Source organism: Phyllobacterium chamaecytisi, from assembly GCF_020164455.1.
Lineage (GTDB): Bacteria > Pseudomonadota > Alphaproteobacteria > Rhizobiales > Rhizobiaceae > Phyllobacterium > Phyllobacterium chamaecytisi.
In genome coordinates, this window is sequence record NZ_JAIQWW010000001.1 from 1 (window position 1) to 57,671 (window position 57,671).

Below are 57,671 nucleotides of genomic sequence, written 5' to 3' on the forward strand. Positions count from 1 at the left end.
CGTTCGACTCTCGTCTCATAAGGTAAATCCATGTCCGACCATATTCAAATCGAACGCCATGGCGCAGTCCAGATCATCCGGATGAACCGGCCGGAGAAGAAAAACGCACTTACACGGGCCATGTATACAGGTATGCGAGAGGCGATACTCAGCGGCGATGCCGACGCCTCGATTGGCGCACACGTGTTCTTTGGCGTGCCAGGAGCCTTTTCGTCCGGCAATGACCTGCAGGACTTCATGGCCTTTGCCACCACTGGCAATATGGGCAGCGAAGTCATTGATTTTCTGATTGCGCTGGTCAACGCGAAGAAGCCGCTTCTGGCAGGCGTGGACGGCCTTGCGATTGGGGTCGGCACCACGATTCATTTCCATTGCGATCTGACGTTCGCTACACCGCAATCATACTTCAAGACGCCGTTTGTCGATCTCGGACTGGTACCGGAAGCGGGATCCAGTTTGCTTGGACCGGTATTGATGGGCCACCAAAGGGCTTTTGCTTTCCTGGCCATGGGCGAAGGATTGCACGCGGTTGAAGCCAAAGAGGCGGGACTGGTCTACAAGCTGGTCGACACAGAGGAACTGGAAAGCACAGTCTTGAGTGTGGCGGCCGAGATTGCAGCAAAGCCACCGGAAGCCATGCAGATTTCACGCGATCTTCTGCGGATGCCGCGAGAAGATGTTGTCGAACGCATCAAGCTCGAGGCAAAATTTTTCGCCGAGCGTCTCCAGTCCGAGGAGGCGCGGGGCGCATTGATGGCCTTTCTCACGCGAAAGAAAGGCTAAGGATAGAGCCTTGTCTTGCCCCAGTCGCCTTCCGGCGTAAGACGGCTGAAGACCACCCGGTCATGCAAGCGAAACGGCCGGTCATGCCAGAACTCGATGGACGTTGGCCGAATGCGAAACCCCGACCAATAGTCAGGTCGCGGAATTTCACCGATAGCGTAACGAGCGGTGTATTCGGCGACGGCCTTTTCGAGCGCAAACCGGCTTTCGAGGGGGCGAGATTGTTTTGATGCCCAGGCGCCGATACGGCTTCCGCGAGGGCGCGTTGCATAGTAGGCATCGGCCTCTTCTCTGCTGACGATCTCGACGGGCCCGCGGATGCGCACTTGACGACGAAGCGATTTCCAGTGAAAGCACATTGCCGCTTTCATGGACCCCAAGATTTCCTGGCCCTTCTGACTATCGAAATTTGTATAGAAAACAAAGCCTTGGCTATCAAAGCCCTTGAGGAGTACCATGCGAACATCTGGCAATCCTTCATTGTCCACTGTTGCCAGCGCGACAGCATTGGGGTCATTGGGCTCGGTCTTGCCTGCCTCCGCCAGCCATTCATCGAAAAGCGCGAACGGCTCGGATTTCTCCGTGAAGTCATCTGTTGTTAACTTCATTTAATCCATAGTCCCATAGTCATTTCGGATTGACCTTGTTAAAGAGAGATATGTGTTTGGCGTTTCTACAATCTGATAGCAAGAAATTTGGTGCAAAAAAACAGCATTGGCATGGGCCTTATCCGGGCTTTGCCGTTGGTGTCGCCCTATGCTTGTTGTCGGGATGCGCCATGAAGGATTTCAGCATCGAGAAAGCGGCTCCGGATCAGGCAACAGTAACAGGGTCGGTCGCTCCTGCACAACCTGTCGACGCCAAGGGCTCGTCGGATCAAATGACTGTGCGCAACATCGTCTCGGCGCTGAATTTCACCCAGTGGGGCAACAAGCCGGTTCCTTGGTCGAATCCCGAGACGGGCAGCCAAGGTACAATAACGACCATTGCTGAAAAGAAAGACGACGCCGGTCTTTGCCGCGAGTTCCAGACTTCGCGCGAGTCATTTGACGGGGTCATGATTTACAAGGGCGAGACCTGCATGCAAAATGGCGGGCAGTGGACGTTGAAATCTTTCGCGCCTATGTAGCACATGAAGAATCTGGGCCATTTTTCAACTTTTTCGTCTCAAATCTCTGGAATTTCTTCCTATTCGTGAGCATATAGCAGCGGAATCCCAAGACATCTCGCTCCGTTGCGAAGAAAGGCAGACACATGCGCGATCCCTATAGCGTGTTGGGCGTCGCCAAGACGGCGAAGCCCGAGGAAATTAAATCGGCGTTTCGCAAACTCGCCAAGAAATATCATCCTGACCAGAATCAGGATGACCCAAAGGCGCAGGCAAATTTCTCCGAAATCAATCAGGCCTACGAAATCGTTGGTGACAAGGAGCGTCGCGGGCAGTTTGACCGGGGCGAGATTGACGCCGAAGGCAAGCAGCGCGCACCGCAGGGCTTTGAAGGTTACTCGAGTGCAGGCGGCGACCCGTTTGCGGGTTTTGGTGGCGGGCGCCGTCCGGGCAATTTCGAGTTCCGGAGCGGCGGGACATCTGGCCTAGGTGCCGAAGACATATTGAGCAGCCTGTTTGGCGAAACCGGCGGCATGGGCGGCTTTGGCGGGGCCACGCGTCGCGCGGGGCCACGCAAAGGTGCCGACCTACAGGCAACTATCGATATCAGCCTTGAGCAGGCAGCTGGCGCCGAAAAGGTTGAAGCAATATTTCCCAACGGCAAAAGGCTGGCTATCAAACTGCCCGCACAGGTGGAAAACGGTCAAACGATTCGCTTGAAAGGACAGGGAGAAGCTGTTCCTGGAGGCACCGCTGGTGATGCTTTAGTCACAGTGCGGTTCAAACCGCATCCGAAATTTCGGGTCGAGGGAAGGGATCTGCATGTCGAACTTCCGGTTTCGTTGAGCGACGCTGCCCTCGGTTCGCGGCAGGAAGTTGAAACCCTCAATGGCCGTGTAGCCGTCAAAGTCGCGCCGTGGACCAGTTCCGACAGGGTTTTACGGCTGAAGGGCAAGGGTTTGCCAAAGAAGCCAGATGGCCATGGCGATCTGTTCGCTCACGTCCGCATCATGTTGCCGGAACATGGGGATCCAGCTTTGGAAGCCTTTTTACGCGATTCCAGTCATTGAAAATCCAAAACCAGATTAGATACCGCGCTTGAAGCCCGGCGCGGGCTGTGCGATACCCCACATCAATCATAAGTCTCATGAAGGGTTGGTATATGACCGCCAAAACTGGTTTGATGCAGGGTAAACGCGGCCTTATAATGGGTGTCGCCAACAATCGGTCGATTGCCTGGGGCATTGCCAAGGCAGCGCACGACGCAGGTGCCGAACTTGCATTTACCTATCAGGGCGATGCTTTGAAAAAGCGCGTTGAGCCGCTCGCACAGGAGCTCGGCGCTTTTTTATGCGGGCATTGCGATGTTTCGGATGCGTCGACCATCGACGCCTGCTTTGCTGCGCTCGAGCAGCATTGGGGCAAGATCGACTTCCTGGTCCATGCCATCGGTTTCTCCGACAAGGACGAACTTACCGGTCGCTACGTCGACACGTCGGAAGCCAACTTCACAAAGACAATGCTGATTTCCGTCTTTTCGCTAACGGCGGTTGCCAAGCGGGCGGAGAAGCTGATGACGGATGGCGGCTCCATCCTGACGCTGACCTATTACGGTGCAGAAAAGGTCATGCCGAACTATAATGTCATGGGCGTTGCCAAGGCCGCGCTTGAGGCGAGCGTCAAATATCTGGCTGTCGATCTCGGACCCGACAATATTCGCGTCAACGCGATTTCCGCAGGCCCGATCAAAACCCTTGCTGCTTCCGGCATCGGTGATTTCCGCTACATCCTGAAGTGGAACGAGTACAACGCGCCACTGCGACGCACTGTGACGATCGAGGAAGTCGGTGATGCGGGTCTTTATTTCCTTTCCGACTTGTCGCGCTCCGTTACGGGCGAGATCCATCACGCCGATAGCGGTTATCATGTCGTTGGAATGAAAGCAGTCGACGCACCGGATATTTCTGTCGTCAAGGATTGAAGTTCAAGTGATTCTGCGTGGCTCGGTGATCTACTTTTCGCGTCATGGCGAGACGGATTGGAACGTCGCCGAACGAATCCAGGGTCAAGCAGACGTCGATATGAATGCGCGTGGCCGGGCCCAGGCCGATCGCAATGGTGATCTGCTGAAATCATTGATCGGCGATGGGGCGGGCTTCGAATTCGTTGCCAGCCCTTTGCGGCGCACGCGCGATACGATGGAGCGAATCCGTACCCGCATGGGTCTCGATCCCAAGAACTACCATACCGATCCACGCCTGATGGAAGTGAGTTTCGGAGATTGGCAGGGCTTCATGATTGAAGACATCGCAGCCAAAACGCCGGAGCTTGTAGAAGAACGGGGGCGGGACAAGTGGAATTTCGTCCCACCGGGGGACACCGCCGAGAGCTATGCGACATTGAGTGTTCGTGTTGCAAGTTGGTTAGCCGAGGTAAAGGGACCCACGGTTTGCGTAACCCATGGCGGTTGCCTGAGAACGATATTCCGTATGGTCGAGAAACTTGACGGCCACGATGCTGCCAATCTTCTTATCACACAGGATCAACTTCTGCGTCTGGAGGATGGTCACCTTACCTGGCTGTAGCTACTCGGTGGTCTCTTCGATGTCGGTGATGAAGCGTTCCTTGTTGACCACGTCGAACATCAACGTAACCTTCATACCCTGCTCGATAACGCTCAGGTCAAATTCGCCGGGCAATTTATAGACCTTGCCATCGTCGAGAGTAATGGTCGAATTGTCTTCATCGATCTTGGTGATTGTACCTTGCGCATCGTCCGCAAGAGCGCCGACCGGAAGCAGGGAGGCGATGAACATGAACGTTGCTACGATGAAGCGCATTTGAATTCCCCTATTATCAAATCTGTATGCCGGTCAATGACGCAAGTTAGAGCTTCCATTTGTGGCAAAACAATTGCTTTTTTCGTGTGGGATAAAGGAATTTCAACGGCGGGTTTGACCACAGGAGTAAACGCTCATAAAACCCCCTGACAAAACGTCGGATACGCTTATGTCGCACAATACTTTCGGTCATCTTTTTCGCGTCACCACATGGGGTGAAAGCCATGGAATTGCGCTTGGATGCGTGGTCGATGGCTGCCCTCCGGGTATTTCCTTTACGGAAGCGGAAATCCAGTCGTACCTCGATAAGCGCAGGCCCGGGCAGTCGAAATATACGACGCAACGTCGTGAGCCTGATCAGGTCCGCGTGCTTTCCGGCGTTATGCTGCAAGATGACGGCCTTACCATGATTTCGACGGGGACGCCGATCTCGATGATGATCGAGAACACCGATCAGCGCTCGAAGGATTACGGCGATATTGCTCGCCAGTATCGTCCGGGTCACGCCGATTACACCTATGATGTCAAATATGGGATACGCGACTATCGGGGTGGTGGGCGTTCTTCGGCGCGTGAAACCGCTGCGCGCGTTGCCGCCGGCGCCATAGCGCGCAAGGTTGTGCCCGGTCTCGTTGTGCGTGGAGCGCTGGTTGGGATGGGAATACACACCATAGACCGCGGCCGCTGGGATTGGGATGAGGTAAACAACAATCCATTCTTCACACCGGATGCGGGGTCGGTCGACATATTCGCGGACTATCTGGACGGCATTCGCAAGGCAGGGTCTTCCATTGGTGCTGTTGTTGAAGTCGTGGCGGAGAACGTTCCTGCAGGTCTCGGTGCTCCGGTCTACGGCAAGCTTGATCAGGATATCGCCAGCTACCTCATGTCGATCAATGCCGTGAAAGGCGTAGAGATTGGCGATGGTTTCGACACTGCCAGACTCACCGGTGAAGAAAACGCTGACGAAATGCGCATGGGTAACGACGGAAAGCCAATTTTCCTGTCCAACCATGCCGGTGGGATTCTGGGCGGCATTTCCAGCGGCGCACCGGTCGTCGCGCGCTTTGCCGTCAAGCCGACATCATCGATTTTGACGCCGCGCCGGAGTATTGATGCGGATGGCAATCAAGTCGATATCATGACCAAGGGCAGACATGACCCATGTGTCGGTATACGTGCCGTGCCGATCGGTGAAGCAATGGTGGCGTGCGCCATCGCAGATCATTATCTCAGACATCGCGGCCAAACCGGCCGTATCTAAGCAAGGGGACGCTCATATGGCCTACAATCAAAAACGGGTCGTCGATGCCCTACGCGCTTTCGAACGCGGTGAAATCGTGGTTGTCATGGACGATGACGGCCGCGAGAACGAAGGTGATCTGATCGTCGCCGCAGTTCACTGTACGCCCGAGAAGATGGCCTTCATCGTTCGCCACACTTCAGGCATTGTCTGCACGCCGATGACCCGCGAGCACGCCAAACGTTTGAATCTCGCGCCAATGGTGGCCGACAATGATGCGCCCCATTCGACGGCGTTTACTGTCACTGTCGACTACAAACATGGCACGACGACCGGTATCTCGGCTGAAGATCGCACGTTGACAGCCAGAAACCTTGCCAATCCGAACGCCGGTGCCATCGATTTCGTGCGTCCCGGCCATATTTTTCCGCTGGTTGCCCGCGAAGGGGGCGTACTGATGCGTTCCGGCCATACAGAGGCCGCTGTTGATCTTTGCAAGCTGGCGGGACTCCCGCCCGTCGGGGTTATTTGCGAGTTGGTGAACGACGACGGTTCGGTTATGCGCGGCCCCCAGGTCGCAAGCTTCGCCGAAACTCATAAGCTGCATCAGGTAACGGTCGCCGATCTCATTGCCTATCGCCAGCGCAAGGAAACCCTGATCGAGCGAATTGGCGAGTACGAGGTCGATACCTGCGCCGGACGTGCCAAGGCAATAACATACGCACTGCCTTGGGAGCCGATGCACCATGCCGCCATCGTTTATGGCGATATTCGCGATGGTGAGGATGTTCCTGTTCGCCTGCAGCGTGAGGATGTGCTGAGCGATGTATTCGGCGCCCGCAACACGCTTGACAGTATCATGAAGCGCATCGCTGAGGAAAAGCGCGGAGTTATTGTCTATCTGCGCGAAGGATCGGTCGGTGTTGGCCGGGATGATGACCGCAATCGGGCAGCGTTGCAGGAGCGCGAAGTCCATGCGGAAGCGCGCGTGCGCGAAGAGGAATGGCGTCAGATCGGGCTTGGTGCCCAGATTTTGAAGGATCTCGGCATCACATCGATCCGTCTATTGTCTTCGCGCGAACGGCACTATGTCGGGCTCGAAGGATTTGGTATCCAGATCACCAAGACCGATATTATTTGAAAACTGGCTCTCGCTTCTTGCGAAGTCCGCTTCAAAATAGCAAGGAATGGTCGTTGGATTTGCTATAATCTCGCTGGATAGGTTCATTCAGCGAGGAGACTGCCATGACCGCTCCCCATCCCTCCAAAACGCATATCGGCAATCACGAACTGCATCCTGAGACGCTGATGCTGAACTACGGCTACGATCCGGAACTATCCGAGGGGGCTGTCAAACCACCTGTGTTCTTGACCTCGACCTTCGTATTCAAGTCCGCTGAAGAAGGCCGGGATTTCTTCGATTTTGTCTCTGGTCGCAAGGAACCGCCAGCCGGTACGGCGGCTGGTCTGGTCTACTCACGTTTTAATCATCCCAATAGCGAAATCGTCGAGGACCGGTTGGCCGTCTATGAGCGCACGGAAAGCTGTGCGGTTTTTTCCTCGGGAATGTCGGCGATTGCCACGACCCTGTTTGCCTTCGTCCGTCCGGGCGACTCGATCCTGCACTCGCAGCCGCTCTATGGCGGCACCGAAACGCTGCTCGCCAAGACGTTCCTCAACATGGGCGTTGCAGCGGTCGGCTTCGCTGATGGCGTGAACGAAGCTTCGGTACAAGCTGCCGCTGACCAGGCTATGCAGAAGGGCCGTGTCTCCGTGATCCTGATCGAAACGCCTGCCAATCCAACCAACAGCCTGGTTGATGTGGCAATGATCCGCCGGATCGCCGAGGCGATTGGCGAAAGACAGGGCCATCGCCCGATAATCGCTTGCGACAACACATTGCTTGGCCCTGTATTCCAACGGCCAATCGAGCACGGCGCGGATATTTCGCTGTATTCACTGACAAAATATGTCGGCGGCCACTCCGATTTGATTGCCGGAGCGGCGCTCGGATCAAGAGCCGTGATGAAACAGGTTAAGGCGCTGCGTGGTGCAATCGGCACGCAACTCGATCCGCATTCCTGCTGGATGCTCGGCCGATCACTCGAAACTCTCAGTATTCGCATGGAAAAGGCCGACAATAACGCCTTGGCCATTGCCAATTTCCTTCGCGATCATCCGAAGGTCGAGAAAATACACTATCTGCCATATCACGACGCGTCTTCACCCCTCGGTAAAACGTTTGCCGCTCAGTGCACCGGAGCTGGCTCGACTTTCTCATTTGACATCGAGGGTGGACAGCCGGCGGCCTTCAAGTTCCTCAACGCATTGCAGATATTAAAACTGGCGGTCAGCCTTGGGGGTACGGAATCGCTCGCCAGCCATCCGGCAACGATGACTCATTCGGGCGTTCCCATCGACGTGCGCCAGCGCATTGGCGTGCTGGATTCAACAATAAGATTGTCGATCGGCATCGAACATCCGGATGACTTGATTGCCGATCTGACGCAGGCATTGAGCATAGCTTGACCAATCGGCTCGTACGGTAGAATTCGCTGACTTGTCTCTTGTACAACAGCGGGTAGCTGGTGCAATTTGTGCGTGACTGTCCGGTCATGCTCATGCCCTTTTGCTGTTGCAGAAAGCTTTCATGGTAACCCGTTTTTATTCGCACCCGATTTATCTGGAACATTTGACACCTCCGGGGCATCCTGAACGGCCGGATCGATTGCGCGCGCTCAATAAGGTGCTGGAGGACAGCACCTTCGATGCACTGGATCGCGTCCAGGCACCAATGGGCGACGAAACAACGATCCTTTATGCGCATCCCCAAACGTTTATTGAACGTGTCCGCGATACCATCCCTGAAGAAGGGCTGACGCGAGTCGATTCGGATACGACTGTAAGCCCCAAAAGCTGGGAAGCGGTGTTGACCGCAATCGGCGCAGCGAACGCCGCTGTGGATGACGTATTCACAGGCGTCGCGGACAATGTCTTCGTGGCTTCGCGTCCCCCCGGCCACCACGCAGAGCGGGACAAAGCCATGGGCTTTTGTCTGTTCAACAGCGCCGCGATCGCCGCCAGGCACGCCCAAAAAGCTCATGGCGTCGAACGCGTTGCGATCGTTGATTGGGACGTGCATCACGGCAATGGTACGCAGGACATTTTCTGGGATGATCCGTCGGTGCTTTACTGTTCGACGCATCAGATGCCGCTCTATCCCGGCACCGGAGCCAAGGACGAGACGGGTGCTGGCAATATCATCAATGCGCCTCTCAGCCCGCAGACCGGCAGCGACCATTTCAGAGAAGCATTTAACACGCGTATTCTCCCCGCTATCGATGAGTTTCGGCCGGAGCTGATTATTGTTTCTGCCGGCTTTGATGCCCATCACCGTGACCCGTTGGCTGAAATAAATCTGAACGAGGACGATTTTGACTGGGCGACCGGTGCCCTGATGGAAAGAGCTGGGAGCTATGCGTCAAACCGCCTTGTCAGCCTTCTGGAAGGCGGCTACGACCTCAAGGGTATGTCGCTCTCGGCGGGCGCGCATATAAGACGCTTGATGGGAGGATGAAGCATGGCCGATGTAGAGAACAATTCCGATATCGCTGCCATGAGCTTCGAGCAGGCGCTCGATCAGCTGGAAAAAATAGTCGATGATCTGGAACGTGGTGATGTGCCACTTGAACAGTCGATCCGGATCTATGAGCGGGGCGAAGCCCTCAAGAAGCATTGCGATACGCTCTTGAGCGCTGCTGAAGACAAGGTGCAGAAAATCCGCCTTGGCCGTAACGGTGAACCCGTCGGCACAGAGCCGCTCGATCCGGAGTGAAGCACAGCGATGCTGTTCAGCACCATGAAGAACCGCTATGCTAAGGCTCCGACCCCTTCGGAGTAGCGCGCATGAGTTTTTCCCCCTGCCCAGATCCCAAGATAGGTGACTTAGTCGCAATCGATGCAATCGAGACGCTAATTATCCCGCGCACCAGCGATATTGGCGGGCTCGAAGTTCGGCGTGCCCTACCGAGCGCCAAGCGCCGACTTGTCGGTCCCTTCATTTTCTTCGACCGGATGGGTCCGGCGATCCTTCGCCCGACGGACGCGCTTGATGTGCGGCCGCATCCGCACATCGGTCTTTCGACTGTGACCTATCTTTTCGACGGGAACATACGTCACCGCGACAGCCTAGGCACGGAGATGGTCATCAAACCTGGTGACGTCAATCTTATGACGGCTGGCCGCGGAATCGTTCATTCAGAACGTTCACCGGAGGAGTTGCGGACCGAGCCGTTGCCGATCTCGGGGCTGCAGACCTGGCTCGCGCTGCCAGATCATCTGGAGGAAATCAACCCGGCCTTTGCCAATACAGGTGTAGGTGAACTGCCGGTACTGCGCGAAGCGGGTATGAAAGCGCGTATCGTCATGGGCAAGTTCCATGGGGCTGGTTCTCCCGTCAAACAGCATGCGGAAACGCTTTACGTGGACATTCGGCTCGATCCGGGGAGCCATATCCAATTGCCAGCAAACATCGCCGAAGAGCGGGCCATCTATACGCTGGACGGCTCGGTAGAAGTGGCAGGAGAGAACTTCCCGGCGGACCGTCTATTGGTGTTCCGCGCCGGTGACGAGATTATTGTTCGTGCACCGCAAGGCGCGCACTTCATGCTGTTTGGAGGTGCTGCTCTGCCATCCAAGCGCTATATCTGGTGGAATTTCGTGTCTTCATCCCAGGAGCGGATCGAGCAGGCAATAGAAGAATGGCGCACGGGCCGTTTCGATATCGTTCCTGGCGACGAGGAAGAATTCATACCGCTGCCTGAAAACCGACCCATGGAGCGGTAAACTCCGCTTCTTGCTGGTCGGCTGGTTTTCCTTTAGGGAACGGCAAGAATTGAGCTTGGAATTGGAACCTGCGCTTTGGCCAAGAATTTTGAAACACCACTGCTTGATCGCGTTAAAGTTCCTTTGGATTTGCGCCAACTGCCGGAATCCGATCTGCCTCACCTGACGCAGGAACTGCGCACCGAACTGATTGATGCGGTTTCGACCACGGGCGGCCATCTCGGGGCCGGGCTTGGGGTCGTCGAACTAACCGTCGCACTCCATCATGTTTTCGATACGCCGCATGACCGGATCATCTGGGACGTCGGCCATCAGGCCTATCCGCACAAGATATTAACCGGCCGGCGCGACCGCATCCGCACCCTGCGGCAGGAAGGCGGGCTTTCCGGATTTACCAAGCGCAGCGAAAGCGAGTACGACCCCTTCGGCGCTGCCCATTCGTCCACGTCCATTTCCGCAGGCCTCGGAATGGCGGTTGCCAGCGATCTTTCGGGCACGAAGCGCAACGTGATCTCGGTGATAGGCGACGGAGCGATGTCGGCAGGCATGGCCTATGAGGCGATGAACAATGCTGGAGCTCTCGATGCGCGGCTGATCGTCATTCTCAATGACAATGACATGTCCATTGCACCGCCCACCGGGGCGATGAGCGCCTATCTTGCCCGTCTCGTTTCGGGGCGCGCTTACCGTTCATTTCGCGAAACCGCCAAGCAGCTTGCCAAGAAACTGCCGAAATTCCTGCAAGAAAAGGCGCGCCTCTCGGAAGAGTATGCGCGTGGCTTCTGGACCGGCGGAACGATGTTCGAAGAGCTTGGCTTCTACTATGTCGGGCCCATCGACGGGCACAATCTCGATCATCTGTTGCCCGTACTGAAGAACGTCCGCGATACGATGGATGGCCCGGTTCTGATCCATGTCGTTACCCAAAAGGGCAAGGGCTACGCTCCGGCCGAGGCAGCTGCGGACAAATATCACGGTGTTAATAAATTCGACGTTATCACCGGAGCCCAGGCGAAGCCGCCCGCCAACGCGCCAAGTTATACGAAGGTTTTTGCCACGAGCCTGATCGAGGAAGCGCGTCACGACGACAGGATCGTTGCCATAACCGCAGCGATGCCGGGCGGAACCGGTCTCGACCTTTTTGGGGAAGTTTTCCCGGAACGTACCTTCGATGTTGGTATTGCGGAGCAGCACGCCGTGACTTTCGCAGCAGGTCTCGCAAGCGAAGGCTTAAAGCCGTTTGCCGCGATCTATTCGACGTTTCTGCAACGTGGTTACGACCAGGTGGTGCATGATGTGTCACTGCAGAACTTGCCGGTACGTTTTCCCATAGATCGGGCGGGGCTGGTCGGTGCCGACGGCGCGACCCATGCCGGCTCATTCGATACGGGTTTCCTGGCTGCGTTGCCGGGCTTCGTTGTCATGGCCGCATCTGATGAGGCCGAGTTACGTCATATGGTGCGCACGGCTGTCGAGTATGATGAAGGGCCGATCTCGTTTCGCTATCCTCGCGGTGACGGTGTCGGTATCGATTTGCCCGAGCGTGGACAGGTTCTACAGATCGGCAAAGGCCGAGTTGTCCGTGAAGGGTCGAAGATCGCATTGCTCTCGTTTGGCACCCGCCTGCAAGAATGTTTGGCTGCCGCAGATGAGTTGGATGCGGCGGGACTTTCTACGACCGTTGCCGACGCACGGTTTGCCAAGCCGCTGGACGAGGAATTGATTCGCCGTCTGGCGCGGGAGCACGAGGTGTTCGTTACGGTGGAGGAGGGGGCCATTGGAGGTTTTGCGTCGCACGTTCTGCATTTCTTGAGCCGCGACGGGTTGCTGGATAACGGCCTTCGTGTCCGCACGTTGACATTGCCAGACCTCTATCTCGATCACGCTAAACCGGAAACGCTCTACGTGCGTGCAGGGCTTGACAGTGCCGGCATCGTGCGAACGGTCTTTGGCGCACTTGGCCGCGAGCACATTATTTCGCCAGCTCGCGCGTAACGTTGATGCGGCTCGATCAGCTTCTGGTTGATAAGGGGCTTTTTGCAAGCAGGTCACGGGCACGCGACGCCATCATACGCGGCACGGTGCAAGTCAACGGTTTTGTCATCACCAAGCCGGGCACCACGGTTTCCATCGACGCAGCAGTCCTTGCCGATGATCCCGCCAGTAGCTATGTCTCGCGCGCAGCGTTGAAACTTGTTGCCGGTCTTGATCATTTTGCCATCGATGTGAAAGATTGCACTGCTCTCGACATCGGTGCGTGCACCGGTGGTTTCACGCAGGTTTTGCTCGAGCGCGGTGCAGATACCGTGATCGCTATCGATGTTGGTCATGGCCAACTGCATGAGAGTCTCAAGGCTGACGCACGTGTCATCAATCTTGAAATGCTCAATGCCCGGGAATTGGTCCGCGAGCATCTTGGTGGTCACAGGATCAATCTCGTCGTTTCTGACGTCAGTTTTATATCGTTGAAACTTGCGCTACCACCGGCCTTGGATCTGGCAGAGCCTGGTAGCCACTGCGTTCTTCTCGTCAAGCCGCAATTCGAGGCCGGGCGCGAAGCTATCGGGAAAGGCGGCATTTTGCGCGATCCGAAGGATGGTGAACGCGTCGCAAATGATCTAAGGAACTGGTTGGATGGATTGCCGGGCTGGAAAGCCCTTGGGTACTGCCCTTCGCCCATAGAGGGCGGTGATGGCAATCGCGAGTTTCTGCTGACCGGCCTGAAAGCCACGATTGAGAAGTAAAATCATATGAGTACGCGCGTAACGATCGAACGGATGGGCGCCGGCGGTGACGGCATTGCCGCCACTTCGGCGGGAAGCGCCTATGTGCCGTTTTCGTTGCCCGGCGAGGTTGCCAATGTGGCGCTGGAAAATGGCCGTGCCACGCTTGTGGCGCTGTTGGAACCATCGCCCGAGCGCATTGCGCCCGCCTGCCGCCACTTTGAGGAGTGCGGAGGCTGCACCTTGCAGCATTGGCAGGACAGCGCTTATCGCGATTGGAAAAGATCGCTCGTCCACGATACGCTTGCGGGCCGGGGGTTCGCGTTCACGCTCGATCCGCTTGTGCCGTGTGCCCCGCAGACCCGGCGCCGTGCAGTTTTTGCCGTCCGCACGAGTGAGAGGGGTGCCGTACTCGGTTTCAACAAGCATCTCAGTCACGAACTGGTGGATATTGCGGAATGTCCAGTAACAGTGCCGGAAATCGTTTCGCGTCTTGACGATCTGCGCGAACTCGTAGCTGTTCTTGGTGGCGGTATGAAACCCTTCAAGTTGACAGTCACGTCCACGGCTTCAGGCCTGGATATTGTGGCATCAGGGTGTGGCGCACTCGACGCCGCCAAACGTCAGGCGCTGACAGCGCTGGTTATCAAAAAGGATTTTGCCCGACTGAGCTTTGAAGGCGAAATCATCGTCGAGCCACGAAAGCCCATTGTTCAGTTTGGTAAAGTTCCAGTTTTTCTACCCGCTGGCGGCTTTCTCCAAGCGACCTTGGAAGCCGAGGTCGCCATGTCTGCATTGGTTACTGGGCATCTGGCCAAGGCAAAGAAGACGATCGACCTCTTTAGTGGGGCGGGCACCTTCACATTCAGGATGGCAGAAAAATCAGCAGTCCATGCTGTTGAGGGCGAGCAGTCCGCCGTTGATGCGATAGACCGTAGCATCCGGCATGTTCAGGGTCTCAAGCCGGTCACGGTGGAGCGCCGTGATTTGTTCCGGCGACCTTTTCTGGCGCGGGAACTGAAGCCGTATGCGGGTCTCGTTTTTGATCCGCCGCGTGCGGGCGCGGAAGCACAGGCAATTGAGATCGCGAAATCCACCGTGTCGAAAGTTGCGGCGATCTCGTGCAATCCCGTCACCCTCGGCCGCGACCTGAGCATCCTCGTCAAGGGTGGCTATAAAATCGACCGCGTGGTGCCAATCGATCAGTTTCTCTGGTCATCGCACGTCGAAGTGGTGGCTTTGCTCAGCAAAAAATAGGGATCTAGTTAGACCGCCGTTCCGCCTACAGTCATCTGATCCATACGCAGATGTGGTTGGCCGACACCCACTGGCACCCATTGACCGCCCTTACCGCAATTGCCAATGCCCGTATCAAGCTGCAGGTCATTGCCGATCATTGAAATGCGTTGCATCGCGTCGGGCCCATTGCCGATCAGCATGGCGCCCTTGACGGGCGCACCGATCTTGCCATTCTCGATCATGTAGGCCTCGGTACAGCCGAACACGAATTTGCCGGAGGTGATGTCCACCTGGCCACCACCGAAGGAAACGGCATAGATTCCGTTCTTGACCGAGGCGATGATTTCTTCCGGCGTCTTGTCGCCGCCAAGCATATATGTGTTGGTCATGCGCGGCATCGGTGCATGAGCGTAGGATTCGCGCCGTCCGTTGCCGGTTGGCTCCATTCCCATCAGGCGAGCGTTTTGCCGATCCTGCATGTAGCCGACAAGAATGCCGTCATCGATCAACACAGTCTTGTTGGTTGGCATGCCCTCGTCGTCGACAGTCAGTGAGCCCCGACGTTCGGAGATGGTGCCGTCATCGACAACGGTAACCCCTTTCGAGGCTACCTTCTGGCCGAGCAAACCGGCAAAGGCAGACGTTTTCTTCCGGTTGAAATCACCCTCAAGACCGTGGCCTACAGCTTCGTGAAGCATCACGCCCGGCCAACCGCTGGAAAGCACGATGTCAAACGTACCAGCGGGCGCAGGGATTGCTTCGAGATTTACCAGTGCCTGGCGTAGTGCTTCATCGGCAGCATATTGCCATTTATCCGCGACGATGAATTCGCCGAAGCCCTTGCGGCCTCCTGCGCCATAAGTTCCGCTTTCCTGCCGGTCGCCATCTCCGACAACAACGGACACGTTAAGTCGAACCATGGGGCGAACATCGCGCACAAAATGTCCATCGGCGCGCAGAATTTCTACCTGCTGCCATGAAGCCGCAAGCGAGACCGAAACCTGCCGCACCTTCGGGTCCTTTGCCCGAAGATAGCCATCAATCTCCTGGAGCAGTTTCACCTTCGCCTCGAAACTCGGAGAGCCAAGCGGATTTTCGTCGCTGTAGAGGCTCCGGTTCGTTCCGGGCGGCGCTGCGGTATAAGTTCCGGCGTAGCCAGTCCTTACCGCCGAAGCTGCATCCGAGGCACGCTTCAATGCGCCTAGCGACAACTCGCCCGCATGCGCATAACCGACTGAATCACCGGCCACGGCGCGCAGGCCAAAACCCTGGTCCTGGTTGAATGAACCGTTTTTCAGCCGGCCATTGTCAAAGGCGAGACCCTCTGATTCTCTGTATTCGATGAAGAGTTCGCCATCATCCGCTCCGTCGAGGCTCTGCTTTACGATTTCGAGGATTTTGTCGCGCGGCGCATCAAAACTGTCGATGAGACTTTTCATGAGAATGGGTCCGGTTCAAATGGTGTGAACGGGATGTAGGCCTTCACAGCCCTTTCGACAACCGCAAACTCCCTCGAAACTTATGGAAGTGCGTCAAAACCCTCGCCAAACCCATTAAGTTCGACCGGAATGCCGATACCTTCTTCCGGTGTCTGGAAGACGATGAATGTCGCAGCCTTGCCGGTCTTTAGCGTCTGGACAAGCTGATCTTCCAGAATGACCTCGGCATAGCAACCATCCTCGAAGCAACGAACGAAGTAAGCGCGGCCGATATCCTTACCATCCACATTGAGGCCAAGGCCGTTGGGCAGGAGTACACCAAGGGGGGCAAGGACGCGCAAGATCTTCGCTTTGTTGTCCGCAGTTTTCAGAACGACGACGGAGAGGCCCATTTCCGGGCGATCCGCCGCGACGACGTTCTGGATAAGCGCGCATTGCTCCGATTTGGCACCCGCCGGCGTATCGCATAGAATCGACCATGCGCCATGGGTGGACTTGACTGTGCCGCTTTGCTGCGCAGCCATTGCGGCGCCCGCAACGACAGTCATTGACAGGGCAAGCAGACCGGCAGCGATGCTACGTAGCGCGAAAAAGAACATGTAGGCTCCAAAACGAATCATCCAGACGTTAAACCGCTCCGCCCCGGATGAAAAGAATGCCGCTCAAACGCTCCCCAGCATAGCGCGGCTTATGAGATGTGGTGTAGCCGAAAAATGGCCGGATTGTGAGCCCAATGGCCCTGTGTGCTGCAAAACAGCTGCAAGAACGAAAAAACTGCTGCTTCGAGTGGTCTGGGGCTTGCGGCTGGAAAGCCGCGCGCAAAAATGCCGCATGAGATCACGTTCGCCTTCCTTGCGATGTAAGCTAATGTGTGGTTTGAACGCGCCATACATCGGGCCATCACGCTGCCCAGTCTTATTCTATGGAATCAATGCTTCATTCGGGAGATTTCTAGGTGAAGAAGAATATTGTCACGCTGATGGGTATCCTGAGTGGCCTGTTGAGTGCCGGCACTGCTTATGCAGCCCAGCCCGAGCCTTGGCAGATGACTTTCCAACCGGCAGCTTCTGCCATTATGGAACAGATCGAGTGGTTTGAACGCTATACATTGTGGTTTATCGTTCCCATTACGCTCTTCGTGATGGCGCTGCTGGCCTGGGTAATGTATCGCTATCGCGCCAGCGCCAATCCGGTCCCGTCAAAGACCAGCCATAATACAGCTGTTGAGATCGTCTGGACCGTGGGCCCTGTCGTCATTCTTCTCTTCCTGGCAATTCCTTCCTTCCAATTGCTGACGGCGCAGTATTCGCCCGAAGAACCGAAGCTGACGATCAAGGCCACCGGCTATCAATGGTATTGGGGTTACGAATATCAGGCCGGCGAAGCCCCTGTTTCGTTCGACTCCGTCATGTTGAAAGAGACTGACCGCGCCGCTGCCGGGAAGGAAGACAAGCAGGCCTACCCGCGCCTGCTGGCGGTCGACAATGAAATGGTCGTCCCTGTTAATACGACCGTACGTTTGCTCGTCACTGGTGCTGACGTCATCCACTCGTTCTCCATGCCTGCCTTTGGCGTGAAGATGGATGCCGTTGCTGGCCGCAGCAACGAGACATGGTTCAAGGCTGACAAGGAAGGCATGTATTACGGTCAGTGCTCGCAGATTTGCGGCAAGGATCATGCCTTCATGCCGATTGCGATCCATGTCGTTTCACAGGATCAGTACAATGCGTGGTTTACTGCCGCCGGGAAAGATCTTCCGGGTGCCTACAAGACGCTGACCGCAGCAATTGACGCAGACAAGAATGTAAGCGTGGCTGGCAACTAAGCCGGCTTTACGCGATTTATTGAGGAACGGGAGCACTTTGATGGCAGGTTCTGCAGCTCACGAAGCACACGACGCTCACAAGCCTACAGGCTGGACGCGTTGGGTTTATTCGACCAATCACAAGGACATCGGTACGCTGTATCTGATCTTCGCGATCATAGCTGGTCTTATCGGTGGTTCGCTTTCGATCGCCATGCGCGCCGAGTTGCAACAGCCGGGCATCCAGATTTTCCATGGTCTGGCCTCCATGGTCTATGGCTTTGAAGGCGATGCGGCGATCGACGCCGGCAAACAGATGTACAACGTGTTTTCGACCGCACACGGTCTGATCATGATCTTCTTCATGGTCATGCCTGCGCTCATCGGCGGTTTCGCCAACTGGATGGTTCCGATCATGATCGGTGCTCCGGACATGGCCTTCCCGCGCATGAATAATATTTCGTTCTGGCTGCTCCCGCCAGCACTCCTGTTGTTGATACTGTCGATGTTCGTTCCGGGCCCTGCCGGTGGCTTCGGCACGGGCGGTGGCTGGACGATCTATCCGCCATATTCGACATCAGGTCAGCCTGGCCCGGCAATGGATTTTGCCATTCTTGCGCTTCATATTGCCGGCGCGTCGTCGATCCTCGGTGCCATCAACTTCATCACCACGATCTTCAATATGCGCGCTCCCGGCATGACACTACACAAGATGCCGCTATTTGCGTGGTCGGTCCTGATCACGGCGTTTCTGCTGTTGCTGGCGCTCCCGGTTTTGGCGGGTGGTATCACGATGCTTCTGACCGACCGCAACTTTGGCACGGCGTTCTTCGCGCCCGAAGGTGGCGGTGATCCTATCCTGTTCCAGCATCTGTTCTGGTTCTTCGGTCACCCTGAAGTTTACATCATGATTCTGCCGGCCTTCGGCATCATCAGTCACATCGTTTCGACATTCTCGCGTAAACCGATCTTCGGTTATCTCGGAATGGCCTACGCCATGGTTGCCATCGGTGTTGTCGGGTTTATCGTTTGGGCCCACCACATGTACACAGTGGGCCTGTCACTCGATACGCAGCGCTATTTCGTCTTCGCCACAATGGTCATCGCGGTTCCAACTGGCGTCAAGATCTTCTCCTGGATCGCCACGATGTGGGGTGGATCTATCGAGTTCAAGCCGCCAATGGTCTGGGCGATTGGTTTTATCTTCCTGTTCACCGTTGGTGGTGTGACGGGCGTTCAGTTGGCCAATGCCGGTCTCGACCGTTCGCTGCATGACACCTATTACGTGATTGCGCATTTCCACTACGTGCTGTCGTTGGGCGCAGTGTTCGGCATCTTCGCCGGCTGGTACTACTGGTTCCCGAAAATGACCGGTTACATGTACAACCATAAAATTGCCCACACGCATTTCTGGGTGATGTTCATTGGCGTCAATCTGGTTTTCTTCCCGCAGCATTTCCTTGGTCTTGCCGGCATGCCGCGCCGCTATATCGATTACCCTGATGCTTTTGCAGGGTGGAACGAAGTATCGTCGATCGGTTCGTACATCTCTGGCGTTGGCGTCCTGATCTTCCTCTTCGGCGTATTCGAAGCGTTCGCCAAGAAGCGTGAGGCTGGAGCCAATCCTTGGGGTGCGGGCGCAACGACACTCGAATGGCAGCTGTCATCGCCGCCGCCATTCCACCAGTGGGAACAGCTCCCGCGCATCAAGTAAACGCTTCAATGCCGGGACTACCAGAGGTTGTCCCGGCATTGAATAAAACAAGACGGATCAAATGGCACTGATTGAGAAAAACGCAAATCTTGATGCGAGTATTGGCCTCTCGGAAGCCAATGCATCGGATTATATTGCGCTGCTCAAGCCACGCGTCATGTCCTTGGTCGTCTTTACCGGCTTCGTTGGGATGATGGCTGCTCCTGGCCAGATCAATCCCGTCTTGGCCGCAATCGCCATCCTTTGTATTGCAGTCGGGGCAGGCGCCTCAGGTGCACTCAACATGTGGTACGATGCCGACATCGACGCCATTATGAAGCGCACCTCCAAGCGGCCGATCCCTGCGGGACGTATCTCGCGCGGCGAGGTGTTGACGTTTGGCCTCCTGCTTTCGGCCTTTTCAGTCGTAACGCTCGGCCTGTTCGTCAATCTTCTCTCGGCATTTCTGTTGGCATTCACGATCTTCTTTTATGCTGTCATTTATACGATGTGGCTGAAGCGTTCGACGCCGCAGAACATCGTTATCGGTGGAGCAGCGGGTGCGTTTCCGCCCATGATCGGCTGGGCGGCAGTCACGAATTCCGTGAGCATGGAAAGCATCGTCCTTTTTCTCATCATCTTCCTGTGGACGCCGCCGCATTTCTGGGCCTTGTCGCTCTTCATGTCGGATGACTATGAGAAGGCGAAAATTCCGATGATGCCCAATGTCGCAGGGCCTGCATCGACGAAGCTTCAGATTTTTCTCTATACTTTGCTGGTAGCACCAGTTGGTGTCCTCCCTTGGATCATGGGATTCGCGGGGCCAGGTTATGGCCTGTTTGCCATAGTAATGGGCTGCGCCTTTCTTGCTTCGGCCTTCACTGTATGGCGTGCTCCTGTTGGCGATGCGATGTTGAAGCCTGCCAAGAAGATGTTCGCTTTCTCCATTTTCTATCTTTTCAGTTTATATGCGGTGCTCCTCGGCGAGATTCTGGTGCGCAAGGCATTTCTGGTAGCTGGTGTTTGATATGAGCAACGACATGGTAACTCTCACGGACAAGCAGAAGCGGGCACAGCGCAGTCGCTCCCTGGCGCTCGCGCTGGCGTTGGCCGCGTTTGTCGTCGTTGTCTATGTCGGGACATGGGCCAAAATCGGGGCCAATCACTCTTCGCAAACGGCGCCCGTAACGAGGCCCGCACAATGAGCGATGCACCGAAGCGCAAGGTTTCCGACCGGACGATCGCGATTTCTTGCCTCGCCTTCTTCTTCGGCATGGTGGGTATGGCGTTTGCTGCCGTCCCGCTCTACGCCATGTTCTGCCAGGTCACAGGATATGGTGGCACGACCCAGCGCGTCGAACAGATGTCCGATACAATTCTTGACAAAAAAATCACTGTGCGTTTCGACGCCAATACGTCTGGTGGTTTGCCGTGGCAGTTCGAGCCTGTACAGCGCGAAGTCACGATGAATATCGGCGAAACCAAGCTGATCAAATATGAGGCGAAGAACATCGTCGACAAGCCGACCGCGGGGCGCGCGTCATTCAACGTGACGCCGCAGGCTGCAGGTGCTTACTTCAACAAGGTCGAGTGCTTCTGCTTCACGGATACGGTCCTGAAGCCAGGTGAAGATCTGGAAATGCCGGTCGTCTTTTTTGTCGATCCGGACATCGTCAATGCGCCTGAGCTGAAGGGCGTCAACACAATCACTCTATCCTACACGTTCTTCCCGATCCCTATGCCAGCACCCGTTGCTGCCAATACCGAGGTCAAGAAGAATGGTACATCGGGACAACTCTAAACTGCGCCGGCTTAGCCCGGTGTCAAAACCAATGAACAGACCTTGCGAGGGTTAGAATGGCCGAGACGCACCAAAAGAACCACGATTACCACATCATCGATCCTAGCCCATGGCCATTTCTTGGCTCGGTTGGCGCGTTTGTTCTTGCAATCGGCGGCATCGCTTTCATGCGTTACCACAGTGGCGGCGAGCTTGTCCTTTTCAGAGCTAACCTCACAAGTCCCTGGATCCTGCTCATAGGCGTAATGATCGTTCTTTATACGATGTACGGCTGGTGGTCCGACACGATCAAGGAGAGCAAGGAAGGCCATCACACACGCGTTGTGTCGTTGCACCTGCGCTACGGCATGATCATGTTCATCGCTTCAGAAGTGATGTTCTTCGTTGCCTGGTTCTGGGCGTTCTTCGATGCCAGTCTTTTCCCCGGGGAAGCAGCGCAAGTAGCGCGGACAGCATTCACCGGCGGTGTATGGCCCCCGAAGGGTATTGAAGTTCTCGACCCGTTGCACCTGCCACTTTATAATACTGTCATCCTGCTTTTGTCCGGCACGACGGTCACATGGGCGCACCATGCTCTGATCCACAATGATCGCAAGGGCCTGATCAGGGGCCTGACGCTCACCGTCCTGCTCGGTCTGCTCTTTTCCTCAGTGCAAGCCTACGAATACATTCACGCTCCATTTGCGTTCAAGGATTCGATCTACGGTGCAACATTCTTTATGGCGACTGGTTTCCACGGTTTCCACGTCATCATTGGAACCATCTTCCTCGCCGTATGCTTGCTTCGTTCGCTCCGGGGGGACTTTACACCGACCAAACATTTCGGCTTCGAGGCTGCGGCCTGGTATTGGCACTTCGTTGACGTGGTCTGGCTGTTCCTGTTCTTCTCGATCTATGTATGGGCATCCTGGGGTGCTCCGATAGCCGTGGAATAAGCGGACTTGTCTAAAATTTGCGGGCGGTCGTGGAAACACGGCCGCTCTCACTTTTTCAGCACATTCCTGCGCGACCATCCGATATACTTACTGCAAAAGCCCCTCCGGCCTTGAGGCACATGACCATGAATCAAGACACGGCGCTTTACCCACCAGTTGACCCCGTAGCTGCCGGTGTAAAAGCACGCTGTCCTCGATGCGGGCAGGGGAAGCTGTTCGACGGGTTCCTCGCGCCGGCGAAGCACTGTTCCAGTTGTGGGCTGGATTATTCATTCATTGACACAGGCGAGGGCCCAGCAGTTCTGGTGATGCTCTTGATCGGCTTCATTGTCGTCGGCCTTGCCCTCTGGATGGAGGTGACGCTCGATCCGCCATTGTGGCTGCATTTTATCCTGTGGATACCCTTGGCCCTCGTGCTCTGCCTTACGGCCCTCCGCTGGATGAAGGGCATTCTGATAGCCTTGCAGTACAAGCATAAAGCCGCAGAGGGTCGGCTTGATACGCTGGATAGCCATGACTGAGCGCGTGACACCTTTACCAAGCAACCGCTTCCCGTGGATAAAAGTTGTTCTGGGTGCAATCGTTTTCGCAATCTTGATCGCCCTCGGGACATGGCAGGTCGAACGTCTCTATTGGAAGGAAGGCCTGCTGGCGGAGATAGATGCTCGAACGCATGCGAAGCCCTCTTCGCTCGCCGAGATAGAGAAAGTCTGGGCGGCTGAAAAGGATGTCGACTACCGGACAGTGACAGTGACCGGCCGGCTGCTTAATGATCGCGAGCGTCACTATTTCGCGACCTATGACGGCACTTCCGGGTTCTACGTCTATACGCCGCTTTTGCTTGATGATGGTCGCGCAGTCTTTGTCAATCGCGGCTTTGTTCCCTATGACAAGAAGAATTCCGTGACACGGCCCGAAGGTGAAGTTGAGGGACAGGTGGTTGTAACGGGGCTTGCGCGCAATCCGCTTTATGACAAGCCTTCGTCGATCGTGCCGAACAACGACCTCATGACCAATATCTACTATTGGAAAGACCTGCCAACGATGGCGGGACAGTCGGGCATTGCAGATGACAAGCTGGTTCCTTTTTTCATCGATGCCGACAAGACGCCAAATCCCGGGGGGCTACCGGTCGGCGGCGTAACGATCATCGATCTGCCAAACAGCCACCTGCAATACGCGGTAACCTGGTATGGCCTCGCCGCGACACTGCTTGCGGTCGCGGGAATTTCGCTTTGGCAACGATACCATCCCAAAGATCCAAACGAGCCTGATCCCAGCCAATCTGAAGCTTCGGACTTGACTTCGCGTTGATTGCCGCCCAATTCCAACAGCACTGTAACGCTTCCATGAGACACGACACGATGGCTGACAAGAAACCACTGACAATCCGCCTGTGCGGACCGCGCGGTTTTTGCGCCGGTGTGGATCGCGCCATCCAGATCGTCGTTTTGGCGTTGAAGAAACATGGCGCGCCTGTCTACGTTCGCCATGAGATCGTGCACAACCGCTACGTCGTCGAAGGCTTGCAGGCTCGCGGAGCGGTTTTTGTCGAAGAGCTTGACGAAATTCCTCCGGAGCATCGCAATCAGCCTGTTGTCTTTTCCGCGCACGGTGTGCCGAAATCGGTTCCCTCCGATGCGCAAAGCAAGAACCTTTTCTATCTGGATGCAACATGCCCGCTGGTCTCCAAAGTTCATAAGCAGGCGATGCGCCACCAGCGGCTTGGCCGCCACGTCATCCTCGTCGGTCACTCTGGCCATCCGGAAGTCATCGGTACGATGGGTCAATTGCCCGAAGGTGCGGTCACGCTGGTCGAAACCATCGCCGAAGCTGAGACCTATGTCCCCGAGGATCCCGATAACCTCGGCTTCGTGACGCAGACAACACTTTCCGTTGACGATACTGCCGGGATCATCGCGACGTTACAGCGCCGCTTCCCCGCGCTGACGGCACCAGCTGCAGAATCGATCTGCTACGCCACGACGAACCGCCAAGACGCTGTGAAAGCCGCGGCTCCAGGCTGCGACCTTTTTCTCGTCGTGGGGGCTCCGAACTCTTCCAATTCAAAGCGACTGGTTGAGGTCGCCGAACGGTCGGGGGCCGTACAATCTCTGTTGGTTCAACGAGCCGGCGACATCGACTGGAGCAAGGTCGGCAACATTTCGGTGGTCGGATTATCCGCCGGAGCTTCAGCTCCGGAGATCATCGTTGACGAAATCATTCAGTCCTTTTCGGAGCGGTATATCGTGTCGATCGAACTCGCGGAAACAACCATCGAGACCGAGAATTTCCATGTGATGCGGGATCTGCGCGACGTGGAACTGACGAGCGCCGATATGGCATTCGTCAACGGAAGCCGCTGATAATGGCCGTCTATACCGACATCAATGAAATCGACTTGGCGCACTTCCTCAAAGACTACGATATCGGCGAGCTGCTTTCGTATAAGGGCATTGCCGAGGGCGTCGAAAACTCCAACTATCTGCTGCATACCAGCACTGGATCGTTCATTCTGACGTTGTACGAGAAACGTGTGAACAGCAACGATCTGCCGTTCTTTCTCGGTTTGATGCGACATCTGGCGGGCAAGGGGATACGCTGTCCTTTGCCAGTGAACCAGAAGTCCGGATCAAGCATCGGCGAACTGGCTGGTCGGCCTGCTGCGATCGTAACCTTTCTCGAAGGCATGTGGATGCGCCGCCCGACCGTGCAGCATTGCTTTGCCTTGGGCGAGGCAATGGCGAGGATGCATGTCGCGGGGGAAGATTTCCCCATGCGCCGCCCCAATGCGCTCTCTGTAGAAGGCTGGCGGCCTCTATGGGATAATTCCAAGGCCGGTGCCGGTCGGGTTGAACCGGGCCTTGCCGAGGAGACCGAGGCCGATCTTGCCTTCTTCGAGTCAAACTGGCCGTCGCACTTGCCCTCGGGTGTGATCCATGCCGACCTTTTTCCAGACAACGTCTTCTTTTTGGGAAACAAATTGTCGGGACTGATCGATTTCTATTTCGCCTGTACCGATCTGCTTGTCTACGATGTGGCCGTTTGCCTGAACGCCTGGTGCTTTGAAAAGGATCATTCCTTCAATCTGACCAAGGGCACAGCCTTGCTCCGAGGCTACAATTCTGTTCGCCCGCTCTCGGCGGACGAAGCGGTAAGCCTGCCTGTCCTTGCACGCGGTTCGGCGCTGCGTTTCATGCTCACAAGATTGTACGATTGGCTCAACACGCCGGAAGGCAGCCTCGTCGTCAAAAAAGACCCGATGGAATACATCCGCCGGATGCGCTTTCACCGCCAGATCAGGTCGGCAAAAGAATACGGGCTTATCCTGGAAGGGTCAAAAGTGTGAAGGAGATTCAGGCTTTTACCGATGGCGCTTGCTCCGGCAATCCCGGCCCGGGAGGCTGGGGCGCGGTTCTACGCTGGAACGGCAATGAAAAGGAACTCTCTGGCGGTGAAGCCGACACGACCAACAACCGTATGGAGTTGATGGCGGCGATCTCGGCTTTGAATGCCCTGAAGGAACCCTGCCAGGTCGATCTCTATACGGATTCGGTCTATGTTCGCGATGGTATTTCTGGCTGGATCGACGGCTGGAAGCGTAACGGTTGGAAAACTGCCGCGAAGAAGCCGGTGAAGAATGCCGAACTCTGGCAGGCGCTGGATGAGGCGCGCAAGCGCCACAAGGTGGTCTGGCATTGGGTCAAAGGGCATGCGGGTCATCCGGAGAATGAACGTGCCGACGAACTCGCGCGCGCTGGCATGGCTCCTTTCAAACAAAAGCGAATGCCGCAAGTTTAAGCATATCACGTGAAGAGGTGCGCGGCGCGCAAGGATGGCGATACGTTGCGGCCGGTATTTCGCGAGGCCCGGCGATAGGGCCTTCCCGGCATGAAATAGAGGGATCGGCGCGAACCAATCCCTCATAACGTTACTGGCCGGTCATGATGCCCTTGACGCCGCGCCCCATGGTGCAAGCTTTCAGATGGGCGATTTCCGCCTCATGGTCGCCTCCGCTCATGCTGGCTACCGGCAAACCGATCAGGAAAACGCCAAGCGCGTCATTGGTCGCGGCAGATTGCTGAACCGATGAAAAGGCGGCAAGTTGTTGCGCCGCGTTGGGTGGGCAATTGCTGGCATAGGCAAGTGGCTGGATGCGGCCGGGCGGCGTGGCGCAACCGGAGAGCAAGCTGATGCGATGAATGGTGCTGCTAGTTTCTTCAATTTGGTCATTTTCCCCTGAAAGCGTTTTCTCATCAAGCCGGTTTGTCATCCCCCCGGCGACGGGCAAGCGCCCGAATGGTCAGAGTAAACGCTCAAGGCTTAAGGATTGCGCCCGACTTAGATTAAGCTTTTAACCAACTAACGCGCATCGATGATATTATCAGCCTTTGTCTTCATCACAGCCGATGTTCAGCGGCCGGCGACTTCTGCGAAAGGATTGATGGAGTTCACCTTGGAGGCGTCCTTGGACAGAACTTCCCCCGGACAGTGGGCCCGTTACCCGCCATCGGAGGCGCCACTTCGAACGGCTCCGGAAGCAGTTCCCGCCGAGAGGACGGGGAGAAGGATAACCCGGGTTTGGAGAGCGTGGATAAACAGCCACAATTATTTCTGTCTGAGGCTGCTGATTTGCCCGATGGCAATGCTTGCTGTACGTGGTTCGACAAGCTCACCATGAGGGAAGTGGGTTCATTGCAGGAGCCAGGAACAGCAACACTGATGCCCCTCGACGCCTCCGGTTATCTTGCAGTTCACCCATCTCCCTCATGGTGAGCTTGTCGAACCACGCACAGTGCCTTTTGCCAAAATCTAGTACCGACAGCAAAATGTCTCTCACTCTCCCCCCTGTGGGGAGGGAGGATGCGCAGCAGCAGGGAGGGGTCCTCTGGATTTGCACCCAGACTTATCCCCACCCCGATACGAGTTTTTCCTACAGCTGATTGAGAATGGTAGCTGCGCTTGAGGTGACGGCCTGACCAGGAGACTCTTCGATATTGAGCTGCTTCACCACGCCGTCTTCAACCAGCATTGAATAACGCTTGGAGCGTATGCCCATATTACCGGCACCAAGATCGACATCGAGACCGACAGCCTTGGTGAAAGTGGCATTGCCGTCCGAGAGATACTGAATTTTGCCCTCGCCATTCGTTGCCTTGGCCCAGGCGCCCATGACATGCGGATCATTGACGGCGACGACGACAATTGCGTCGATATCCTTTGCCAGAATTGCATCTCTGTTTTCAAGATAACCCGGCAGATGGTTCATGCTGCAGGTCGGCGTAAATGCGCCAGGAACAGCAAAGAGAACAATTCTCTTGCCCTTGAAGAGCGCATCGGAGCGGACTTCACTGACGCCCTCGTCCGATTTCGTCTTGAATATAGCGTCCGGCAAACGCTCGCCCACCTTGATCGTCATGAATAGCTCCCTGTGAGATGATGATATGCGCCCTTCCGCACATAGGGTGCGTACTTGCAAAAGTCGAGAATTTTGATCGTTATTCCTGCACGTTGATCATGCCGGAGACGGCCTTGTCTCCTTGAACCAGCGTGTAGTTAAGAGGGGGTGTTTTTTTGTCCTTTCCGGAAATGATCCGCACGGAAAAAACGGCACTATTTGCCTGCCGGTCCTTCAGTTTCGACATGCCGAACGTAACGATTCCATCGCCCGCGACGAAAATGTCGGTGTTTGGATCATCGGAAGGCAGGTCGACCGTTACCCTCACACGATCATCCTTGCGTACCGCGCTACGCGCGCCGAATGTCGCCGACGCTTCGCCCGGCAGCTGTTCGAAGGCCGAATCTATGAGCGTTTTGGTCAGGGCGTCGGTCGGTTTGGTGTTGTCGACGGTAAAATCAAACTCCGCTTTAACAGGGATGCAGATCGTCTCGCAAATCCCAAGAAATGCATGGCCCTTCAAATGGGCAGGCTTGGCAGGATCGGCGAGTATGAGCGTGAGCGGCAGGGAGACTGGTTTCTTGTATCCTGCCCAGTGGGTATTGCCGTCATCGAAGCGATGCGGCGTTGGAAACGCAAGCGCATAGCTTTTGATGTTGGTGCTTTCAGTGAGATCGAGTTCTGGCGGCACACCCGCATCACCGGGTTCTCGCCAATAGGTTTTCCAGCCCGGATCAAGATTAATTTCTATCGCCCCGCGGATCTCGGGCGATGGCTGGACGGGATTGTCGATGACGAGCCTGACATTGCCGCCGGGTGTCTTCGTCCATTCGGAATTTGCATGCGCCGGAGCGGTAAACGCAATCACGGCCGCAAAAAAGAGCAGTTTTATTTTCATTTTTGGACCTTTACAGGCCTTTTGGGCACTATCAAGGATGTGACTGATTTTGCGCATCATTTCTGTGTGAGAAGTAATCCCGCAATGCGTGCACGGCTGAGGGATTTAAGTATCATTTACAATTCGTTACCCAAAGCCGTTGTCATTTACAGAATCCTTGGTACCTTTATTCTCATGGAGATTTTCAGAGACGCCAACAAAGAGACCGGATTTCTGAATGGACAGTTCCTTCTCGCCATGCCGGGAATGGACGACAGCCGGTTTGCGCGTTCGGTCATCTATGTTTGTGCGCACTCTGAAAAGGGCGCTATGGGCCTGATCATCAACCGTGTCCAGGACATGGAGTTTTCGGATATCCTTGTTCAACTGGGTGTTCTCGATGAGCAACAGGCAATCATGATGCCTGAGCGGACGCGCGATTTTCTGGTGCGCAATGGGGGACCTGTCGAAATGCGGCGAGGCTTTGTCCTGCATTCCGATGATTATCTCACCGATTCAACCATGCCGGTCGCAGAAGAAATTTGCCTGACGGGAACTGTGGATATACTACGTGCAATCTCTGGTGGCCGCGGACCGCGCAAAGCCTTGATGACGCTGGGTTATTCCGGTTGGGCTTCGGGTCAACTTGAGACCGAGATTGCCAACAATGGCTGGCTCACCTGCAAGGCGTCGCAGGAGTTGCTTTTCGATACGGATATCGACAGCAAGTACGATCGGATTCTCGCCTATATGGGCGTTGATCCGTCACGGCTGGCCACTGTCGCCGGCCACGCCTGATTTCTACGACGCTTTCGATTGCTGGAACTGCTCACGCAATAGCTTCGTCGCGACGTCCAGTGTAAGCGGCGGGCTGAACATGAAACTCTGCGCATACTCGCAGCCCATCTGGCGGAGTTGCAGCGCATCGCTTTCGTTTTCAATGCCTTCCGTCACAACAGACAATCCAAGATCATGCGCCATGCTGATCATGGAACGAAGCAGTGTCACCTTCTGCGGTTGATCCGCCTTCAGGAAGGACCGGTCGATCTTGATCATGTCGAACGGGAAGGAGGTCAGGTAGGACAGCGAAGAGTACCCCGTGCCGAAATCATCGAGCGATACACCGACGCCCATCGCCTTGATGCTGGAGAGCACATAGTTGGAGCGCTCCGGATTTTCCATCATCAGGGATTCCGTCAGTTCCAGTTTCAAACTGGCCGGCTCGATCTGGGTTTGTAGCAGCACCGATCGTACATCATCGATCAGATCCTGCCGGATCAGTTGGCTGCTGGAAATATTGACCGAGACAAAGAGTGGCGAGGCGCCAAGATTGCGCTGCCAGTTGACGAGGTCTTCCGCCGCCTTCTGCATGGCAAAAAGACCGAGCTGCACGATAAGACCGGAGCTTTCGGCAATCGGAATGAACTCCGACGGCGGAATGGAGCCACGGCGCGGATGATCCCAGCGCATCAGCGCTTCGAACCCAGCAATGCTGTTGTCTTCCAGGCGCATGATCGGCTGATAGGCCATGTGAATTTCGCGTCGCTCGAGCGCGCGACGCAGATCAGATTCCAGCTGCAGCCGGTCACTGCCGACTGCACGGAAGGCAGGGCGGAACGGCTCGATGCGATCGCCGCCGAACCGCTTCGCCTGGAACATGGCCAGCTCGGCATCCTTGATCAGATCTTCCGGTGAGGCCGCGCTGCCGCTGGTCCAGGTAATCAGGCCAAGCGATGCAGTCAGCACGATCTCGCGTTTGGAAAAAGCAATCGGCGCCCGGATGGCTTGTTTCACCGCTTCGGCGAAGGCGGCGATTTTGGCGGGCTCGCTCTCGGAAACAAGAATGAGGCCAAACTGGTCGGCAGCCAGACGGCTGAGCGTATCCTGCGGCCGCAACAGGCGGTGCAAACGGCGCGAAATCGTCAGCAAGAATGTATCGCCCGCCGACATGCCAAGCCCGTCATTGACCTGCTTGAACCGGTCAATGTCGATGATGAACACGGTCGGGCGGATCCTGCTCTCGGTCTGCGCCATGGTGATGACGGAGCCCAGGCGGTCCAGGAAGAGTTCGCGGTTCGGCAGGCCTGTCAGATTGTCGTGCACGGCATCGTGGAGCAGGCGTTCTTCCGCCTTTTTCTGCTCGGTGACATCGATAAGCGTGCCGACACACCGGACAATTTCACCGTCGGAACCGATGACAGGGCGAGCCTTCAGCGAGTACCAGTAGTAGTGGCCGTCATTGGCGCGCAGGCGGAATGTTTGCGAAATGCGGCCGCGCCTGTTCTCGAGAATAACATCTAACGTCGTCCGGAAGCGATCGCGGTCGTCCGCATGCAGGCTTGGCAACCAGTTTCGCACGGCGCCGTGCAAAGAACTTGCCGAGGCTCCAAGGAAATTGGTGAGGTCCGGCGTAGTAACGACGCGATCACGCGGCACGTCCCAATCCCAGACAATATCGCCGGAACCGATAATGGCGAGCGCTTGCCGCTCCACATCGGAGAACAGGCCCTGTTGCAGCGCGCCGCCGGAAAATGCGTGCTGCATGACGGTGAAGCCGATGAGGAGAACGATGAGAACGAGGCCGCCGGCAAGCGCCGGTTGAATGATATCATTGGCCAGAATTCCCGATACGGTGAGCCAGCTGCCCATCAACCAGACGAGGAGGAGTATCCATGTCGGTATCAGCATGATCGCGCGATCATAACTTCGGAAGGAGAAGAAGCCGATCAGGACGATGCCAGAAATGATGGTCAGGGCGAAGGAGAAGCGGGCGATACCGGCCGCGATCGGCGGGTCGAATATGGCAACGCCGGAGACGATGCCGAGGCCGAGAATCCATGTCAGCGCGCCATAGCTGAAATTGTCATGCCATCGGTTGAGATTGAGATAGGTGAAGAGGAAGATCACCAGCGTCGCCGCAAGCGCCACCTCGGTGCCCGCTCGCCACATCTGTTCGTTGCCTGGCGTTATCTCTATCAGCTTGTTCCAGAAGCCGAAATCGACGCAGATATAAGCCAGCACCGCCCACGCGAGCGCGGCTGTTGCAGGAAAAAGCGACGTTCCCTTGACGACAAACAGAATGGTCAGGAACAACGCGAGCAAGCCAGCGATTCCGAGAAGAATGCCGCGGTAGAGTGTATAGGAATTGACCGTATCCTTGTAAGCATTCGGCTCCCAAACGTAGACCTGAGGCAGGTTGGGTGATGCAAGTTCGGCAACAAGCGTGATCACGGCTCCGGGATTGAGCGTAATCAGGAAAATATCGGCATCTTCGCTGGCTTGCCGGTCCAGCGCGAATCCCTCGCTCGGCGTAATGGATGCGATGCGGGTCGAGCCGAGATCGGGCCAAATGAAACCAGATCCGACGAGGCGGAAGTGCGGCGCGACTATCAGCCGGTCGATCTGCTCGTCCGTCGGATTGGCAAGGGAGAAGGCTGCCCAGTCACCTGTAGACCGCTTGTCGTTAGCCTGCACCTCGATGCGGCGAACGATACCGTCGGTACCCGGTGCGGTGGAAATCTGGAAAGTCTCGCCTTGGTTCCGGTACACTTCGACGGCTTTTGACAGGTCAAGTGCTGTGCTTTCTTTGGTGATCTTGATTGTCTCGAACGCGTTCGCGACCGATTGCATCGATATCAACAAAATGACGAGCGCAAAAACCCGCGATAAGCCTTTCAGCATTCGTCCCGTCAATAATTTCACTGATACAACCTTTATTTCCCTAGCGCCGTACATCGCCTTCAATCATCGAGAAGAGCAGATGATCTTGCCACATACCATTTATCTTTAAGTATGAGCGTAGCAGTCCTTCCCTCTGAAATCCGGCTTTTTCGAGAAGGCGGATCGATCTTTCATTGCTTGGAATACAGGCCGCTTCCAGCCGGTGCAACCTCACCTTGGTAAAAGCATAGGGAATAAGCAGGCCCAGTGCTTCATGCATGAAACCCTGTCCGGCAAACGGCTCGCCGATCCAGTAACCGATCATACCATTCTGCCCAACACCGCGGCGGATATTGCCGAGCGTAATGCCTCCAAGCAGGCGCGAATCCTTGTTCCGGAAAAGAAAGAAAGGATGCGCTGTTCCAGCTGCCGCCTCTTCGTCATAGTGTCGAATTCTGTGGCGAAAGGCTCCCCGCTCCAGATCGTCGACCGCCCACAGAGGTTCCCACGGCGAGAGGAACTCGCGACTCTGCGCGCGAAGCGTGGACCACGCGCGGTAATCGGAAAGTTGCGGCGGACGCAAATAGAGCCGCTCGCCCTGCAGGGGCGGCGCGGCGCTTTTCAGGAAGGGCAGGGCGATCATGGCCTTCGAGGCTCTCTGGCCGTCAGACTGCGATTTTTCGGGGACTTGCTGTTGCAGAAGTAAGCTCCTGACGGACATCGGCGAATTTCATCAGCGAACCAACCGGACCGACAGCGGCAATCGTCGGCGTCGTATCGAGGAAGAGGCGGCCCGCGAGATCCGTCAGCCGCTCTGTAGTGATCTTCGATAAACGCTCGACCAGTTCTTCGGTCGAGACTGCGTGCCCGTAGAGCAGCATCTGTCGTGCAATCTGTCCGGCTCTGCTCGCGGCACTTTCGTGTGACATCAGCAGACTGGCACGATATTGCGCACGTGCACGGTTCAACTCTTCCTGACTGATGTTCCGAGCAGCTTCATGCAGCTCATTGATGATGACTGGAACAAGCTTCTTAAGATGGTTGCGCCCGGTTGCGGCGTGAATTCCAAAAATGCCGGTATCGGAAAAACCCCAGTGGAACGCATAAACGGAATAACACAGTCCGCGTTTCTCACGCACTTCCTGGAAAAGACGGGAGGACATTCCGCCGCCAAGGATCATGGCCAGCAATTGCGAAGCATAGAAATCGCGAACGTGATAGGCACGTCCCTCGAAGCCGATGACGACCTGTGCGTCCATCAAATCGCGTTGCTCGCGGAAGTCGCCGCCAACATAATGCGACAGATCCGGTTCCGGTGCTGTTGATTTGGCACGGAAGGAACCGAGACGCTTCTCGACTTCGCGTACGAATTCATCGTGCTTCACACCGCCAGCGGCGACGACAACCATGCGCTCGGCGCTGTATTGTTCATCCATGTAGCGGCGAAGATCGGCGGAAGAAAAGGATTGCACGGTTTCCGGCGTTCCAAGAATTGTCCGGCCGATCGTCTGGTTTTGAAACGCTGCTTCCGTGAAGCGGTCAAAGACAACGTCGTCAGGTGTGTCGTGAGCCGCGCCGATTTCCTGCATCACAACATTTTTTTCGCGCTCGAGCTCGTCAGCATCGAACTTCGAACCAGTCATGATATCGCTGAGGATGTCGATTGCCAGAGGCATGTCGTCTCGCAAGACGCGCGCATAATACGATGTTGTTTCGACACTGGTGGCCGCGTTGATCTCGCCGCCTACGTCTTCAATGTCGGCTGCAATTTTCCAGGCGGAACGATTTTCAGTTCCCTTGAAAGCCATGTGTTCAAGAAGATGAGCAATACCGTGCTGATGGTTGCCCTCATTCCTCGACCCTGCCTTGACCCAGATGCCAAGCGCTACACTCTCCACATGCGGCATTGTCTCTGTCGCAATCGTCAAACCGTTGGAGAGGCGACTGATTTCAACGCCCATTCAATGCTCCTTACCCGCCGCTCTTGAATGTCGGCTCACATACTCTTCCACACTTTTAACGTCGTTGGGAAGTACCGTGTACTGTTCTTTTCGTTGCATGAGGTCGCCCAGCCAGAGCGGAAGGTCAGGATGAATGCCGCTTGCCGCCTCGACGGCATCGGGAAATTTCGCCGGATGAGCAGTGGCAAGTACAACGCTTGGCGTTTCCCTCCCGGCCTTCTCACGCGCAACTTTCAGTCCGATGGCCGAGTGCGGATCAAGAAGATAGCCAGACTGCTTCAGGACATTTGCAATTGCCTCGGCCGTTTCCGCCCGGCTAGAGCGCCCCGCCGCGAATTCAGCGCGGATTGCGGCAAGCACAGTGTCGGAAATCGTGAAGCTGCCTGATTGTTTCAACCCGCCCATCAATCGGCGCACTGCGCCGGCGTCCCTGCCGTGTGCTTCAAAAAGCAGGCGTTCGAAATTGGAAGAAACCTGTATGTCCATGGAAGGCGATGTCGTGTGGAGTACGCCCCGGGTTTCATAGATTCCCGTTTCGATCGTGCGGGTCAAAATATCGTTATCGTTGGTCGCAATGATGAGCTGGTCAATCGGAAGGCCCATGCGCTTTGCAACGTAACCAGCAAAGATATCGCCGAAATTGCCGGTCGGAACGGTGAAGGACACCGGGCGCTCCGGGCTTCCGAGCGAAACGGCAGCCGTGAAATAATAGACGATTTGCGGCATGATCCGCGCCCAGTTGATCGAATTGACCCCCGATAGAGAAAGGGAATCGCGGAAGGCCAAATCGTTGAACATCCCTTTGACCAGGGACTGGCAATCATCGAAATTCCCTTCGACGGCCAGCGCGTGGACATTCGCTGCCGCCGATGTCGTCATCTGCCGCTGCTGCACTGGCGAAACGCGGTTGTGCGGAAACAGGATGAAGATATCCGTGCGATCCCGGTTGGCAAATGCCTCGATGGCTGCACCGCCCGTATCGCCGGAAGTTGCACCGACGATGGTGGCGCGCTCGTTACGCTTGGTCAGGATATAATCCATCAGTCGTGCCAACAACTGCATCGCCACATCCTTGAAGGCGAGGGTTGGTCCATGGAAAAGCTCGAGAACAAACTCGTTGTGCCGGGTCTGCACCAATGGGCAGACCGCTTCGTGCCGAAACGTACCATAGGCTTCATGCACCATTTTCTCGAAATCAGCCTGGTCTATGTCGCCGGCGATAAAAGGCGTCAGAACCTGAATGGCAACTTCGGCATAGGTTTTGCCGCGCAGCGAGCGGATCTCGCTTGCGGAAAACTGTGGAAATTGCTCCGGAAGATAGAGCCCGCCGTCGCGGGCAAGACCGGACAAAAGCGCATCGGAAAAGCCCAAAACCGGCGCTTCTCCCCGGGTACTCACATATTTCATCTCGGTCGCCTCATGTGTTTTGCCCAATAGTGCTGTCGCTGCCCTTGTCAAAAAAAGGCTGCAATGCCCCGTCGCATTATTTCCTTACCGTTGGTATAGAACACGCTCGTTCGTCAAGGTTCGTTCTTCAAGGAAAGTTCTGTTCATGAAGTCAGAAGCACAAAAATCTCTGCCCTTCTATCAACTTTGCGCCCCGGTTTGTGCAATGATCTTTGCTATCGGTCTTGCAGGATGCTCTACCAGCGGCAGCAACAAAGACGACCCGAATAGTGAGAAAGCGCTGGCCACTGCGGAAGCGCAAAAACGCATAACAGCTTCCGAATTAACAGCCTTCTGCCCCACGGTGACGATCCGCGAAGGGACCTCGGTCCTGACGAATTATGGAAAATCAGCCGACAAGACGCCTGAAAACCTGATCTATCAAGCTTCGATCTCGAACGAAACGCGATCGTGCCAGTCAAGTGATGGTACCATGACCATGAAGGTGGCCGTTGCCGGCAAGGTCGTACCCGGTCCTAAATTCACGCCCGGGACAATTACAGTGCCTATCCGCGTCGCCGTCATTCAGGGAACAAATGTACTTTACTCGACACTGCACAAGCAGGCGATATCGGCTTCGGATGGCAATGCAGCCACACAGTTCGTTTTCAACGATCCTAATGTGAGTTTCCCAAAGCCAACGGCGCAGAACATTCAGGTGTTCATAGGTTTCGACGAAGGGCCCGCAAGCGCGGCTTCAAAATCAAAGCCGAAAACACAGTAAGAAGGCTGGCGCCATGCCAGCCCCCTCTAGATCCTGACCCCAGTCAGACTGCTTCGGACCATACCGTCATTGCTTCGATAACTGCCGGCAGATCGCGATGACGGCTGATAACCGTTTCCGCGCCCGCATCGGTCAGCTTGTCGGCATGTCCCGGATACGTATGGGCGCCGCCCGTAAAACCAATTACCCGCATGCCCGCAGTCCGTGCAGCGTGAACGCCATGGCTCGAATCTTCGATAACGATACAGCGCGCCGGATCGACGTTGAATTGCTTTGCTGCGAACAAAAACACGTTTGGATCCGGCTTTGCCTTCTGTGTACCGACTTCGCGCGCCGAGAAGATATGTGGCGCGAAAAGATCATAGAGCGTGCTTTGTTCGAGCATCATCTTCAGTGAAGAGCTGATCGAATTGGAGGCGACGCATTTCGGATACTTCAAAGCTGCGATGACCTGTTCGGCACCCTCGATGACGTTGAGTTCGTTGCGCAATTTGTGATCCATCTGCCGCGACGATTCTTCGATCAGCGAGGCTGAAATCGGAATGCCGGATTCCTTTTCCACCTGAAGCAGAATATCCGTCCAGGTCAGCCCGGCAAAACGTTCGGCGATGTCTTCCGGTCCAATGGGGTAGCCGGATTGTGTCAGCAGCTGGGATTCGACTTCGGCGGCAAGAATTTCTGAATCGACAAGCACACCATCGCAGTCGAAAATAATAAGCTGAGGTTCCATTAGTCATACCTGTTCGTAAAATAGGCCGCAACAGTGGCGGCTCCGGTCGTTTTGGGGGATGTCGGGCATCGACTACACGTTTATGGCCATTGGGTCAAAGACCAGAGTCACATTTTCATTCCTCCGATTTCATTGCGCTTAACGCGATATTTACCGTGTGCGGTAACCATACCGCTATGTAAAGCGTCTCCAGTAATCGAGTATCAAATGTCCGTAGTACGTCTCGTGAATGATCTGCCCCAGGCAGCGCCGCAAACTTCCTGGATCGACACCATTCTCAAAGGCGACTGCGTCGCCGCTCTCAACCGTTTGCCCGATCATTCGATCGATATCATCTTTGCCGACCCGCCATACAACCTTCAGCTCGAGGGGGATCTGCATCGCCCGGATCAGTCGAAGGTGGATGCGGTCAACGATCATTGGGACCAGTTCGAAAGCTTCCAGGCGTATGACGCGTTTACGCGCGCTTGGCTTCTCGCATGCCGCCGCGTGCTGAAGCCGAACGGCACGATCTGGGTCATCGGCTCCTATCACAATATTTTCCGTGTCGGCGCGACAATGCAGGATCTCGGATTCTGGATGCTCAACGACATCATCTGGCGCAAGAACAACCCGATGCCGAATTTTCGCGGCCGCCGGTTCCAGAACGCCCACGAAACCATGATATGGGCGTCACGCGATCAGAAATCAAAGGGCTACACGTTCAATTACGAAGCCATGAAGGCAGCCAACGACGATCTTCAGATGCGCTCGGATTGGCTTTTCCCGATTTGCACCGGCTCGGAGCGTCTTAAAGATGAGAATGGCGACAAGATACACCCAACCCAAAAGCCCGAAGCCTTGCTGGCCCGGATTCTCATGGCTTCATCGAAACCAGGGGATGTCATTCTCGATCCGTTCTTTGGATCGGGAACCACCGGTGCCGTCGCCAAACGGCTCGGACGGCATTTTGTCGGCATCGAACGGGAACAGAAATATATCGATGCTGCGACGGCTCGCATCGCTGCGGTGGACCCACTAGCTGGTGCCGACCTCACCGTTATGACCAGTAAGCGCGCCGAACCGCGTGTCGCATTCGGCAGCATCATTGAATCCGGCATGTTGAAGCCGGGTGCGGTCCTGAGCGATATTCGCAAGCGCCATGCTGCTATCGTACGTGCTGATGGTACTGTGACGACGGGCGGTGATGCCGGATCGATCCACCGCATGGGCGCGAAAGCGCAGGGGCTCGATGCCTGCAACGGCTGGACATTCTGGCACTTCGAAGACGAAGGCGTGCTCAAGCCAATCGACGAACTGCGCAAGCAGGTGCGATCGGGCATGGTTTCCGCAGGCGGCTAGAGATTCATGCTATGACGGCCTGCAAATGGCGTTTTTCTCGGCTCCGGTGCTCACGTACCAGTATGTACGCTGCGCTCCGGTGCTCGAAAATCACCATTTTCGCTGCGTCATAGCATAAATCCCAACATGCTTGCGGCGCCCCCGAGGCATGCCTCGGGCGTTTCGCTTTTAGGTGGGATCAGATGCGGATTCCAAGGTTGTTGAGATCGGCCTTGAGTGTTTCAGGATCGATGAATTGCACCGACTGCCAACCTACGGCCTTGGCACCGGCAACATTCTTGGCGCTGTCATCGATGAAAAGCGTTGCCGAAGGCTCAAGGTCAAAGGTAGCGACATGGTGATCGTAGATTGCCTTGTCGGGCTTGATCAGGCCGATGTCGCCAGAAATCGTAACGCCGCGGCTTTCTGTCAGGAACGGGTATCGCTCCCACGCCTCGCGCAAAGTGTCCGAGGCGAAATTGGTAAGCATCGTCACATCGTGACCATCGGCGATCAGCTTGCGCATGATCGCGACGCTGCCATCGATCGAATACGGAACCATCATGTGCCAGTTCTGCCGAAACGCGCGGATATGGTGCTCGCGGTCGGGAAAATCGGCGATCAATAGAGCCTCAGCCTCCGGCCATTTCCGCCCCCGATCCTGCTCTATATTCCACTCGTGCGTGCAGACGTTGTCAAAGAACCATTTGCGCTCATTGGCATCAGGAATGACATCCAGGAAGGCGGCATCCGGGTCATAGTGAATAAGAACCATGCCAATGTCGAAAACGATATGCTTGACCTGAGTCATTCTAATTTCTGCTCCTTGCGAACGCGTCTGGAATGGCGGCAGCAATGGCCTTTTTCATGACCGTGGGCAAGGCTTCGCCTCCCAATTTATCAACCTTGACCCACCACCCGCCAGCCGCAATGTCTTTCTCTACGTCATGGGCTTTGTAGATCTTAAGACGCAATTCGAAATGCGTAAAAACATGGGTGATGTTGCCGGTGGCGACCCAGTTTGCGGGAAAGGGGGCTGCATCCAATTCGGTTCCCCCATCCAGACGTGCCGTCCATGAAGTCGTCGGAACTTCCGCCATTCCACCAAGCAATCCCGTCTCTGCACGGCCACGCAAAAACACCTCATTATTCGAAATAGCCACGTAGGCAGCCCCAACTCGAACGGGCTTCTCTTTCTTGGGCGCTTTGACGGGAAAGAATTCCGGATCGGCGGTTTTCAACGCCTGGCAATCGTCGTTAAGCGGGCAAATGACGCATGCAGGTCGCCTCGGCGTACAGATCGTCGCTCCGAGATCCATCATTGCCTGCGCAAAATCCCCCGGTCTTTCATCAGGTGTAAGCGCCTGCATGCGCGCGCGGATCTCCGGCTTGGCGAACGGCAGGGGGGTAGCGAGGGCATAGAGCCGGGTGATGACACGCTCCACATTGCCGTCGACAACGGCCATGGGCAGATCGAATGCAATCGAGGCGATCGCGGCCGCCGTATAATCGCCGATACCGGGCAGCGATTTCAAGCTGGCGAGATCGGGCGGGAAACGCCCGCCATATTCTGCACAGATGATATCGGCACATTTCTTCAGGTTTCGCGCGCGCGAATAATAACCAAGGCCAGCCCAGGCGCGCAAAACGTCATCCTGGCTCGCAGCGGCCAAATCCACAACCGTCGGCCATTTTTCGATGAAAAAGCTAAAATAGGATTTGACGGCTTCAACCGTCGTTTGTTGCAGCATGATTTCGGAAAGCCAGATCCGATAGGGATCGGCAGTGATGCCTGCGAGACGCTCGCGCGGCGAAATGCGCCATGGTAGAGTTCGATGATGGGAATCATACCATAGCAGCAGGCGGGTGGTTATTGGTTGCATCAATTCCAAACTGCGCTACACGAAGCCTTGACGGTTCTTACAAAAACGGTTGCAAGCATGAATTTCATAGTCATTCGGAACCTTAAATGCTTCCAGATCAATTAGCCAAAGCGGTAATGCTCCCCACAAGGGGCCATTTTATCGGAATCGATCGCAACAATCGTCTCTTTACGTTTGTGTTTGCGCTGTTTCCTGGCCTGCTGGCAAGCGGAACTTCCGTGACCTTGGTCTGCGCCTTTTTATGGGCAATCGTTTCACTGGCAGCAAAACGCTTCCGGTTCGAGATGAGCAGAACCGACAAGATCGTCGCCTGGTGTCTGACCTTCTACGTTTTCGTGACCATACTTTCAGTGGTTGTGCATCCAGATGCGTCGAAGGGAGTTACTTTCATCTTCAAGATGATTCCCTTCCTTGCGATCTGGGCTGTTCTGCCGCGACTTCGAGCGAGCCTTCCCGGTCGTCTTGTCCCCTTTTTGATCACCGGTGCTGGCATCGGCATGATCGGTTCGCTCATATTCAGCATCGTCCAGATCGCCTTTCTGTCGCCTCGCGCTGAAGGGGGTGCGGGCAACGCCGCCGTGTTCGGACTGTTTACAGTGTTGTTTGGCAGCATTTCACTGCTCAATGCACATTCAGACAGCAAAACCGAGCGATTTATTGCAATCGCTGGTTTTGCCTGTGGTCTTGTATGTGCATTTCTCTCCGGCACGCGCTCAGCCTGGCTGGTCATGCCGATAAACTTTGCCATCTTGTATTGGTACTTGCGAGGACAAACCCTGCCGACGATCACCAACGTCGTGAAGGTCGTTGGAGCTGTCATAATCGTTGGCATCATCGCCATTGCGGCAATGAAGGTGACAGAGCGCTATCACGCGCTCGAAAGCGATATCGTGCAGCTAGATCGTCAGCCAGACAGTATCAATTCGCTCAATGCGCGGCTGATGCTGTGGTCGGCCGCCAAGCGGGCTTTTCTGGCATCGCCATTGATCGGCTATGGTCCGCAAAATCGCATGTCCCGGGTCAACGAGATCCTGAGTTTGCCTCCTGACAAGAAAATGTCTTTTACTCACGTTCACAACGGTCTTTTGAATGCCGCTGTCGACAGCGGCATATTGGGTGTGCTGTCGGTGGTCGGGCTTCTTGCTGCTCCAATAGTCGCCGCACGCAGGAAGGAGCCCGGGCCGGGCCGGGATCTTGCAATCGCTATTTCCCTATTGCTGGTGAGCAGTTATGTGGTTACGGGCATGCTGGGTATCATGTTCGGTCATGATGCGACGGACGCGGTTTTCATTTATCTGACGCTGATGATCTGTTGGATATCTGGAACCTCGCCCTATCTGTCGATACCGCAATTGGCCGCCCAGGCCGAAGCCGACAAGCTTGCTTTGAGTGATTTGGACCAGAAACTCGCCATGGCGAAGAGCGCTTAGAATGATGTTGGGTACTTCATGAAGGCTATCGTTACAGGAGCAGCGGGTTTTATTGGATTTCACGTTGCGAGACGGCTCGCCAGCGAAGGCTTTGACGTTATCGCGATCGACAATCTCAACGACTATTATCCCGTAGCGCTCAAGGAAGCCCGGCTCTCCGCGCTGGATGGTCTTTCCAGTATCCGTTTTGCTCGTGGCAACATAGCCGATCCCCAAGGGCTTTCCACAGCGATTGGCGATGATGTGGACGCCGACATCATCGTTCACCTCGCAGCACAGGCGGGCGTACGCTACTCGGTCGAAAACCCCGCAGCCTATGTCGACGCCAACGTACATGGTCAGGTGACGATATTCGAGCAGGCGCTGAAAATGCCGAAGCGGCCTCCTGTGGTTTACGCGAGTTCCTCATCGGTCTACGGCGCCAATACCAAAGTACCGTTCTCCGAAAACGATCCCGTCGATCATCCTGTTTCGGTCTACGCCGCGACCAAGCGCTCGGCAGAGCTTCTTGCTCACTCTTATCGGCACGTGCACAAGATTGCTTCGACAGGCCTGCGCTTTTTTACAGTCTATGGCCCCTATGGTCGCCCTGACATGGCCCCCTGGCTTTTTACGGATGCGATTTTGCAAGGCAAGCCGATCAAGGTTTACAATCACGGCCACATGCAGCGCGATTTCACGTTCATTGATGACATCGTCAGCGGTGTTTATGGAGCCGTAAATCGCATTCTCGCCCATCCCGAAGGAACGGCACCAGTCTACAATCTCGGCAACAACAAGCCGGTCGCCTTGATGCGTTTTATCGAAATCATCGAAAAAGCCTGTGGCCGAGAGGCGATAAAACAATTTGAGCCGATGCCCCCCGCTGATGTTAAATGTACATATGCGGACATCGACCTTGCATCACGAGACCTCGGTTTTTCGCCCGCCACCACCCTGGAACAAGGTATTCCTTTGTTCGTTGAATGGTTCCGCGGCTATAATGGCCGCTGAAACTCTCTCTGAAACAGGTGCGATAGGCCAATGAGCGATGATCGCAGTAAAAAAGGCTTTCGCCCGCTTGCCGACCCGGCTGCAGGAATTCTCGATCCTGTGTTGCGCAAGCGCGCGGGGATAACGATCGAACTTGTTCAGGCTTGGGAAGAGGTCGTTGGGCCAGCCCTGGGCGCGCAATCAAGACCGCTCAAACTACTTTGGCCGCGCCGGGCACATGAGAATGACCCGTTCCAGCCGGCAACGCTGGTCGTCGCTTGTCAAGGTTTTACGGCCATGCGAATTCAACACGAAACGGGCGAAATCATCAGCCGCGTCAATGCATTTCTGGGCTTTGCAGCTGTCGGCAGGATCAAGATCGAACAGAAGCCTGTGGAACAGCCGGTTACAAAACGCCGGACCTTGCCGCCAGTAGACGCGGCAACAGCCGACAAGATCAGCCGCTCCGTCGAACCGATCGAGGATGATGGTCTACGCGAGGCGCTGCAACGGCTGGGGCAGAGCATTCATGCCGACAAGATGAAACGATAATTTTTAATCGTGTGAATTCATTGATGTTGCATCACGAAAAATTCAAAGACAGAACGCATACTGTGCCTTAAAGAAACTGGCATGAACCCTAACGAGTCAAAGACTTGTAATTGCATAACCAACACCGGAGACAGGTGATCTTATGACTGAATTGCTGACACGCAGAAAAATTCTGACGCTCGCCGCTGTTTCCACGGCCGCCATCGCTTTGGCCACTGGCACGGAGGCTTGGGCACAAGACGCTACTCCTGTCCCAAATGCATCCGATGTAAAGGTTCCGCCTGCGGCAGGGACAGTCGATGAGGCGAAGCTGCTTGCGCCCGGCACCTTGAAAGACATCGTGATGGGCAAGGCCGAGGCTCCCGTAACGATCGTTGAATACGCATCGATGACGTGCCCGCACTGCGCGCATTTCGCAACGACGACCCTGCCCACGATTAAGGAAAAATACATCGATACGGGCAAGGCCAAGCTCATCCTGCGCGAATTCCCATTTGATCCGCGCGCAGCGGCTGCTTTCATGCTGGCCCGTTGTGCTCCTGAAGAACGCTACTACCCGCTGGTCGAAGTTCTCTTCAAACAGCAGGAACAGTGGGCAGGAGCGGCAAATGCAGAAGAACCTTTGCTGCAAATCTCCAAATTGGCCGGTTTTACACAGGAGTCCTTCAAGGCTTGCTTGACGAACCAAAAACTTCTGGATGATGTGAATGCTGTGCGTGAGCGCGGAGCCAATGAATTTGGGGTTAATGCTACTCCAACATTCTTCATCAATGGCACCAGATACTCGGGAGCCCTTTCGGTTGACGAAATGTCAGCGATTATTGACGGACTGCTTAAGTAACCGCCACCCGGTTTCCGGCGGGCACTTAGCCGTGTCCGCCATCCAATCTTTTGCACTTGCGGTGTTTGTCGGAAAGGGCATCTGATGCGCTTTACCAAGCTCCGCCTTCTCGGCTTCAAATCGTTCGTAGAGCCTGCTGAATTCGTCATTGAAAGCGGCTTGACCGGCGTCGTCGGTCCCAATGGCTGCGGCAAGTCGAATCTCGTCGAAGCGCTACGCTGGGTGATGGGCGAAAGCTCTTACAAAAACATGCGCGCCTCCGGCATGGACGATGTGATTTTTTCCGGATCGGGGACACGGCCATCACGAAATACCGCGGAAGTGACGCTCTTCCTCGACAATCAGGACCGCAGTGCGCCGTCCGCATTCAATAACGCGGACGAGCTTCAGGTTTCGAGGCGCATCGAGCGCGAGGCCGGCTCGGTTTATCGCATCAACGGCAAGGATGCGCGCGCCAAGGACGTACAATTACTGTTTGCCGATCAATCGACAGGCGCGCGTTCGCCTTCGATGGTCGGGCAGGGCCGTATCGGCGAGCTTATCCAGGCGAAACCACAGGCGCGCCGGGCCTTGCTGGAGGAGGCGGCGGGGATCTCCGGCCTGCATACCCGTCGCCATGAGGCTGAACTGCGTCTACGGGCAGCGGAACAGAACCTTGAGCGGCTCGAGGATGTCGTCGGTGAGCTTGAAACGCAGATCGAAAGTCTGAAGCGGCAGTCGCGTCAGGCAAATCGCTTTAAAAGCCTGTCCGCCGATATACGCCGGTCGGAAGCCATTCTTCTGCATCTGAAGTGGTCTGTTGCCAAGGCGCAGGAAGGCGAGGCGCAATCGGCGCTCTCGGTGGCGACGGTTGGCGTCGGCGATCAGGCACAAAAGCAGATGAACGCCGCCAAGGAACAGGCGATCGGCGCACATAAATTGCCTGATTTGCGCGAAGCGGAAGCCAAGGCGGCGGCGATATTGCAGCGTCTAACCATCGCTCGGTCGCAGCTCAATGAGGAAGCCGAGCGGATGCGGGCGCGCCAGAACGAATTGGAAAAGCGCCTCGTTCAGTTCACCGCCGATATTGCGCGCGAAGAGCAGATGGTGCGCGATAACGCCGATGTGCTGGCACGTCTCGACACGGAGGAGCGGTCGCTCAACGAAGAAAATGCCAATGCTGGCGAACGCGAGATCGAAACGCGTGCAGAATTCGAGCGCGCCGACGCCAAGTTGAAAGAAAGCGAAACAGCACTGGCCAAGGTTACTGCCGAGCGCGCCGAAGCGTCTGCCGAACGTGCGCAAGTCGAGCGGAACTTGCGCGAGAGTGCCGAGCGGCGTGAGCGCCTGATGCGTCAGATGAGCGATGTGGAGCGCGACTTGTCTGCAGTCGCAGCCCAAATAGGCGCGCTGGCCGATCCTGTTGAGAAACAAGGTCTGGTGGAAACCGCTGAAGCCGCACTCGAGCATGCCGAAGAATCTGCGCTCACCGCTGAAGCGGCGGTGGAAACCGCGCGCCGGCGGGAGGCCGAACTTCGCCAGCCTCTGCAGGAAGCGCGCAGCAATCTGGGCCGTATAGAGACGGAAGCGAATACGCTTGCCAAGATGATCAACCTTGGTGGGTCAGACCTTTTTCCCGCGGTCGTGGAGTCGCTGAAAGTTGAGAAGGGGTATGAAGTAGCTCTTGGAGCTGCCTTGGGTGAGGATCTTGACGCACCTACGGACAAAAGCGCCCCGGTCTTTTGGGGTGAAGTAGACGGTTCGGGGGACCCGGCGTTGCCGGCAGGTCTTCAATCCCTGGCGGAATTTGTCCGGGCTCCGCGCCAACTGGCGCGCTGTCTTGCCCAGATCGGCATTGTCTCCGAGGCAGACGGGGCGCGGCTACAATCCGCGCTGAAGCCGGGTCAGCGGCTGGTCAGCCGCGATGGCGCGTTGTGGCGCTGGGATGGCTATACGGCAAGCGCCGATGCACCAACGCCGGCCGCGCAGCGCCTTGCCCAAAAGAACCGCTTGGCCGAACTTGATCTTGAAGTGGTCGAGGCAACGAAAATCCTGCGTGCTGCGGAAGCCGGAATAGCCGCCGCCGAAGCGGCCGTTCGGCAATCCATTGAAGTAGAGCGCACTGCACGCGATCAATGGCGTGGCATGCAACGCTCCGTCACCGATGCGCGCGAAGCCTTGGCCGCCGCCGAACGCGCCGCGGGCCAATTGTCCAGCCGCCGCGCCGCGCTCGAAGAGGGCAAGGCCCGCCTTGCCGAAAACCTGGAGGAAACCCAGGAGCAATTCCTGGAGGCGGAAACCCGGCTGTCGGGTGCCGCCGACCTTGATGAAGTCAATATCCGGCTCGCCAATTTGACGAGCGAAGTGACGCTTGATCGCGCCGCACTGGCGGAAGCCCGCGCGATTCATGATGGTCTGCGCCGCGAAGCCGAAAATCGTATGCGTCGCCTCGAAGCGATTGGTCACGAACGCAAGAGCTGGGTCAACCGCGCCGACAATGCCGACCGCCAGATCACGTCACTTTCCGAACGCCGTCTGGAAGCGGAGCGCGAGGCGGAGAATCTCGCTGACGCTCCCGACGAGCTTGCCGAGCGCAATCGGACATTGCTTTCGCAATTGTCCGAAGCGGAGGCGTTGCGCAAGGATGCAGCCGACAAGCTTGCCATTGCGGAAAACAGGCAACGGGAACTCGACCAGTTTGCAACCGATGCCATCCAGGCTTTGGCCACAGCGCGCGAGGGCAGGGCGCGCGCCGAGGAACGGCTCACTGCTGCGCAAGAACGTCGCAAGGATGCCGAAACCCGCATTGCCGAGGCGCTGAATTGTGCCCCGCACGAGGTGATGAAGCTGACCGGTCTCGGCCCTGATGATCCGCTGCCGGATGTCGATGCAACGGAGCGCAATCTGGAGCGTCTGAAGATTGAGCGCGAACGTCTCGGGGCCGTCAACCTGCGGGCGGAGGAAGAACAAGACGAACTTTCCGCGCGACTTGAGACGATCATCAGCGAGCGCGAGGATATCATCGAGGCGGTCAAGAAGCTGCGCCAGGCGATCCACAGTTTGAACCGGGAGGGACGTGAGCGGCTGCTGGCCGCGTTCGAAGTGGTCAACGTCCAGTTTCAACGCCTGTTCACACACCTCTTTGGTGGCGGCACCGCAGAGCTGCAATTGATCGAGTCCGATGATCCGCTGGAAGCGGGCCTCGAAATCCTTGCCCGCCCGCCCGGCAAGAAGCCGCAGACGATGACGCTGCTGTCGGGCGGCGAACAGGCGTTGACCGCGATGGCTTTGATATTTGCAGTGTTCCTCACAAATCCGGCACCAATCTGCGTTCTCGACGAAGTGGATGCGCCGCTCGATGATCATAATGTCGAGCGTTTCTGCAATCTGATGGACGAAATGGCAGCGTCCACCGATACGCGGTTTGTCGTCATTACCCACAATCCCATCACCATGGCTCGTATGAACCGTCTCTTCGGCGTCACCATGGCCGAACAGGGCGTTAGTCAACTGGTCTCCGTCGATCTTCAGACGGCAGAGCAGCTGCGTGAGGCAAGCTGATCGATCGTAAATGACGAAGGATTTCAAAGCTTAATGCGGATTTACTCTGCTAATCGATTTGAATGCTGCGATGCAGCATTTTTTAATGGTGCTTGACGAATTGATCGCGTAGACCTCTCCTGTGTTTCAGCGGCAAGGGAGGCTGCAATGGTGAAATGGGTCTACACATTCGGTGATGGCAAGGCGGAAGGATCCGCCGGTGATCGCAATCTGTTGGGTGGAAAAGGCGCAAATCTTGCCGAGATGTGCTCGCTAGGCTTGCCGGTTCCGCCTGGATTTACCATCACCACAGACGTTTGCAGCTGGTACTATGACAATGGTCGGAAATATCCGGACACGCTCGAAACGGATATAAAAAAGTCCCTCTCCCACATTGCCGCGATTACGGGCCGCAACTTCGGCGACACGGAAAAGCCGCTGCTGGTCTCCGTGCGCTCCGGAGCGCGTGCGTCCATGCCGGGTATGATGGATACGGTGCTCAACCTTGGCCTCAACGACGGGACAGTCGAGGCGATTGCCCGCGAGACGGGCGATGCGCGGTTTGCCTATGACAGTTATCGCCGCTTCATCCAGATGTATTCCGACGTCGTCATGGGGCTCGATCATTCGGTCTTCGAGGAGATTCTTGAAGACACCAAGGCCAATCTCGGCCATGAGGTCGATACGGCCCTGACAGCCGACGACTGGAAGAATGTCATTGCGTTGTACAAGGCGAAGATTGAGGAAGAGCTTGATGAGCCTTTCCCGCAGGATCCGGAAAAACAGCTGTGGGGCGCGATCAGCGCTGTATTTTCCAGCTGGATGAATGCCCGCGCGATTACCTACCGGCGGCTTCACAACATTCCGGAGAGCTGGGGCACGGCGGTCAGCGTCCAGGCGATGGTGTTCGGCAATATGGGCGATCGCTCGGCGACCGGGGTTGCCTTCACCCGCAATCCATCTACTGGCGAAAAGAAACTCTACGGCGAGTTCCTGGTCAACGCGCAAGGCGAAGACGTCGTTGCCGGTATTCGCACACCCCAGAACATCACGGAAGACGCACGTATTGCTGCGGGCTCCGACAAGCCCTCACTAGAGAAGATAATGCCTGCGGCCTTTGCCGAATTCTGCGCAGTGTCGGAACGGCTCGAGAAGCACTACACCGACATGCAGGATCTCGAATTCACCATCGAGAATGGCAAGTTGTGGATGCTGCAGACGCGGTCCGGCAAGCGTACTGCCAAGGCAGCATTAAAGATTGCGGTGGAGATGGCTGAAGAAGGCCTGATCTCGCGCGAGGAAGCAGTTCTGCGCATCGATCCCGCTTCGCTTGACCAATTGCTGCACCCGACCATCGATCCTGGTGCAGAGCGCAATATCATTGGAACAGGCCTTCCGGCATCTCCCGGAGCAGCCACAGGCGAAATCGTCTTCTCGTCGGAAGACGCAGAGCAGCTGAAGGCCGAGGGGCGCAAAGCGATTCTGGTTCGTATCGAGACGAGTCCAGAAGACATCCACGGAATGCATGCCGCCGAGGCGATCTTGACCACGCGCGGCGGCATGACCAGCCACGCGGCGGTCGTCGCGCGCGGCATGGGTAAACCCTGCGTGTCAGGTGCTGGCTCGCTGCGCGTCGACTACCGCAATGAGACACTGCTCGCCATGGGCGTTGTTTTGAAAAAGGGCGATATCATCACCATCGATGGCGGCACCGGCCAGGTGCTGAAGGGCGCAGTGCCCATGCGGCAGCCGGAACTTTCCGGGGATTTCGGCCAGATCATGGAATGGGCCGACAAGACGCGGCGCATGAAGGTGCGCGCCAACGCGGAAACGCCTGTCGATGCCCGTACAGCTCGCTCATTTGGCGCTGAAGGCATCGGGTTGTGCCGCACCGAGCATATGTTTTTCGAAGGCGAACGCATCGTCGCCATGCGTGAAATGATCCTGGCCGATAACGAGAAAGGCCGTCGTGCTGCGCTCAACAAATTGCTGCCGATGCAGCGCTCCGACTTCGTGGAGTTGTTCGAAATAATGCATGGCCTGCCGGTCACAATTCGCCTGCTGGACCCGCCCTTGCATGAGTTTCTACCGAAAACCGAGGAAGAAATCGCTGAAGTCGCTGCTGCCATGAATGTCGACGCCGACAAGCTGCGCGAACGGACCGATAGCCTGCACGAAACCAACCCGATGCTCGGCCATCGCGGCTGCCGTCTTGCTATCTCCTATCCGGAAATCGCCGAAATGCAGGCGCGGGCGATTTTCGAAGCTGCTGTGGAAGCGGCGAAATCGACAGGCGCTCCTGTTGAACCAGAAATCATGGTGCCGCTCGTCGGGTTGCGTGCCGAACTCGATTTCGTCAAGGCGCGGATAGATGCGGTTGCTGCCGATGTGATGAAAGAAGCAGACATCAAGATCAACTATCTGGTCGGAACAATGATCGAGTTGCCGCGCGCCGCCATCCGTGCCCACTCGATTGCTGAAGTCGCCGAGTTTTTCTCGTTCGGAACCAATGATTTGACCCAGACGACATTCGGCATCTCGCGCGATGACGCCTCATCCTTCCTGATGAGCTATCAGGTGAAGGGCATCATCGAGCAGGATCCGTTCGTAACGATCGACATTGACGGCGTTGGCGAACTGGTACGGATCGGTGCTGACAAGGGCAGGGCCGCGCGGCCCGGAATCAAGCTCGGCATATGCGGCGAACATGGCGGCGATCCAGCTTCCATCCACTTCTGCGAGGAGGTCGGGCTCGACTATGTTTCCTGCTCGCCATTCCGCGTTCCGATCGCCCGGCTTGCGGCAGCGCAGGCGTCGGCCAAGGCGAAGAATGCCTAGGTCACGTCTGCCATAAATATGCTTAGTTTCGCGCGCCTTGTCCGCGCGAAACTACTCAATCCATGGCGAAAATCGTGCGCTCAACGTCTGCAATCATCACTGCAATTGTTCTCGGCGCCTCCGTCGTCACGGCAGCAGCCAAGGAACATCCTCACTTCATAGAACCCAAACTTTTCATCACCAGAGGCGGCGATGCAACGCCGCAAGTCGCGTTGACGCTGGATGCCTGTTCCGGCCAGACAGATCAGCGTATTCTCAACGCGTTGGTTGAAAACCATATCCCGGCGACAATCTTTGTCACCGGCCGCTGGCTCAGGCGCAATGCCCCTTCAGTAGCGATCATGAAAGCGCATCCAGACCTGTTTGAACTGGAAAATCATGGGCTTAACCATATCCCGGCCATAGACGACCAAGCCAGGATGTTCGGCCTGAAGACGGCAGGATCTCTACCTGCTATCCGCACGGAGATCGAAGGCGGTGCGAATGCGATGATTGCAGCAACACTGACGAAGCCGGCCTGGTATCGTGACGCGACGGCACGCTACAGCGACGATGCGATAGCACTCGCCCATCAGATGGGATACCGGGTGGCCGGCTATTCCCTGAACGCCGATGTGGGTGCCTCGTTGCTGGCCGGCCAGGTTGAAAAGCGAATTTCAGCCGCCAAGGACGGCGACGTGATCATCGCCCATGTGAACCAGCCGACGCGAGCAGCGGGAGAGGGTGTCGTCAAAGGCATTCTCGCGCTCAAGCAAAAGGGCTTCCATTTTGCGCGCCTTGAGGACGTTCAGGAGAGCGAGCAGCCAGTGCGGCCGGGCGTTTAACCATCGTTGATATTTATACGACTATCGAAATATCTAGACTTTGGGATAATTGACAGGCTTGTCTGTATTGTGTTCGTTGCGGAACGCTCATTGAGCGACACCTTGGGAGGGGTTCATCCGCATGAAGATATAAAAATTCATATGATTTTTGCGGATACATCCGCGCAGTTCATTTTTTAGCGAACCATTTGTAAAAGACAGAACCACACCAGAGCTGGATCAAATATGTGATGCGCGATTGTGCCGACACGGCCAACCGCGCAACGGCGCCGCAAGTTCGGACGTAGCTGCGTATGTCATTGATTTTCCGTCGAAATGTCTGGTTTTGCCTCACCTTGATTTGAGGAGGAATTATCTTGAACCGCATTCAAATTTCCATACTGAGCTTGATGTTATTGCCGGGTCTCGCTGGTTGCAACGATTCAAAGACAGACACAGCACAATCAGGCGGTGGTACATTTGCCGGTCTGCCTGGACCCAAGGGTGAGCCCGGCGAAAAGGGACCAACTGGCGACAAAGGCGAAGCTGGCGGCAAGGGTGAAGTCGGAGACGCAGGCACAAACGGAGACAAAGGCGAGGCTGGCGATAAGGGTCTGGCCGGAGACAAAGGTGAGGATGGTGACAAAGGTGAGGCTGGCGACAACGGCGCAAACGGAGACAAAGGCGGGGCCGGAGACAAAGGCGAGGCCGGCGACAAAGGGCTGGCCGGAGATAAAGGCGAAGTTGGCCTCAAGGGCGAAGTTGGGGACAAGGGTGGAACGACGGTCGAGCCGGTAAGGGACGGCACTATCACACCAAGGCCGGGCGGCTTTGACGTGCAGTTGCAGAAAGACGTGCTCGAGGTTCGTGCAGTGACCGCCAACGCGTTTCGGGTTCATTATTTGCTGGATGGAAAGGGCACAGAGAAAACTCGGGTGATCGACCCTTCCTTTAAATCCGATGCCACCTACGAGTTGAAGGACTCAATTCTTCCGACGGATAAAGACCTTGTTCTGGGACAATACACCGCCCGCTGGAATCCTTCAGACGCAACTGTCTCGATTCTCGACGCCAAAAGCGCGAAGGTGATGACGATCGATGTCAACGAGCTCAAGATCGGCAACGTCAACGTAGAGCACAATGCAAATGATCTTCGTTACGGTATCAATGGCAGTGGGGTGGGTGAACATCCCACTTCCCTCTTTCGCAACTGGGAAGAGGGCCTGAACGCCGGCGATCAGGGTCACGCTGGTGCACCCTTTGTCTGGAGCACCGCAGGCTATGGGGTTCTTGTCGATACGATGGGTTCTGCCAGCAGGAAGATTGATCTGCGCGACAACAGAAGCATCAAATTCCTTGGCACGTCAAAGATTGATACAGATGCCTATTTACTCGTGGGCCGTCCGCCCGAGTTGTTCGGTGCACTTGCGAAGATAAGCGGACGTTCACCGCTATTTCCAAAATGGGCCATGGGCTTTACCAACAGCCAATGGGGCGCAGACGATCAATGGGATGGATACAGGTACGACAAAGGTCTTAACGAAGCAAAGCTTCGTAAAATCATCAGTCGTTACCGAAGCGAAGGCATACCGATCGACGCATTCACATTTGACCTGGACTGGATGTACTGGGCCAGAGGCGACATTCCCTATAGCCAGTTTACCTGGAACTTAGAAAAATTTCCCGGAATGGCGGCGAATGTTCCAGATAATGACAAGCTGAAGCTGTGGCTTGACGGGCAGGGTGTCAAGATGACGGCTATCTTGAAGCCCCGTATCCCGGTCAAATCAGTCGAAGGGGAGGTTGCACAGAGCCGTAGTTTCTGGATGCCCACTACAAAAGACCAAGATGATTACTTCTTAAAGACTACAAAGATGCGGCACCTGAATTTCGCGAAGCCCGAGGTTACCGCATGGTATTTTGACCATCTTAAAGGTGCGTTCGATTCCGGTATTGCGGGCTGGTGGAATGATGAGTTCGATTCGAGTGAAGCCGCTGATGACGGTAATGAAACCGAAGGTTTCGATATGCAACGCGCGGTCTACGAATGGCAGCGCAGCTACGCGCCAGAAAAACGCGTCTGGTCCATCAACCGTAACTTCTATCTGGGCGCTCAACGCTACGCCTATGGGCTCTGGTCGGGCGATATCGAAAATGGCTTCCAGGTCATGGCTGATCAGCGCAAGAAAATGCTGAGTGCAATCAATGCCGGCGCCATGCAATGGACCATGGATACCGGTGGCTTTCGCAATGGAAAGGGAACGAAAGATGGTGCCACCGGCCCTGAGGATTATGCGCGCTGGATGCAGTTTGCGATTTTTACCCCGATGTTCCGCGTCCACGGTGACAATGGGATACAGCGCCAACCTTGGTATTATGTACCAAACAAGCCTCATTCGAGCGAGCCTCAAGCAATGAAGGATACCGCAATGTACGAGGCGATCAAGCTGCGCTACAAGCTCATTCCCTATATTTACAGTTACGAACATCAGCGCAACAAAACCGGCGTCGGCATTGTCCGTCCATTGATATTCGATTGGCCGGAAGACAAGAAAGTTGAAAGCGATATCGACAGCTGGCTGTTCGGCGATTGGCTGCTGGCCTCTCCGGTGGTGACGCAAGGACAGGGGAACAAGGATATCTACCTTCCTGCGGGGAGCTGGACCGAGTGGAATTCAGGTCAAACGAAGCAGGGTGGCCAGTCGACCAGCTTCAATACAGTCAAATGGGAGAATAACTTCCCGCTGTTCATCCGCCAGGGTGCGATTATCCCGATGATGCACGAAGACGTGCAATATGTGGGAGAAAAGCCGCTCAAAGAACTGGATGTGGAAGTGTTCCCGGACACAAAGCGCACGTCGTTCGAGTATTATGATGATGACGGCAAAACCTATGATTATGAGAAGGGTGTATATTTCCTGCAGAACTTGTCCGTGCAACGGACTGGCAAAACGGTTCTATTCGAAACAGCTACTCCAGAGGGTAGTTTCACACCGGAACTCGAATATTATACTGTGAAGATTCATGGCCCTGTTGCCACGAGTGCCGAGTTGAATGGCGCGAAGCTCGATCAGGTTGCAAACCAGGCCGCTCTGACCGGCGAAGGCTGGTATTCGGGACTGGACGAGGCTCATGGCAATATACCAGTGACCTATGTTCGGTTAAACGCCCGGAAACAGCAAAGCGTTACGCTGACCACCCAGTGATAAAATCATGAAAGGGCAGTCTCAGACTGCCCTTTCATATCTTAACCAATTGAAATCACACCACCCGTAGCCCGTTCTTCGACACGTAAGCCTCGGTGTCGGCCAGGGCCAATTCGAAGCGATTGAAGAGTTCGTTGAGTTCATCCTCGGTGATTATCATCGGCGGGCAGAACGCAATTGTATCGCCAAGGGCGCGAAGTATGGCGCCATGTCCTTCGAGAAACTTTGCAAGATTTGATCCAACGCCATGCGCTGGGTCGAAGGAGCGTTTCGTGGCCTTGTCAGCAACCAATTCCACAGCTCCTACAAGTCCGCAGGAACGAACTTCACCCACGAGCGGATGATCTTCGATTTTGGCAAGGCGAGCTTCGAAAGTCGGCGTCAGCCCGCGCACATACTCGACAATATTCCGGCGCTGGTAGATTTCGATTGCCTTCACGCCAAGCGCGCACCCGACCGGATGACCGCCATAAGTGAAACCATGGCCGAAACTGCCGAGCTGGGCGCTGTGGTCGACATAGGCCTGGTAGACGTCCTCGGGAACGAGCACGGCACCGAGCGGCGCATAGGCTGCGGTCAGCTGTTTGGCAACGGATATGGTTGTCGGTGTCATGCCGACGCTCTGGCTCCCCCACCAGTTGCCCGTACGGCCGAAACCGTTGATGACTTCGTCGGCGATGATGAGAATATCATGCTCGCGCAGGATCGGTTCGATGGCGGCGAAGTAGCTCGAAGGCGGAACGATGACGCCGCCAGCACCCATGACAGGTTCGGCGATAAAGGCGGCAATAGTGTCTGGGCCTTCGCGTTCGATCATATCTTTCAATGACTTGGCAAGTCGCGCCACAAATTCGGCCTCGCTTTCGCCCTCGAGGCCGAAACGATAATAATGCGGGCAATCCGTATGCAGCACGCGGTCCACGGGCAAGTCCCAGCCCTTGTGGTTCCCGGGCAGGCCGGTCAGCGACGCGGCCATGACCGTGACGCCATGATAAGCCTTGACGCGGGAGATGATCTTCTTCTTTTCCGGTCGGCCAAGGGCGTTGTTATAGTACCAGGCAAGCTTGACCTGCGTGTCGTTTGCCTCGGAACCGGACGATGTATAGAACACTTTCGAAATCGGCACCGGCGCGATTTCCTTAAGCTTTTCAGCAAGTTCGATAGCTGGCTCCATACCCTTGCCACCGAAGAGATGGTAATAGGGCAGGGTGCGCATCTGCTCATTGGCTGCCTCGATCATCTCCTCGTCGCCATATCCGAGACCGGCGCACCACAGACCCGACATGCCCTCGATATATTCCTTGCCTTGAGTGTCGTAGAGGTAGACGCCTTTGCCATGCCCTATGACCAGCGGCCCGGTTTCTGCAAGCTTGTGGAGGGGAGTATAGGGGTGCAAAACCGCGTTGATATCGCGCTGCTGGACATTGGTAAGGGGATGGCCATTCGCCATTTGGTAACTCCGGCTTTGAAAGATTTGCGACCTTAGCCAGACTCGTTTGAAAGTGCAAAGCGCGGCGCGACAAAAAAACTGCTTGCAACCATGCTAACCAAAATTTCAACTCAGGGTGAAAAAAAGCATCCCGGAATCGACTATTCTCACATAGGAATCGTCAGGTCTTGCGCCATTTTCGCGTATTGTTGCGCAAAAACCTTGCTGGAATAGACGAGCGCCGATCTAAGTCCGAAAACGTTTGATGAGAGCGGCAAATTCCATCCCGAGTTTGCTCTGCGGTGCGGTCTCGGGCTGATCCGTGGTCACGGTCAAACTTGTTCCGTCGTTGCCGAGCATCACGAACACGGTCTGATCGGTCGTACCGTCCGACACGGAGATGGCGGCGATCCGCTGCTGATCGCTATTTTCCGGTGCTCTGATATTGAAGATCACTTCGCCGCCGACGAGATCTGCGGCTTTGCGCAAGGCGCCCTCAAAACCGTCGGCGACGATGTCCTGGGCACCGAGCGCAAGCTCGATTTCCACAACTTCAAGCGAAACCGCTTGGCCAGCCTCAGGCATATTGTCCGGCCTCGTTATCTTCATGTTTGAAATGCGGTTTGCGTTCCGCCCTCTGCTTTCCCGAAACGATTGTCCAAATCAGGACGGTGATCATGTCAGCACTGTGACACCTGATCCACTCATAAAGTGTAAACGGCTTAAATGCAGGTGGGGGTTGAACGTAATTCCATCCCGGAGTTGTCATCCAGATTTCATGCTCGCTCTATATGTGACGGGCAGAGACAAGCATTTTGCAGACAACGCACTTTAATATTTTCATCCAAAATAATTCATTAAATCAATAATTTGACTTAGAGGCTCCCATGGAAAGACGCGACTTTATCAAGATGCTCGGCATTGCCGGCACGAGTGCTGCGGCCTATACGGCTTGTTCCAATTATATGAGTGACGCTCTGGCACAGTCCACCAGCATAGATGATTTGCTGAGCACTGCAGCGCATTGCAATGGAGGCTCGCTCAAGGACGTTGAGCACGTGATCCTCTTGATGCAGGAGAACCGCTCCTTCGATCATTATTACGGCACTTTGCGCGGCGTGCGCGGCTTCGGCGATCCGCGGCCCTTGCGGCTCAAGAGTGGTGTATCGGTGTTCAACCAGCCAAGAGCGCCGCTCCTTTCGTCATTCAGCTATTCGTTCAACAACGTTAGCTGGGATATGATCGAAGCTTTCGTCGCACCATTCGAGCCGGCACAGCTCAAGCGGCTCCTCAGGGAGCAGATTGATATGATGTTCCCGACGGCGGCGCCGACGGTCACACCGTTGATCGATACCATGCCCGATGATTTTCTCCTGCGTGTGCTGCGCAGCGACTGGGACAGCCTGCTGCCGCCGGAGATGGCCGGCAAGACCATTCCGGAGTTACTGGAGAAACTAAAAGACGGCCTCGTGGTTTTGAAGCCTGACGATATCGATCCGACGTTTGCCGATATAGTGAAGAATGGAGTTATGTCTCTATTCGACAACAAGGAGGTGCTGGATCTGATCGGAAAGGCCCTGCCAGAGGGCGGTTTCCTCAAGCCCGATATGATCAAAGGGATGATGGAAG

Annotated in this window: 53 protein-coding genes (1 of these 53 running past the window's edge); 37 read left to right on the top strand and 16 right to left on the bottom strand. The window is 55.9% G+C overall.

Annotated features, from left to right (window positions below; all coding sequences use genetic code 11):
- The first annotated feature begins 30 nt into the window (after positions 1-30).
- On the top strand, positions 31-783 hold the full coding sequence (locus LB462_RS00005) for a crotonase/enoyl-CoA hydratase family protein (RefSeq protein WP_224505401.1): 753 nt from the start codon (positions 31-33) through the stop codon (positions 781-783).
- Here the strand turns inward: LB462_RS00005 and pdxH are convergent.
- Positions 780-1,391 (bottom strand): pyridoxamine 5'-phosphate oxidase, encoded by a 612-nt coding sequence (pdxH, locus tag LB462_RS00010; protein ID WP_224505402.1) that lies wholly within the window; start codon positions 1,389-1,391, stop codon positions 780-782. The genes LB462_RS00005 and pdxH overlap by 4 nt on opposite strands.
- A 170-nt stretch (positions 1,392-1,561) precedes the next feature.
- Here pdxH and LB462_RS00015 point away from each other — a divergent pair, with 170 nt between their 5' ends.
- From LB462_RS00015 to LB462_RS00030, 4 genes are all read left to right on the top strand, one after another.
- Positions 1,562-1,912 (top strand): RT0821/Lpp0805 family surface protein, encoded by a 351-nt coding sequence (locus tag LB462_RS00015; RefSeq protein ID WP_224505403.1) that lies wholly within the window; start codon positions 1,562-1,564, stop codon positions 1,910-1,912.
- Between the two features lie 125 nt (positions 1,913-2,037).
- Positions 2,038-2,961 (top strand): DnaJ C-terminal domain-containing protein, encoded by a 924-nt coding sequence (locus LB462_RS00020; protein WP_224505404.1) that lies wholly within the window; start codon positions 2,038-2,040, stop codon positions 2,959-2,961.
- 92 nt (positions 2,962-3,053) lie between these two features.
- Entirely contained in the window at positions 3,054-3,872 is an 819-nt protein-coding gene (fabI, locus tag LB462_RS00025; RefSeq protein ID WP_114432770.1) for an enoyl-ACP reductase FabI, read from the top strand.
- A gap of 13 nt (positions 3,873-3,885) precedes the next feature.
- Positions 3,886-4,476 (top strand): histidine phosphatase family protein, encoded by a 591-nt coding sequence (locus LB462_RS00030; protein WP_224506003.1) that lies wholly within the window; start codon positions 3,886-3,888, stop codon positions 4,474-4,476.
- On the opposite strand, the gene LB462_RS00035 is transcribed toward LB462_RS00030, so the two are convergent.
- Positions 4,477-4,731: a DUF1344 domain-containing protein gene (locus LB462_RS00035; protein WP_112527297.1), complete on the bottom strand. Its 255-nt coding sequence runs from the start codon at positions 4,729-4,731 to the stop codon at positions 4,477-4,479. It lies immediately after the preceding gene.
- Positions 4,732-4,900: 169 nt separating this feature from the next.
- Between LB462_RS00035 and aroC the strand changes: the two genes are divergently transcribed.
- The 9 genes from aroC to LB462_RS00080 all read left to right on the top strand — a co-directional run bounded on the left by aroC (position 4,901) and on the right by LB462_RS00080 (position 14,799).
- Positions 4,901-5,995, top strand: a complete 1,095-nt coding sequence (gene aroC, locus LB462_RS00040; RefSeq protein WP_224505405.1) for a chorismate synthase — start codon at positions 4,901-4,903, stop codon at positions 5,993-5,995.
- A gap of 16 nt (positions 5,996-6,011) precedes the next feature.
- Positions 6,012-7,115 (top strand): 3,4-dihydroxy-2-butanone-4-phosphate synthase, encoded by a 1,104-nt coding sequence (gene ribB, locus LB462_RS00045; RefSeq protein ID WP_224505406.1) that lies wholly within the window; start codon positions 6,012-6,014, stop codon positions 7,113-7,115.
- A 104-nt stretch (positions 7,116-7,219) separates the two neighbouring features.
- The gene (locus tag LB462_RS00050) at positions 7,220-8,503 is read left to right on the top strand and encodes a cystathionine gamma-synthase family protein (protein ID WP_224505407.1); all 1,284 of its coding nucleotides are present in this window, start codon (positions 7,220-7,222) and stop codon (positions 8,501-8,503) included.
- A gap of 121 nt (positions 8,504-8,624) precedes the next feature.
- Positions 8,625-9,551, top strand: coding sequence for a histone deacetylase family protein (locus LB462_RS00055; RefSeq protein ID WP_224505408.1), 927 nt, complete (start codon positions 8,625-8,627; stop codon positions 9,549-9,551).
- A 3-nt stretch (positions 9,552-9,554) separates the two neighbouring features.
- Complete coding sequence (locus LB462_RS00060) at positions 9,555-9,809, top strand: exodeoxyribonuclease VII small subunit (protein WP_112527307.1); 255 nt, start codon at positions 9,555-9,557, stop codon at positions 9,807-9,809.
- A gap of 71 nt (positions 9,810-9,880) precedes the next feature.
- The gene (locus LB462_RS00065) at positions 9,881-10,819 is read left to right on the top strand and encodes a pirin family protein (protein WP_224505409.1); all 939 of its coding nucleotides are present in this window, start codon (positions 9,881-9,883) and stop codon (positions 10,817-10,819) included.
- A gap of 75 nt (positions 10,820-10,894) precedes the next feature.
- Positions 10,895-12,814 carry a 1-deoxy-D-xylulose-5-phosphate synthase gene (gene dxs / locus LB462_RS00070; protein WP_224505410.1) on the top strand — a complete coding sequence of 640 codons (1,920 nt, stop codon included), beginning with the start codon at positions 10,895-10,897 and terminating at the stop codon, positions 12,812-12,814.
- A gap of 5 nt (positions 12,815-12,819) precedes the next feature.
- A complete protein-coding gene (locus LB462_RS00075) occupies positions 12,820-13,563 on the top strand; it encodes a TlyA family RNA methyltransferase (RefSeq protein ID WP_224505411.1) in 744 nt (247 codons plus the stop codon).
- Between the two features lie 6 nt (positions 13,564-13,569).
- Positions 13,570-14,799 carry a class I SAM-dependent RNA methyltransferase gene (locus LB462_RS00080; protein WP_224505412.1) on the top strand — a complete coding sequence of 410 codons (1,230 nt, stop codon included), beginning with the start codon at positions 13,570-13,572 and terminating at the stop codon, positions 14,797-14,799.
- Positions 14,800-14,807: 8 nt separating this feature from the next.
- Here LB462_RS00080 and tldD read toward each other — a convergent pair whose 3' ends face one another.
- Both tldD and LB462_RS00090 read right to left on the bottom strand, forming a co-directional pair.
- Positions 14,808-16,220 (bottom strand): metalloprotease TldD, encoded by a 1,413-nt coding sequence (gene tldD / locus LB462_RS00085; RefSeq protein ID WP_224505413.1) that lies wholly within the window; start codon positions 16,218-16,220, stop codon positions 14,808-14,810.
- 80 nt (positions 16,221-16,300) lie between these two features.
- Positions 16,301-16,768 (bottom strand): invasion associated locus B family protein, encoded by a 468-nt coding sequence (locus tag LB462_RS00090; RefSeq protein ID WP_224506004.1) that lies wholly within the window; start codon positions 16,766-16,768, stop codon positions 16,301-16,303.
- Between the two features lie 431 nt (positions 16,769-17,199).
- Between LB462_RS00090 and coxB the strand changes: the two genes are divergently transcribed.
- The 11 genes from coxB (at position 17,200) to rnhA (ending at position 26,254) form a co-directional block, all read left to right on the top strand.
- Complete coding sequence (gene coxB, locus LB462_RS00095; RefSeq protein ID WP_370637046.1) at positions 17,200-18,045, top strand: cytochrome c oxidase subunit II; 846 nt, start codon at positions 17,200-17,202, stop codon at positions 18,043-18,045.
- Between the two features lie 40 nt (positions 18,046-18,085).
- Positions 18,086-19,738 carry a cytochrome c oxidase subunit I gene (ctaD, locus tag LB462_RS00100; protein WP_114432781.1) on the top strand — a complete coding sequence of 551 codons (1,653 nt, stop codon included), beginning with the start codon at positions 18,086-18,088 and terminating at the stop codon, positions 19,736-19,738.
- Between the two features lie 61 nt (positions 19,739-19,799).
- Positions 19,800-20,744, top strand: a complete 945-nt coding sequence (gene cyoE / locus LB462_RS00105) for a heme o synthase (RefSeq protein WP_224505414.1) — start codon at positions 19,800-19,802, stop codon at positions 20,742-20,744.
- A gap of 1 nt (position 20,745) precedes the next feature.
- Complete coding sequence (locus LB462_RS00110) at positions 20,746-20,922, top strand: cytochrome c oxidase system small membrane protein (protein WP_210283366.1); 177 nt, start codon at positions 20,746-20,748, stop codon at positions 20,920-20,922.
- Positions 20,919-21,518, top strand: a complete 600-nt coding sequence (locus tag LB462_RS00115) for a cytochrome c oxidase assembly protein (RefSeq protein WP_224505415.1) — start codon at positions 20,919-20,921, stop codon at positions 21,516-21,518. The genes LB462_RS00110 and LB462_RS00115 overlap by 4 nt, the downstream gene beginning before the upstream one ends.
- 56 nt (positions 21,519-21,574) lie before the next feature.
- Complete coding sequence (locus LB462_RS00120; protein WP_224505416.1) at positions 21,575-22,453, top strand: cytochrome c oxidase subunit 3; 879 nt, start codon at positions 21,575-21,577, stop codon at positions 22,451-22,453.
- A gap of 125 nt (positions 22,454-22,578) precedes the next feature.
- Positions 22,579-22,974, top strand: coding sequence for a DUF983 domain-containing protein (locus tag LB462_RS00125; RefSeq protein WP_224505417.1), 396 nt, complete (start codon positions 22,579-22,581; stop codon positions 22,972-22,974).
- A complete protein-coding gene (locus LB462_RS00130) occupies positions 22,967-23,767 on the top strand; it encodes an SURF1 family protein (RefSeq protein WP_224505418.1) in 801 nt (266 codons plus the stop codon). Before LB462_RS00125 ends, LB462_RS00130 begins: the two co-directional genes overlap by 8 nt.
- Positions 23,768-23,817: 50 nt before the next feature.
- Entirely contained in the window at positions 23,818-24,819 is a 1,002-nt protein-coding gene (gene ispH, locus LB462_RS00135) for a 4-hydroxy-3-methylbut-2-enyl diphosphate reductase (RefSeq protein ID WP_224505419.1), read from the top strand.
- Positions 24,820-24,821: 2 nt separating this feature from the next.
- Positions 24,822-25,802: a homoserine kinase gene (locus LB462_RS00140; protein ID WP_224505420.1), complete on the top strand. Its 981-nt coding sequence runs from the start codon at positions 24,822-24,824 to the stop codon at positions 25,800-25,802.
- The gene (rnhA, locus tag LB462_RS00145; protein ID WP_224505421.1) at positions 25,799-26,254 is read left to right on the top strand and encodes a ribonuclease HI; all 456 of its coding nucleotides are present in this window, start codon (positions 25,799-25,801) and stop codon (positions 26,252-26,254) included. The genes LB462_RS00140 and rnhA overlap by 4 nt, the downstream gene beginning before the upstream one ends.
- 130 nt (positions 26,255-26,384) lie before the next feature.
- Here rnhA and LB462_RS00150 read toward each other — a convergent pair whose 3' ends face one another.
- From LB462_RS00150 to LB462_RS00160, 3 genes are all read right to left on the bottom strand, one after another.
- The gene (locus LB462_RS00150) at positions 26,385-26,726 is read right to left on the bottom strand and encodes a hypothetical protein (RefSeq protein WP_224505422.1); all 342 of its coding nucleotides are present in this window, start codon (positions 26,724-26,726) and stop codon (positions 26,385-26,387) included.
- A gap of 660 nt (positions 26,727-27,386) precedes the next feature.
- Complete coding sequence (locus LB462_RS00155; protein ID WP_224505423.1) at positions 27,387-27,872, bottom strand: peroxiredoxin; 486 nt, start codon at positions 27,870-27,872, stop codon at positions 27,387-27,389.
- 79 nt (positions 27,873-27,951) lie between these two features.
- A complete protein-coding gene (locus LB462_RS00160) occupies positions 27,952-28,749 on the bottom strand; it encodes a protein-disulfide reductase DsbD domain-containing protein (RefSeq protein ID WP_224505424.1) in 798 nt (265 codons plus the stop codon).
- 174 nt (positions 28,750-28,923) lie between these two features.
- On the opposite strand from LB462_RS00160, the gene LB462_RS00165 reads away from it, so the two are divergent.
- Positions 28,924-29,526, top strand: coding sequence for a YqgE/AlgH family protein (locus tag LB462_RS00165; RefSeq protein ID WP_114432193.1), 603 nt, complete (start codon positions 28,924-28,926; stop codon positions 29,524-29,526).
- Positions 29,527-29,529: 3 nt separating this feature from the next.
- On the opposite strand, the gene LB462_RS00170 is transcribed toward LB462_RS00165, so the two are convergent.
- Genes LB462_RS00170 through thrC form a run of 4 tightly spaced genes read right to left on the bottom strand, consistent with a single transcriptional unit; the run spans position 29,530 to position 35,756 of the window.
- Positions 29,530-32,409 (bottom strand): EAL domain-containing protein, encoded by a 2,880-nt coding sequence (locus LB462_RS00170; protein ID WP_370637048.1) that lies wholly within the window; start codon positions 32,407-32,409, stop codon positions 29,530-29,532.
- Between the two features lie 40 nt (positions 32,410-32,449).
- Complete coding sequence (locus tag LB462_RS00175) at positions 32,450-33,031, bottom strand: GNAT family N-acetyltransferase (protein WP_224505425.1); 582 nt, start codon at positions 33,029-33,031, stop codon at positions 32,450-32,452.
- A 22-nt stretch (positions 33,032-33,053) separates the two neighbouring features.
- The gene (locus tag LB462_RS00180) at positions 33,054-34,349 is read right to left on the bottom strand and encodes a M16 family metallopeptidase (RefSeq protein WP_224505426.1); all 1,296 of its coding nucleotides are present in this window, start codon (positions 34,347-34,349) and stop codon (positions 33,054-33,056) included.
- Entirely contained in the window at positions 34,350-35,756 is a 1,407-nt protein-coding gene (gene thrC / locus LB462_RS00185; protein WP_224505427.1) for a threonine synthase, read from the bottom strand.
- Positions 35,757-35,901: 145 nt separating this feature from the next.
- Here thrC and LB462_RS00190 point away from each other — a divergent pair, with 145 nt between their 5' ends.
- Positions 35,902-36,519: a hypothetical protein gene (locus tag LB462_RS00190; protein WP_224505428.1), complete on the top strand. Its 618-nt coding sequence runs from the start codon at positions 35,902-35,904 to the stop codon at positions 36,517-36,519.
- Between the two features lie 43 nt (positions 36,520-36,562).
- On the opposite strand, the gene LB462_RS00195 is transcribed toward LB462_RS00190, so the two are convergent.
- Complete coding sequence (locus LB462_RS00195; protein ID WP_224505429.1) at positions 36,563-37,249, bottom strand: HAD family hydrolase; 687 nt, start codon at positions 37,247-37,249, stop codon at positions 36,563-36,565.
- A gap of 207 nt (positions 37,250-37,456) precedes the next feature.
- Between LB462_RS00195 and LB462_RS00200 the strand changes: the two genes are divergently transcribed.
- Complete coding sequence (locus LB462_RS00200; RefSeq protein WP_224505430.1) at positions 37,457-38,590, top strand: site-specific DNA-methyltransferase; 1,134 nt, start codon at positions 37,457-37,459, stop codon at positions 38,588-38,590.
- Positions 38,591-38,768: 178 nt separating this feature from the next.
- Here LB462_RS00200 and LB462_RS00205 read toward each other — a convergent pair whose 3' ends face one another.
- Both LB462_RS00205 and mutY read right to left on the bottom strand, forming a co-directional pair.
- On the bottom strand, positions 38,769-39,380 hold the full coding sequence (locus tag LB462_RS00205; protein WP_224505431.1) for an HAD family hydrolase: 612 nt from the start codon (positions 39,378-39,380) through the stop codon (positions 38,769-38,771).
- A 1-nt stretch (position 39,381) separates the two neighbouring features.
- On the bottom strand, positions 39,382-40,452 hold the full coding sequence (gene mutY / locus LB462_RS00210; protein WP_224505432.1) for an A/G-specific adenine glycosylase: 1,071 nt from the start codon (positions 40,450-40,452) through the stop codon (positions 39,382-39,384).
- An 86-nt stretch (positions 40,453-40,538) separates the two neighbouring features.
- On the opposite strand from mutY, the gene LB462_RS00215 reads away from it, so the two are divergent.
- From LB462_RS00215 to LB462_RS00250, 8 genes are all read left to right on the top strand, one after another.
- Entirely contained in the window at positions 40,539-41,882 is a 1,344-nt protein-coding gene (locus LB462_RS00215; RefSeq protein ID WP_224505433.1) for an O-antigen ligase family protein, read from the top strand.
- A gap of 18 nt (positions 41,883-41,900) precedes the next feature.
- The gene (locus LB462_RS00220) at positions 41,901-42,875 is read left to right on the top strand and encodes an SDR family NAD(P)-dependent oxidoreductase (RefSeq protein ID WP_224505434.1); all 975 of its coding nucleotides are present in this window, start codon (positions 41,901-41,903) and stop codon (positions 42,873-42,875) included.
- A gap of 30 nt (positions 42,876-42,905) precedes the next feature.
- Positions 42,906-43,406: a DUF721 domain-containing protein gene (locus LB462_RS00225; protein ID WP_224505435.1), complete on the top strand. Its 501-nt coding sequence runs from the start codon at positions 42,906-42,908 to the stop codon at positions 43,404-43,406.
- A 142-nt stretch (positions 43,407-43,548) separates the two neighbouring features.
- Complete coding sequence (locus tag LB462_RS00230) at positions 43,549-44,247, top strand: DsbA family protein (RefSeq protein ID WP_224505436.1); 699 nt, start codon at positions 43,549-43,551, stop codon at positions 44,245-44,247.
- Between the two features lie 84 nt (positions 44,248-44,331).
- Complete coding sequence (smc, locus tag LB462_RS00235; RefSeq protein ID WP_224505437.1) at positions 44,332-47,787, top strand: chromosome segregation protein SMC; 3,456 nt, start codon at positions 44,332-44,334, stop codon at positions 47,785-47,787.
- 147 nt (positions 47,788-47,934) lie between these two features.
- Positions 47,935-50,604, top strand: a complete 2,670-nt coding sequence (gene ppdK / locus LB462_RS00240) for a pyruvate, phosphate dikinase (RefSeq protein WP_224505438.1) — start codon at positions 47,935-47,937, stop codon at positions 50,602-50,604.
- Positions 50,605-50,666: 62 nt separating this feature from the next.
- The gene (locus LB462_RS00245) at positions 50,667-51,428 is read left to right on the top strand and encodes a polysaccharide deacetylase family protein (protein ID WP_224505439.1); all 762 of its coding nucleotides are present in this window, start codon (positions 50,667-50,669) and stop codon (positions 51,426-51,428) included.
- A gap of 356 nt (positions 51,429-51,784) precedes the next feature.
- Complete coding sequence (locus LB462_RS00250) at positions 51,785-54,613, top strand: TIM-barrel domain-containing protein (protein WP_224505440.1); 2,829 nt, start codon at positions 51,785-51,787, stop codon at positions 54,611-54,613.
- Positions 54,614-54,668: 55 nt separating this feature from the next.
- Here the strand turns inward: LB462_RS00250 and LB462_RS00255 are convergent, their stop codons facing one another.
- Positions 54,669-56,063, bottom strand: coding sequence for an aminotransferase (locus tag LB462_RS00255; protein WP_224505441.1), 1,395 nt, complete (start codon positions 56,061-56,063; stop codon positions 54,669-54,671).
- A 225-nt stretch (positions 56,064-56,288) separates the two neighbouring features.
- The gene (locus LB462_RS00260; protein WP_224505442.1) at positions 56,289-56,651 is read right to left on the bottom strand and encodes a hypothetical protein; all 363 of its coding nucleotides are present in this window, start codon (positions 56,649-56,651) and stop codon (positions 56,289-56,291) included.
- Positions 56,652-56,929: 278 nt separating this feature from the next.
- Between LB462_RS00260 and LB462_RS00270 the strand changes: the two genes are divergently transcribed.
- On the top strand, positions 56,930-57,671 hold the beginning of the coding sequence (locus tag LB462_RS00270) for an alkaline phosphatase family protein (RefSeq protein ID WP_370637014.1). 2,321 nt of this gene lie beyond the right edge of the window; only the first 742 of its 3,063 coding nucleotides appear in the window; it begins with the start codon at positions 56,930-56,932; the stop codon falls past the right edge of the window.

Bases quoted from the DNA above. Each gene is read 5' to 3' on its own strand.
- LB462_RS00170 (WP_370637048.1), bottom strand. From the start codon at position 32,409: ATGCTGAAAGGCTTATCGCGGGTTTTTGCGCTCGTCATTTTGTTGATA.
- LB462_RS00130 (WP_224505418.1), top strand. From the start codon at position 22,967: ATGACTGAGCGCGTGACACCTTTACCAAGCAACCGCTTCCCGTGGATA.
- LB462_RS00165 (WP_114432193.1), top strand. From the start codon at position 28,924: ATGGAGATTTTCAGAGACGCCAACAAAGAGACCGGATTTCTGAATGGA.
- LB462_RS00055 (WP_224505408.1), top strand. From the start codon at position 8,625: ATGGTAACCCGTTTTTATTCGCACCCGATTTATCTGGAACATTTGACA.
- LB462_RS00190 (WP_224505428.1), top strand. From the start codon at position 35,902: ATGAAGTCAGAAGCACAAAAATCTCTGCCCTTCTATCAACTTTGCGCC.
- LB462_RS00180 (WP_224505426.1), bottom strand. From the start codon at position 34,349: ATGGGCGTTGAAATCAGTCGCCTCTCCAACGGTTTGACGATTGCGACA.
- pdxH (WP_224505402.1), bottom strand. From the start codon at position 1,391: ATGAAGTTAACAACAGATGACTTCACGGAGAAATCCGAGCCGTTCGCG.
- LB462_RS00020 (WP_224505404.1), top strand. From the start codon at position 2,038: ATGCGCGATCCCTATAGCGTGTTGGGCGTCGCCAAGACGGCGAAGCCC.
- ctaD (WP_114432781.1), top strand. From the start codon at position 18,086: ATGGCAGGTTCTGCAGCTCACGAAGCACACGACGCTCACAAGCCTACA.
- LB462_RS00200 (WP_224505430.1), top strand. From the start codon at position 37,457: ATGTCCGTAGTACGTCTCGTGAATGATCTGCCCCAGGCAGCGCCGCAA.
- LB462_RS00065 (WP_224505409.1), top strand. From the start codon at position 9,881: ATGAGTTTTTCCCCCTGCCCAGATCCCAAGATAGGTGACTTAGTCGCA.
- LB462_RS00125 (WP_224505417.1), top strand. From the start codon at position 22,579: ATGAATCAAGACACGGCGCTTTACCCACCAGTTGACCCCGTAGCTGCC.
- LB462_RS00160 (WP_224505424.1), bottom strand. From the start codon at position 28,749: ATGAAAATAAAACTGCTCTTTTTTGCGGCCGTGATTGCGTTTACCGCT.
- coxB (WP_370637046.1), top strand. From the start codon at position 17,200: ATGGGTATCCTGAGTGGCCTGTTGAGTGCCGGCACTGCTTATGCAGCC.
- fabI (WP_114432770.1), top strand. From the start codon at position 3,054: ATGACCGCCAAAACTGGTTTGATGCAGGGTAAACGCGGCCTTATAATG.
- LB462_RS00215 (WP_224505433.1), top strand. From the start codon at position 40,539: ATGCTTCCAGATCAATTAGCCAAAGCGGTAATGCTCCCCACAAGGGGC.
- LB462_RS00015 (WP_224505403.1), top strand. From the start codon at position 1,562: ATGAAGGATTTCAGCATCGAGAAAGCGGCTCCGGATCAGGCAACAGTA.
- LB462_RS00260 (WP_224505442.1), bottom strand. From the start codon at position 56,651: ATGAAGATAACGAGGCCGGACAATATGCCTGAGGCTGGCCAAGCGGTT.
- LB462_RS00090 (WP_224506004.1), bottom strand. From the start codon at position 16,768: ATGACTGTCGTTGCGGGCGCCGCAATGGCTGCGCAGCAAAGCGGCACA.
- LB462_RS00205 (WP_224505431.1), bottom strand. From the start codon at position 39,380: ATGACTCAGGTCAAGCATATCGTTTTCGACATTGGCATGGTTCTTATT.
- ppdK (WP_224505438.1), top strand. From the start codon at position 47,935: ATGGTGAAATGGGTCTACACATTCGGTGATGGCAAGGCGGAAGGATCC.
- ribB (WP_224505406.1), top strand. From the start codon at position 6,012: ATGGCCTACAATCAAAAACGGGTCGTCGATGCCCTACGCGCTTTCGAA.
- LB462_RS00255 (WP_224505441.1), bottom strand. From the start codon at position 56,063: ATGGCGAATGGCCATCCCCTTACCAATGTCCAGCAGCGCGATATCAAC.
- LB462_RS00195 (WP_224505429.1), bottom strand. From the start codon at position 37,249: ATGGAACCTCAGCTTATTATTTTCGACTGCGATGGTGTGCTTGTCGAT.
- LB462_RS00050 (WP_224505407.1), top strand. From the start codon at position 7,220: ATGACCGCTCCCCATCCCTCCAAAACGCATATCGGCAATCACGAACTG.
- aroC (WP_224505405.1), top strand. From the start codon at position 4,901: ATGTCGCACAATACTTTCGGTCATCTTTTTCGCGTCACCACATGGGGT.
- LB462_RS00120 (WP_224505416.1), top strand. From the start codon at position 21,575: ATGGCCGAGACGCACCAAAAGAACCACGATTACCACATCATCGATCCT.
- LB462_RS00035 (WP_112527297.1), bottom strand. From the start codon at position 4,731: ATGCGCTTCATCGTAGCAACGTTCATGTTCATCGCCTCCCTGCTTCCG.
- LB462_RS00155 (WP_224505423.1), bottom strand. From the start codon at position 27,872: ATGACGATCAAGGTGGGCGAGCGTTTGCCGGACGCTATATTCAAGACG.
- LB462_RS00245 (WP_224505439.1), top strand. From the start codon at position 50,667: ATGGCGAAAATCGTGCGCTCAACGTCTGCAATCATCACTGCAATTGTT.
- ispH (WP_224505419.1), top strand. From the start codon at position 23,818: ATGGCTGACAAGAAACCACTGACAATCCGCCTGTGCGGACCGCGCGGT.
- mutY (WP_224505432.1), bottom strand. From the start codon at position 40,452: ATGCAACCAATAACCACCCGCCTGCTGCTATGGTATGATTCCCATCAT.
- LB462_RS00220 (WP_224505434.1), top strand. From the start codon at position 41,901: ATGAAGGCTATCGTTACAGGAGCAGCGGGTTTTATTGGATTTCACGTT.
- LB462_RS00075 (WP_224505411.1), top strand. From the start codon at position 12,820: ATGCGGCTCGATCAGCTTCTGGTTGATAAGGGGCTTTTTGCAAGCAGG.
- thrC (WP_224505427.1), bottom strand. From the start codon at position 35,756: ATGAAATATGTGAGTACCCGGGGAGAAGCGCCGGTTTTGGGCTTTTCC.
- LB462_RS00060 (WP_112527307.1), top strand. From the start codon at position 9,555: ATGGCCGATGTAGAGAACAATTCCGATATCGCTGCCATGAGCTTCGAG.
- LB462_RS00115 (WP_224505415.1), top strand. From the start codon at position 20,919: ATGAGCGATGCACCGAAGCGCAAGGTTTCCGACCGGACGATCGCGATT.
- smc (WP_224505437.1), top strand. From the start codon at position 44,332: ATGCGCTTTACCAAGCTCCGCCTTCTCGGCTTCAAATCGTTCGTAGAG.
- LB462_RS00150 (WP_224505422.1), bottom strand. From the start codon at position 26,726: ATGACAAACCGGCTTGATGAGAAAACGCTTTCAGGGGAAAATGACCAA.
- LB462_RS00175 (WP_224505425.1), bottom strand. From the start codon at position 33,031: ATGATCGCCCTGCCCTTCCTGAAAAGCGCCGCGCCGCCCCTGCAGGGC.
- LB462_RS00005 (WP_224505401.1), top strand. From the start codon at position 31: ATGTCCGACCATATTCAAATCGAACGCCATGGCGCAGTCCAGATCATC.
- tldD (WP_224505413.1), bottom strand. From the start codon at position 16,220: ATGAAAAGTCTCATCGACAGTTTTGATGCGCCGCGCGACAAAATCCTC.
- LB462_RS00140 (WP_224505420.1), top strand. From the start codon at position 24,822: ATGGCCGTCTATACCGACATCAATGAAATCGACTTGGCGCACTTCCTC.
- LB462_RS00080 (WP_224505412.1), top strand. From the start codon at position 13,570: ATGAGTACGCGCGTAACGATCGAACGGATGGGCGCCGGCGGTGACGGC.
- LB462_RS00110 (WP_210283366.1), top strand. From the start codon at position 20,746: ATGAGCAACGACATGGTAACTCTCACGGACAAGCAGAAGCGGGCACAG.
- LB462_RS00230 (WP_224505436.1), top strand. From the start codon at position 43,549: ATGACTGAATTGCTGACACGCAGAAAAATTCTGACGCTCGCCGCTGTT.
- cyoE (WP_224505414.1), top strand. From the start codon at position 19,800: ATGGCACTGATTGAGAAAAACGCAAATCTTGATGCGAGTATTGGCCTC.
- LB462_RS00225 (WP_224505435.1), top strand. From the start codon at position 42,906: ATGAGCGATGATCGCAGTAAAAAAGGCTTTCGCCCGCTTGCCGACCCG.